Origin of the sequence: Salinicola sp. 4072 (assembly GCF_036663415.1) — a bacterium.
Classification (GTDB): Bacteria; Pseudomonadota; Gammaproteobacteria; order Pseudomonadales; family Halomonadaceae; genus Salinicola; species Salinicola salarius_A.
This window is the reverse complement of record NZ_JAXOVV010000004.1, coordinates 1-55207: the sequence shown is the minus strand read 5'-3', so window position 1 is coordinate 55207 and position 55207 is coordinate 1. Positions and strand designations below refer to the sequence as shown.

The window sequence follows — 55207 nt, the reverse complement described above, 5'->3', positions numbered from 1 at the left end:
CCTAGCCTTTTACCGGAGCCCGACCTTGTCCGCTGATTCTTCTCCGCCGCGCTTTTCTCCCCCGACGTGGATGCGTTGGCTGCTGCTCGTTATCGGCTGTGTCGTGGCCAATCGCGCATTGAACGCGATCCACATGCCGGCTGGCGGCTTCATCGGGCCCATGGCGGTCTCGATCACCTACGGCGTCATGGTCGGTGGCCTGAAGCTGCCCCGCATCGGCTTCAAGTTCAGCCAGGGCGTCATCGGGGTGTTGATCGCCCAGACGCTGACCCTGTCGGTGCTGTTCAAGATTCTCGATGCCTGGCCGGTGATGCTGATCGCCACGGCGATTACCCTGCTGTTGAGCCTGATCGTGGGTATCGGGCTGGTTCGCTACGGCGGGCTTCCGGGCTCGACGGCAGCCTGGGGCACGACGCCCGGCGCCGCTGCCGCCATGGTCGCGATGGCCGAGGAAACCGACGCCGATCCCCGAATCGTGGCGGCAATGCAGTACGTGCGCGTGGTCTGCGTGGTGCTGGTGGGGGCGCTGGTCAGCCATTATCTGGGTGTGACGGATAGCGGCAACGCGGGTCATGCGGCGGCTCTTCCCATCGGTCTGGGCTATCTGGGGGACCTCGTCACGACGCTGGCGGTGGTCGCCATCGGCGTGTGGATCTTCGATCGACGGATGCCCGCCGGCGCGCTGCTGGGGCCGGTGATGGTGGGGAGCGTGCTGCATCTGACCGGGGTGATCACCATCGTGTTGCCGCAGCCGCTGCTCGAACTCGCTTACGGCGTCATCGGTACCTACGTGGGGCTGCGCTTCGACCGCGAGACGGTCCACAACATTGCCCGCGCGTTGAGCAAGATGATCTTCGCCTCGCTGATGCTGATTGCGCTATGCGCGCTTTCCGCCTGGCTGATGACCCTGCTGATGCATACCGAGTTCATCACCGCTTATCTCGGCACCAGCCCCGGTGGCCTCGACTCGATGACGATCATCGCCATCGATACTCATGCCGATGTCGGGCTGGTGGTAGCGTTGCAGACGTTGCGACTATTCACTGTCGTGCTGGTGGGGCCGGGGATGGCGAGACTGGTGGCGCGCTTTGCCAGACCTTCAACGGCGTAGAGCCCGGTGCCGATGCCCGTTTCAAGCTTTCCGAGCCGCTGACGGCTCGGCTAATCGAAGCTCCACTGCCAGCGCTTGTGGGTGCGCTTCGAGGGCTTGGCCGGGGTATGACTGCGTACCCGGCTGACCCAGGCCTGGCGCGCTTCCCAACGGATCAGGTAGACGGTCTCGCCGTCGCGTAGCGGCGGGTTGGCGGGATCGATCAACACGGCCTCGAACCAGCGCGAGAGATGATAGACCTGCAGTTTGCCGCTAACCGGGTGGGTGGCCACCTGAACGGCAACTTCCGCCCCTCGGCCGTTGGTCGGGAGCATCGATGTGGCGAGCCAGGCTGGCAGGCCCAAGCGGGAGGGACGCCGATAAACCAGTGCGAGCGAGGCAAGGCCCAGGCACAGTACTATCTCTTCCGGCGTTTGATTGAACCACTGATCCATGGGATCTCCCCTGCTTCTTGACGCGATAGCCTCTATCGATGGGCAAAATCGTTCTTTCGTGCGGTGCCTGCGTGGGCTCCCTTTCTCTCTATCAGATCGAGCAATGCCTAGCAGAATACGGATCGTCAGTACCGCTCTCCACATTAGAACGGTAAACATTTGCTGTCTTACGTAGCGATCGATAGGGATTGCTATTGCGATTCCGGCCTGGCGAAACGGGGCTTTCCGCCGTTGCTGCTAACCTGCGGTTTCAATCGCGTCACGGGGTTTACAGGACGCCGCACGCGGCGATGGTCGGCGCGGATCCAGAAACGCAAGGCCCCGATCCTGGGATCGGGGCCTTGTGCCTTGACGCGGCGAGTCTCGAGGGAGACTGATAGATCTCGCCGGAAACTATGGCGTCGTCGGGCGTGCTGAATCACGCCCGGTGGGTAGCGACGATTACTTGACCTTGGAGTACTTGTTTACTGGACCTTGAAGTACTTGTCGTAGATCTCGTCGTAGGTGCCGTTGTCCTTCAGGGTGGCGAGGGCATCGTCAAAGCGTTCGGCCAGCTCCTTGTCGCGCGGGCGGAAGGCGATACCGAAGCCTTCGCCGAAATATTTCTCCGGCTCGCTGATCATGTCGCCGACGGTGACGTAGTTGCCGTCTTCGCTATCCAACAGGGTGGACTTGCCGACCGGGAAGTCGAGGAAGGCGATGTCGACGCGTCCGGCATCCATGTCCAGCACCAGATCGTCGGCCGTGGTGTAGCGGCTGATGTCGGCATCGTCGCCGTACGTGTCGGTCACGTAGTTGTCCTGCAACGTGCCGCGCTGGACGCCGATGGTCTTGCCTTTCAGCGACTCGGGGTAGACCGTGTCGATACCGCTGTCGGCGGCGGCGAACCATGCGGAGGGTGGCTTGATGTACGGGTCGGAGAACAGCACGGTCTGGCGGCGCTCGTCGTTGATTGTCATCGACGACATGATGGCGTCGTACTTGCGCGCCAGCAGGCCGGGGATGATGCCGTCCCAAGCTTGAACGACCCATTCGCATTCGGCCTTGATCTGCGCGCACAGGGCGTTGCCGAGTTCGATGTCGAAGCCGGTCAGCTCGCCATCCGGGGTACGGTATTCCATCGGTTCGTAGGGGACGTCGACACCGATGCGCAGCTGTTCGGTATCCTGGGCCTGGGCGACACCCGCGATCAGCGCGGCGCCGAGCAGGCTGGTAGTCAGCAGTTTCTTCATGGATCGCTTCTCTCTTGTGATGCGTGAGTTCTTGTGTGTTGCGATTCGGTCCCGGTCCATTCACCGCCTTTTGAACAGTGAAGGCTTCCTGACACTCGATGGGCGACAACCGCAGCATAACCAATGCTTACACAATTGAATATCGCCGCAATCAACGCCTGATTCACGGCGCCAGCAGATAACCGCTCCGATGGCTGTGATGACCGGCGATATCGGCGACGATCATGCCGGCGGTGGCCATCCGGCGCTGGCTGCGGGCATAGAACATGCCGGCCTGGGAGGCATGAACCGGTTCGACGCGATCGCTGATCGGATCGATGATCTCGGCGATGAGCTGGCCGGCTACCACCTCGATGCCGGGTTCGGCGTGGAACACCAGCAGGCCACCGATCGGCGCATGCAGAAAGTCCATCGCCGCCAGTTCGGTGGCCGGATAGGCCAGTTCGGGCAATGCCGGCGCCTCGCCCGCGACGAGTCCCAGATGCCGCAGCCAGTCGATGATCGCCTGGGCATCGTGACCGGCGAGAGCATGATCGACATCGCACTGACCGCGCAATTCCAGCGTCACCGACTGGCAGCCGTAGTCGAGCGGGAAACGCTCGCCGAACGTCTGTCGCAGCTGTTCCCACACCAGCGTGAAACACTCGTCGAACGACTGGCCGCCGGAATCGGTGGCCAGCATGCTGGCCTTGGCGCCGAAGTATCGCGCCAGCGGCTCGAATACCGGCCAGGCCGCCGGCGTGGTGTAGAGGTGCTCGACGGCATCGAAATCGCAGTGGAGGTCGAGCACGAAGTCGGCACGGCAGGCCAGGCGCTGCAGCGTCAGCTGCATGGATTCCAGCGTGGTGGTCGGTGTGATCGACGCCAGCGCAGCCTCGAAACGATCGCGGATCACGTTGCGGTTGTGGGCGATGTCGTCGGTCAGCACCGCTTCCAGGCCGTCGGCAATGCTGTCGGCCACGTTCACATAGCGACGGTTGAAGTTGGTCAGACTCTCGAAATCGTAGCGCCCCAGCGGCGTATCCATCAGTTGCTGGTCCAGCCCCACCGGGTTGGCGACGGGTACCAGCGTCACGCGGCAGGCCAGCTGTCCCTGGGCCTCGAGCTCGGCGAGGCGCTGCTTGAGCGTCCAGGCGACCAGCATGCCCGGCAGTTCATCGGCATGCAGCGCGCCCTGCACGTACAGATGCCGCTCGGCATCCGCCGGGCCGAAATGAAAGCTGTCGATGTAGCGTTCGGTGCCCGGCACCGGGCTGATCAAAGGGTGCTTCTGGTGTTCCACGACACTTCCTCGACTCGAGAATCATGAGGCCCGGTCGCTGGCACCACGGCCAGCGTACCGGGCAGGGATGGCTGGATTAGTCGGCGCAGTCCTGCTCGCTCGGGCGTACCGACAGATCGTAGTCGAAGTACTTTTCCATCAGCTCGTCGAAGGTGCCATCGGCGTAAACCTCGCAGATCGCCTTGTCGAACTTGGCGGCCAGCGCCTTGTCACGCTGACGGAACGCCATCGCCGCGCCTTCCCCGAAGATCGAGGTGGGTGTCTTGATGCTGTCGCCGAGCTGCTTGTAGGGGCTGTCGTCCTGACGGAAATCGATGGCGTCGTTGGCGATCGGGAAATCCTCGAAGGTCAGATCGAGACGGCCGGACTTGAGGTCGTTGACCACATCCTGGGAGGAGCCGTAGCGGTGGATGTCGAGAACGTCGCCGTACTCCTGGGTGACATAGACATCGCGGATGGTGCCGCGCTGCACACCCACGGAGAGCCCCTCCAGGGATTCCTTGTCATCGATGTCGATATCGCGATCGCTTGCGGTGATCCAGACGCTGGGCGTGTTGTAGTAGGGCAGCGAGAACAGCACCTGACGCTCGCGCTCCGGGGTGATCGCCATCGAGGAGAGGATGGCGTCGTACTTGCGCGCCAGCAGGCCGGGGATGATGCCGTCCCAACCCTGTTCTACCCAACTGCACTCGAGGTTGGCACGAGCGCACAGCTCGTTGCCGAGGTCGATCTCGAAGCCTTCGAGATCGCCGTCCGCGTTACGCACGACGAAGGGTTCGTAGGGCACATCGATACCCAGGCGAATGGCATCCTGACTTTCCTGGGCCATGGCCTGACTGAATGCCTGACCCGATACGAGGGCGCCCGCGATAAGCGCGCCGGTGATCCACTTGTTCATGAGTAGTTCTCTTTGTGTGTGGTGATGATGACAGATGACGCCGAACGATGACCTGGTCTGCGCTCAAGCGCCGCGCGGACGCAGGTGCGCCAGTAACCGCTTTTCCAGCTTTCGAAACACGAACATGATGCCGAAGGTCAGGCAGAGATAGATCAGCGCGACGAAGATGAAGGCATCGAACGGCGCGTAGAAACGGGCGTAGACATAATAGGCCGCGCCGGTCAGGTCCATGATCGTCACCACGCTGGCCACGGCGCTGGCGTGCAGCATGAAGATCACCTCGTTGCCGTAAGCCGGCAGGGCACGGCGAAAGGCGCTGGGCAGAATGATGCGCCGCATCATCAATTTGCGTGACATGCCGTAGGCGCGGGCCGCTTCGATCTCGCCCTTGGCGGTGTTCTTGATCGCACCGTGGAAGATCTCGGTGGTGTAGGCCGCCGTGTTGAGCGTGAACGCGATCAGTGCCGGGAAGAACGCCTGCTTGAACACTACCCAGAAGATGCTGTCCTGAATGCCTTCGAAGAAGACCACGCCGTAGTAGACCAGATAGAGCTGGATCAGCAGCGGCGTACCCCGAAAGACGTAGGTGTAGGCGTAGATCGGAAGCTTGATCCAGCGGCGCTTCGAACCGCGGCCGATGGCCAGCGGCACCGCCAGGATCATGCCGATCACCAGCGACAGGAAGACCAGCTGTACCGTGGTGACGAAGCCGCCCCAGTAGAAGCCCAGCGTATTGGCGGTGAAGATCGTGTTGTCGGACAACAGGTCGGTGAACCAGCCGTTCAATTGTTCCATTCGCTGGACTCCCCAAAGCCGGTGTTGTAGCGCTTGGTCAACTTGGCGAAGCCCCACTCGGACAGCGTGGCGATCAGCAGATAGATCATCGCCACCGGGATCATGAACAGAAACGGCTCATGGGTTGCCTTGGTGGCTTCGGCAGCGACACGGACCATGTCGGTCAGGCCGATGATCGAGACCAGCGCGGTAGTCTTGAGCAGCACCATCCAGTTGTTGCCGATCCCCGGCAGGGCATGACGCATCATCAGCGGAAAGCGAACGCGTCTGAAGGCGAGTAGCGGGCTCATGCCGTAGGCGCGCGCGGCTTCCATCTGGCCTTCTTCCACCGCCTGGAAGGCCCCGCGGAAGGTTTCGCCCATGTAGGCCCCGAAGATTAATCCGATGGTGATGACGCCCGCGACGAAAGCGTTGATGTTGATGAAGATATCGATATCGAAGGCGTAATAGAGCTGGTCGGTGAGCATGTTGATGCCGATCTGACCGCCGTAGAACAGCAGCATCATCAGCACCAGATCCGGCACGCCGCGCACCAGCGTGGTGTAGAGCGTGCCGATACCGTGGATCAGCCGATTGCGCGATAGCTTGGCGCTGGCGGTCAACAATCCCAGGATGACTGCCAGTATCAGCGATAGCACGGCCAGTTCGATGGTGACCATGGCCCCCTCGAGCAGCCGCGGGCCGTAGCCTTGCAGGTCGATCATGATGGAGTCCGCCTCAGTGCTTGGGCGCCAGGAACTGGCGCAGGCGCTCGGAGCGCGGGTTGTCGAGGACATCGGCCGGCGCGCCGGACTCTTCGACCACGCCCTGGTGCAGGTAGATCACCTGGCTGGAAACGTCCCGGGCAAAGGCGATCTCGTGGGTCACCAGGATCATGGTGCGACCTTCGTCAGCGAGGCCGCGCATGACCTGGAGCACATCGCCGACCAGTTCCGGATCGAGCGCCGAGGTCGGTTCGTCGAACAGCATCACTTCCGGATCCATCGCCAGGGCGCGGGCGATGGCACCGCGCTGTTGCTGGCCACCGGACATCTGGGTTGGAAAGTAGTCGGCACGATCGAGCAGGCCGACCCGATCGAGCAGGGCGCGGGCTTCGTCGATCGCCTGTTTTCTGGGCTTGCCGAGTACGTGAACCGGCGCTTCGATGACGTTCTCGAGCAGCGTCATGTGCGACCAGAGATTGAAGTTCTGGAAGACCATCGACAGCTTGGCGCGAATCCGCTCGACCTGTTTCCAGTCGGCCGGCTCGCGGCCGTGTTTGGTCGCGCGAAAGTCGATCGTTTCGTTGTGAACGATCAGCTCGCCTTCGTCGGGCTGTTCCAGCAGGTTCATGCAGCGAAGAAAGGTACTCTTCCCGGAACCGGAAGCACCGATCAGGGTGATGACGTCACCCTTGTGTGCCTGGAGAGAGATCCCCTTGAGCACCTCATGATCGCCGAAGCGCTTCTTGATGCCCTTCGCTTCCAGGGGGATGGGGGTCGCGGCCATGATGTTGTCCACCGAGTGGGTTGGCTGGCGGGAAGCGGTACGGCGTTAGATGGCCCGTCTTGCTGTCGATCGTGCCATCGTCGGATGGCATGGGCGACGCCGACTCCCCAGCGAAAAATCCGGCGATTCTAGCAGTTTCGCCGTTAGGTTCCAGACAACGCCTGATCGGAGCGAGGGCGCGATGCGGCAAAAACCGGGTAAGCGAACGGTAACTCATTGTTCATTTTGGGAAACTCCTGGCAAGCATTGTCATTGTTGGTCGACTTAAAAGCCGTTGCGGATGAAACCGGTTCGCCGATGGCCGCTAGGGCTGGATCGGGGGCGCGCAAGGTCGGACCAGCAACGCCGCGCGCGCATTCAATTCCACCTGGGCGTTGGGAAAGACTACCGAGAGCGGTGCTTCTTGCACGGTAAAGGCCCCGGTCGCGTCGTCCTCGGTCAGCGTCTCGCCGACCGCGAATTCGGTGAAGTTGGCGACGTCTTCGGCAAAGGTGAGCCGGAAGGATTCGCTCGTGCGCATCAGCTCGAAAGCGACCTGGAAGAAGCGCAGGCCATCCAGACTGTCGGCCGAAAACGGACGGCCTTCCGCGAGGGCGGCGAGCCAGGCCCGCATGCCGCCGAGGGCGTCGAGATCGTTTTCACCGAAGGGGCGCACCTTGCCGAGCTCCAGCGTATAGGCTTCGGCCGCGTGATAGTGACGCGAATAGTGGGAAAAGGTCCAGCTGTGCTGATGCTGCAGCAGCACGGCCTGCATGCCGGCCGCGGCCAGTCCCGGCCAACGCGACTCGGGCTGTGTCTCCGTATAGGGGACGACGGCGAAGCGCGGGTAACGACTGTCGCGAATGGCGGTATGCAGATCGAGATGCAGCGGTTGGTCGGGATGTTTCACGAAGAACTCATCGACCGCGCGCATCAGCTCGCGCGCTCGCTGGGGCTCGTCGCCCGTCTGATCGAGATCGCGCTTGAACAGGCGGTTGAGATTGGTGGTGACGAAGCGGGTCCGGGCGCGAATCGAGGGAATGTTGCCGAGAATGACCAGCAGCGGCGCGCCCAGCGTGAGGCGGCCGACCTCGAGCGCCGCAAGCAGTTCGCCGACCAGCTCGATCGGCGCCGTCTCGTTGCCGTGAATGCCGGCGGAAATCACCACGCCACGAGCGTCCGGCGCGACGACATCCGGTGTCAGCTCGAGGATGCCCTCGCCGAGGATCCGATAGCGTCCGCCGGGCAGGCGGCCCTGTTCTGCTGCGTTGCGGTCGGTGTCATCCGAGGCGCCGTCGCTCGGCGTCGATGCCTCATCCAGTGTCGCCGAGAGCCACTTATCCAGCATGGCGCGATAGTCCAGCATGGCGCGCTCGCCACGGCGGAAGCATTAGAAGGGTGTCGGGCAGGGCGGGTATCGAGATCGGCACGGACATGGGCAGGATAGGCTCTCGCCAGCTTCGGCTGTTACGGAGAGATCAGCTTACCCCGTTCGTGGTCTCCGGCAAGCCGCCGCGTCGATACGCTGAAAAAACGCGGCTCGATCATGAAAGCGCATTCTCGACAGTCTCGGCTGGAAAGTCCTCGCTCTCGCCTTCGCGCTGTACACTCTCCTGGCAAGGGATCCGGAAGGCCCGCTCGCCGCGTGGCGTTCCGGATTCGTGTTCTGCTCTGCCAGGCTGCGCCCGGATTCACGCCAGGCGCCGGTCAGGTCTTATACCAGCCCTCGGGTTCCGGTGTAGAGGGTGTAAATCGAACGGCTGGCGGTCATCAACAGCCGATTGCGATGCTCGCCGACGAAGCAGAGATTGGCGCACACCTCCGGCAGCAGAATCCGGCCGATTCGGTCTCCGTTCGGGGCGAAGATCGATACGCCGTCATGCCCTTTGCCGCCGGAGACCGCTGCCCACAGGTTGTCGTCCTGATCCAGGGTGATGCCATCGTAGGTTTCCGTATCCTGGCTCGACACCACGGTTTCGCGGCCGCTGAGCGACTGGCCGTCCTGGGAGAGCGTCCAGCGCGATACCGTTGCCGGCCGGTCAGGGAAGTGGGAGGGCGCGGTGTCGCTGATGTAAAGCCGGCGCTTGTCGCCGGACAGGGCGATGCCGTTGGGTTTGCCCAGCTCGTCGGTCAGCAGCCTGGGCGTGTCCATGGTGTCGTCGATGTAGTAGACCGCCGGCTTGAGCGCCAGCGGACGCTTCTCGCCTTCATAATCGACGTGGGCGCCGTAGCCGGGATCGGTGAAGATCACGCCATCGTTGTCCAGGATCACCAGGTCGTTGGGGGCATTCAGCGGCTTGCCCTGAAAGCGGCTGGCCAGCACCGTAGTGGTGCCATCCCACTCGTAACGCACGACCCGCGCCGGTGAATGCTCGCAGGCGACGAGGCGACCCTGATGGTCGAAGGCGTTGCCGTTGGAGTGGCCGACGCCTTCGCGTAGCACGCTGACCTGGCCGGTCACTTCATCCCAGCGCATCTGCCGGGCGCGGGGAATATCGCTGAACACGGCATAACGCCCCACCGCGTTCCAGGCCGGGCCTTCCAGCCACAGCCCGTCCGACCAGTGGCGTTCGAGCGGCGTGTTGAAGACGTAGTACGGCTTGAAGCGATCGTCCAGCACCTGCCACGCTTCGTCCGGGTAGCGGGCGGGCGGCGCGCCGGCCGTCTTGGCCAGCAGGCTGGGCGAGAACGCGAGGGAAGCGCCAAGCAGCGCCGAGTTGCGCAACAGCTGACGACGATCGAGGGTCATGGCAGGCTCCAGGTCGGAAGGATGACTTCCACTATAGGACGTTAGCCGGATGGGGCGAGAAAGAGACCTTCGACGTCGACCAAAGCATGAGCTTCAAGACGGGTGCGTCTCGAGGCGGCGGCTTCGGAACGGATCAACCGGGCGCTTCGCCGACATCCTCGGTTCGCTGGCAGGCTTCTGGATCCTGGGAGACCTGGATCAGCTCGTCGACCGGGAACTCCAGCTCACGCGCCCGGGATACCAGGGCGGTGTAGGTGGGGGCGTCCAGGGTCGGGTCCCGCGAAAGTATCCACAAGTAGTCTCGGTCCGGGCCGGCGACGAGGGCATGTTGATAACTGTCGTCCAGCGCCAGCACGCTGTAGCCGGCATAGAACGGGCCGAAGAAACTGACCTTGAGATGGCCGACATCGGGGTCGCCGACGAAACTGGCCCGACCCTCGGCGCTTTCCCAGCGCTGTTCGGCCGGATCGTAGCCGCGGTTGATGACCCGAATATCGCCATCGTCACGGCGGCTGTACTCCGCCGTGACGCATTCTAGCCCTTCCTCGAAGCCGTGATCGAGTCGAGCGATCTCGTACCACTGGCCCAGGTAGTGATCGATCCGGAAGTCGCTGACCGGCTGGGTGCCTTCGGGCACGCCCGTGCAACCGGCCAGCAACGTGAACGGCGCCAGCCAGGTCAGGCGCGGGTAATGCGGGAGTCTCGACGGCAACAACATGAAGGTCCTTCCTTTTTCGGCTGTTGCTGAGAGTTTCCCGATGAGAAAAAGTTGCATTTGCTGTCGATGTGACAGCGTCACGGCTTTCAAGTCTTGTCACGCGGTGGCGTCGGTCGAATCAGGATCTCGTTGACATCGACGCGCTCCGGCTGGCTTAGCGCATAGATCACGGCGTTGGCGATATCCTGATCTTCCAGCGCCTGCTCGGGCGGCGAGTCGAAGAACGGGGTGTCCACCATGCCGGGTTCGATCAGGGTGACGCGAATCCCCGAACCGCGCAGTTCCTCTCTGAGATTGTGGCCGATGCCGGTGACCGCCCACTTGGTGGCGCTGTACATCGAGCCGGCGATGGTGGTGCGGCCAGCGGCCGAGCCCGTCAGCAGCACATGGCCCTGGCTCTCGCGCAGGGCCGGCAGCGCTGCCTGGATCGACAGGCCGACGCCGTAGACGTTGGTCAGTATCATCGACTTCCATACCTCCGCATCGGCCCCGCTGAAGCCTCCCGGCGTGCCGCCCATGCCGGCATTGGCGAACAGCCCGTCGAGACGGCCGAAACGGGCAAGGGTCTGTTCGACGGCCCGGTGCTGATCCTCGGCTGAAGTGACGTCGCAGCTCAGCGCCAGGGCGCGCTCCTCCCCGAGAGAAGCCACCAGGGCCTCGAGCTTGTCCGTGCTACGCGCTGCCAGCGCAACGCGATATCCCGCCTCGACCGCCAGCCTGGCGGTCGCCGCGCCGATACCGCTCGAGGCGCCCGTGATCAAAATGACCTTGTCGTGAGACATCGTCGAATCCTTTCGTCCTGATCGAAGATGACCGCCCACCGATGGCCGCGGGCGGTCGCGTGAGGTTGGTTGAGACAGAGTGATTGAGACAGAGTGATTGAGACAGAGTGATTGAGACAGGTTGGCTGAAACAGATTGGTCGAAATAGGGTAGTCGAGCCAGGCCGGTCGAGATAGGCTGATCGAGACCGACCGGTCGCGCCGTCAGCTGGCTTCGCGGCTTTCCATTTCCTGGCGATAGGTCTTGGCCAGGGAGGCCTTTTCCGAATCCCCCAGGGCGCGCCCCGCCAACTGGAAGACTTCCTGCTCTTCCTCGTCGAGATGATGCGTGACCAGGTGCTGCAGCTTCTTGGCGCTGGCCAGCCAGCCGGGAGAGTCGTACTCGGTCGCTTCCAGCGTTTCCAGCAGCTCGTCGATCTCGTGATGCTCGGCCACGCTATGGCGCGCTTTCTCCTGCGTCATGTCGTGTTCCATCATCGGAATGTAGAGCGCGCGCTCTTCCGCAGCAGCGTGATTCTCCAGCTCGGCACGCAGACGTATGTAAAGCTCGTCGCGGCCTTCACTGTCGCCATGGGTCTTGACCAGCAGGTCGAGCAGACGGCGCTGCTTGTCATGGCTTGCACGCAGGTCTTCGAAAAGCGTCATGGTTCTCATCCTTGTGTCACGATCCTGTTAGCGTGGGCGAATGAACGTTGCATTAGCCTGGGTAAAGGTTAGGCGATATAGCGGCGTCTGCTAGGCTTTGTCTGAAAACTGCCTGCGCTCGGCCATACGGCGTTAAAAACCGGCTCAAAGTACTCATTTACACCGCGTAAACTCCGTCTTTTCGCCGATTTTTGCCTTGTCTGACCTTCGCTCGACGACTTTTCAGACAAAACCTAAATCCGTCCGCAGGTAGCCGGCTTGCTTTCAAGTGGCCGAGCGACGAGAGCCTGCGGCTTAAGTCGGATGTCATTGCTTCGTCAACTGTGGTTACTTACGTCGATAATATTATCAATAATTATGGCGACGAGGATGACATGGCTAACGACTCTCATGACGGCAACCGGCACGGCAATCAACCCGACAATCGAAACGAAGGGCCGGACGACGAACGGCAGACGGGACTCAATCAGGGGCTAGTGAACTACGGCGATGCCGGCTTCTCGTTGTTTCTGCGTAAGGCGTTCATCAAGGGCGCGGGCTACAGCGACGATGCGCTCAATCGCACCATCGTCGGTATCGTCAATACCGGCAGCGGTTACAACCCCTGCCACGGCAACGCGCCGCAACTGATCGAGGCGGTCAAGCGCGGGGTGATGCTGGAAGGCGGGTTGCCGATCGAGTTCCCCACCATCTCGATCGCCGAGAGCTTCTCCACCCCGACGAGCATGTACCTGCGCAACCTGATGTCGATGGATACGGAGGAGATGATCCGTGCCCAGCCGATGGACTCGGTGGTGCTCATCGGCGGATGCGACAAGACCGTTCCCGCCCAGCTGATGGGCGCGGCCTCCGCCAATCTGCCCATGCTCGAGCTGGTGACCGGCGCCATGCTGACCAGCGGCCACCGTGGCGTCAGGGTGGGGGCGTGTACCGACTGCCGTCGCTACTGGGGCATGTATCGCGGCCAGGAGATCGACGATCAGGAGATCGAGGAGGTCAACGCCAAGCTGGTGGGCAGCGTCGGTACCTGTTCGGTGATGGGGACGGCCAGCACCATGGCGTGTATCAGCGAGGCGCTGGGTATCGCGTTGCCGGGCAGCGCCTCGCCGCCGGCGGTGACCGCGGACCGCATGCGCGTCGCCGAGGCGACGGGGCGGCAGGCCGTGATCAACGCGCGGGCTGGCGTGACCCCGGACAAGATCCTGACCGAGAAGGCGTTCGAGAATGCCTTGCGGGTGCTGCTGGCGATCGGCGGTTCGACCAACGGCATCATCCACCTGACCGCCATCGCCGGGCGCATGGGCATCGATATCGATCTGGCCGCCTTCGACCGCATGAGCCGCGAGACGCCGGTGCTGGTCGATCTCAAGCCTTCGGGTCAGCACTACATGGAAGACCTGCATCGTGCCGGCGGGCTGCCGACGGTGCTGCGCGAGCTGAAGCCGTTGCTGCACCTGGATGCCATGACCGTGACCGGACGCACCCTGGGGGAAGAGATCGACGCGGTGCCGGTGTTCGAGCAGCAGGTCGTGCATCGCTTCGATACGCCGCTCTATCACGCCGGCGGGATCGCGTTCGTGCGCGGCAACCTGGCCCCCGACGGCGCGATCATCAAGCAGTCGGCCGCGGACGCCCGCCTGATGGAGCACGAAGGGCGTGCCGTCGTGTTCGAGGACGCCGAAGACATGGCGGCACGGATCGACGACCCGGAGCTGGACGTGACGGCAGAGGACGTCCTGGTGCTCAAGCGGATCGGCCCCGTCGGCGCACCGGGGATGCCCGAGGCGGGCTACCTGCCGATCCCGCGCAAGCTGGCGCGGCAAGGGGTGCGCGACATGCTGCGGATCTCCGACGGCCGCATGAGCGGCACGGCGGCGGGCTCCATCGTGCTGCACGTGACGCCGGAAGCCGCCCTCGGCGGGCCGCTGGCGCTGGTCGAGAACGGCGACCGGATTCGCCTGAGCGTGAGCGAGCGCCGGCTGGAGCTGCTGGTCGACGACGAAGAACTCGCCCGGCGCCGGGAAGGCTGGCGACCGGTGGCGCTGACCGCCGAGCGGGGGTATCGCAAGCTGTTTCTCGAGCAGATTACCCAGGCGGATCAGGGTTGCGACTTCACCTTCCTGCGGCCGCCGAACATTCAGCGGCGTGTGCCGAAGTGACACCGGGCCGCTTCGCGGTCGTCAGGTCGATGAAAAATCCTTTTGCCAAGACAACGTATTCCTGCAAGGAGAGCGTACAACTGTTGAGATCCTGACTGATCTATTGCTGGTCATGACGAGGGGGCTTAACGCTCGCCCCCTCGCCGCTCCCCCTCTTTTCGCGCCACAAGACCGTGAAACCCTGGCCGATCAATCGCTGCGCTTAGGGTCGGCATGCAAGGACATCCCTGTCCCGGCATGCCTCTTGCGACATCCCTGTCGCAAGACCCAGCTTGGCGATTATCGTCCAGTACGGTCTTGAGAGGCGCTTGGGGTGGCTCTGGCGACGCACGGGGCTTTTCAGCCTCTAAGGCTGACTACCTGCATCAGCCGCCTTCCCGGAGGCGGTAGAGGTGGAGGTAGCGCTCCTTCGAGGGCTGGAGATGCTGGTAGCAGAGGCGATGTAGTTCGGCGCGGTCTTGCCGTTCGAGCGCGTCGATCATGGCGAGATGCTCGTCGCGGGCCAGCCGGATGGACTGGCGGTCGGTGGTGCCGATGAAGCGGATGGCATGTGCCTTCTGGGCGAATTCGTTGATGGTGTCGGCGAGATACTCGTTGCCGCAGGCGGCGAACAGCGTGCGGTGAAACGCGATGTTTTGATGAAACACCGCGCGCAGGTCGCCGCTCTCCACGGCCGCGCTGTGTCGCGACTGGATGGCGGTCAACGCCTCGATCAGCGAGGGCGGCGCCGGCATCGGTATGCGATCCGCGGCGGCCTCCTCCAACAGTTCGCGCATGACGTAGATCCCTTCCACCTCTTCCGGCGTATAGGATTTGACGAAAGCGCCGCGATTCTTGATGCGCTCCACCAGGCCGGCATTCTCGAGCTGAAACAGCGCCTGGCGCACCACGTGGCGCTTGCCGGCGAAGCGCTGCATCAGGTCTTCCTCGACCAGCCGCTCCTTCGGATGCACGCGATTGAGCACGATGTCTTCTTCTATGGCCGACACGATATCGGTCACGCTGGCCGCTTCGGCGACCGTCGCGGCTTGCTCGTCGACGAGGTATCGGCCCGTGTCGGTGCTGCTCGGTTTGGCGTTGTCCCGTTTTGGCATGAATGTGTTCCCGTCACGATGTATTCCCGTCACCCGGTTGGCCATTGTCTTCAGCAGGGCAGGCAAGGAGCAAGCGCCGCCGCTGGTCAGTCCGCCGGTTGCAGAATCGATTCTGCCACGGCCGTTCGCCGAATGATGGCGATTTCGCGCCCTTTAGGACCATTTTGTACGCCGTTACTGCTTTAGTCTCTATTGGCGGCAATATTATTGACAATCTGATCGATAAATTAATACGTTCTCTTTGGCACGACAAGAGTAGGTAAGACAAGAGTAGGCAAGACAAGGCTAGGTAAGACAACGACAAACAGACTCCGTCAGAGAGGAATCGATCATGCACGCCAAAGCCCTTCGCCACTGGCTGACGGCCACCGCCGTCGCCATCAGCCTGTCTCCCCTGGCGCAAGCCGCCGATTACGTGGGAGGCGATGAAGTCACCGTTCTGCAAGGATTCAAGCCGGGAGGCGGGAGTGATGCCCTGGCTCAGCTGGTCCAGCCGCGCCTGAGCGAAATTCTCGGCGTCGATTTCGTCAACGAATACATGCCCGGCGCCACCGGGGCCGTCGCCTGGACGAGGCTGGCCAAGCAGTCGCCCAACGATGGCAGCACCATCAGCATCACCAACACGCCGATGCTGATGACCAACTACATCATGAACGATGCCATCACCTACAAGACCGACGAGATGACGCCGATCGCCAACGTGGTGACCGATCCGGGCATCGTCGTCGTCAGTGCCGATAGCCCCTACCAGACCATCGAGGGTCTCTTCGAGGCCGCCGAGCAGAGCCCGGGTACGGTGACCATCGGCAATTCCGGCGTCGGCGGCGACGACTTCTTCACCACCATCCTGCTCGAGCAGGCCAAGGGGCTCTCCTTCAAGAAGGTGCCGTTCCAGGGCGACGGCCCGTCCGCGACGGCAGCCATGGGCGGCAAGATCGATGCCAGCTTCAACAACGTGGGCAACGTCTACGGGCAGATCGAGTCCGGCAACCTTCGGGCGCTGGCGGTGTTCGCCGAGAAGCGGCTGTCCAGCCTGCCGGACGTGCCCACCATGAAGGAGAAAGGGGTGGACGTGGTGGCGGGCTCCTCGCGGGGCTACAGCGCGCCGGCGGATATCCCGGAAGAGGCTCGGCAACAGCTGATCGAGGCGTTCGAGACGCTGGCGCAGGAGCCCGACTTCCAGGCCCAGGCGGAAAAGCGAGCCATGAATCTCGATGTCGTCACTGGCGATGACTACCGCGCCATGATCGACCAGATGGAGAGCGATTACCGCGGCATCTGGGAATCGGTCAAGGACGAGGTCGGTCGCTGAGTGGCCGATCGATACCCGACGAGGAGGACGCCATGAACGTCAGTCGTTTGCTGCTGGGAGTGTTTGGCATCGTCGTGGCCGGCGTCTTCTTCTTCGATGCCAGCGATTACCCCCGCGCCGCCGCCCAGATGCCGATGATCTACGCAGTCGCCGTCGGGCTGCTGTCGCTGGCGATGGTGGCCAGCGAACTGCGGCTACAGCGTCGCGCGCCGGCCACTGGCGGCAGCGCCGCCGAGCCAGCCGACCGGGAAGCGGACGAGGCACCACCGGCGCCCAAGCGCTGGGCGGCGGTCGTCACCATCTTCCTGCTGGCGGTGGGGTATGTCGCGTCGATGACGACGCTCGGTTACGTGCTGGCCACGGCGCTATTCATGACCCTGGCGCTGGCGATTCTGCGCACCGTGAAGTGGTCCTTCGCGCTGATCGCCGGTGCGGTGCTGATCGCCATGGTGTGCCTGGTGTTCGTGCAGTTCCTGGGTCTGCCGATCCCGCTGCTGCCGAGCTTTCTTTGAGTCTTCGCCAGCACTGGTAAGCCCTCGCCAGCACTGGCGGCCACGACGCTCGGTTCGAGCGCAGGAGAGTAGACGCGCATGGATTCCTCTTTGGTGATGATCGGGCTGACCAACGTGCTCAGCTTCAACAACATTGCCTGCATCCTCGGCGGTACGCTGCTGGGGCTGTTCGTCGGGGCGATGCCGGGGCTGTCGGCGACGATGGCGCTGGCCCTGCTGTTGCCGCTGACGTTCAGCTTCGACCCGGCGACCGGGCTGAGCATGCTGGCTTCGCTCTACGTTGGGGCGTCCTACGGCGGCTCCATCGCCGCGATTCTGCTGCGTACCCCCGGCACGCCCTCGGCGGCGGCGACCGTGCTCGACGGCTTCCCGCTCTCGCAGCAGGGCAAGGCGGGCCAGGCGCTGGGGATCTCGCTGTTCGCCTCGTTCTTCGGCGGGCTGATGAGCGGCATCGCGCTGCTGACGGCGGCACCGCTGCTCGGCACGCTGGTGCTCGAGTTCGGCCCGGTCGAGCTGTTCGCGATTGCCGTACTGGGCATCACCATCATCGGTTCGCTGGCGCAGGGGTCGGTGATCAGCGGCCTGCTTTCGGGCGGGCTGGGCCTGCTGCTCAGCACGGTGGGGATGGACCTGACGACCGGTACGCCACGCATGACCTTCGATCAGATCAACCTGTTCGCCGGGATCGATTTCACGGTGGCATTGATCGGGCTGTTCTCGGTGCCCCAGGCGCTGACGCTGATCGAGAACTCCCACCGGGGCAACAAGGTAGCGAGCCGTATCACCGACCGCTTGATGCCACGCTGGAGCACCATCAAGCAGCTGATGCCCAACATCCTGCGCTCCAGCGGCATCGGTATCGTCGTGGGGCTGATTCCCGGCACTGGTGGTGATACCGCCAGCTGGTTCGCCTACAACGAGGCCAAGCGCTTCGCCAAGGACAAGAGCCGCTTCGGCAAGGGAGAGATTGCCGGCGTCGCCGCGCCGGAGGCCGCCAATAATGCGGTCGTTGGCGGTGCGCTGATTCCTACCATCGCCCTCGGGATCCCGGGGAGCTCTTCCACCGCGATCCTGCTCGGTGCGCTGATGGTGCAGGGCATCCTGCCCGGCCCCAATCTGCTCACCGATTACGGCGACGTCACCTACACCCTGATCTGGGCGGTGATTCTCGCCAACATCGCGCTGCTGGTGGTGGGGCTGGCGTTCACCAAGATGAGCGTCTCGGTGACCAAGATTCCTGACGGCTTCATTGCCTGCGCGATTCTGACGCTGTGCATCATCGGTGCCTTCGCGATCAACAACAGCCTGTTCGATGTCGGGCTGATGCTGGGCTTCGGGTTGTTCGGCTACTGGATGAGCAAGGCGGGAGTGTCGCCGGCGCCGATGGTGATCGGCCTGATCCTGGGGCCAGTGATGGAGACCAGCTTCCAGCAGTCGATGCTGATCGGCAACGACAGCTTCGGCGTGTTCCTGGAAAGCCCCATCGCCACCGTGCTGCTGATTCTGGCGCTGCTCTCGATCCTGCAGGCGACACCGTTCTTCCGCTGGCTGCGTCTGCCGCTCAAGCGCCGCCTGAAACAGAGTTGATTCATGAGCCTGGATTCAAGACGCGTGGATTCATCACGCCCGGGTTAACCCCTATTCTGGAGAGATGACCGATGACGAGAATTACCGATGTGCAGGCGCGAACGGTCAACGTCGCGCTGGATAATCCGACCAGCTTTTCCAACCGGCAGGTGCTCAAGCGCGACTACGCGCTGGTCAAGGTGACCGGCGACGACGGCATCAGCGGTATCGGCTTCTGCTACGGCGGCAACAACGCCGGCCATCTGGTGACGCAGGCGGTACGCGACCTGCTCAAGCCGGTGCTGATAGGGCAGGACGCGCATCGCGTCGAGGGGCTGTGGCAGGAGATGTACCAGGAAGGGCTGCTGCACGGCCGCACCGGCTCGGTGATGCGGGCGCTGAGCATCCTCGACGTGGCGCTGTGGGACCGCAACGCCCGCGCCGCCAACCTGCCGCTCTACAAGTTTCTCGGCGCCAGCGACGAGCACAGCGTGGCGGCCTACGCCAGCGGCGGCTATTACCTCGACGGCAAGACGCCGGCCAGGCTGGCGGAAGAGATGACCGGCTATGTCGAGAAGGGCTTCAAGGCGGTCAAGATGAAGGTGGGGCGCGAAGATCTGGCTGGTGAAGAAGCGCGGCTGGCGGCGGTTCGCGAGGCGATCGGCCCCGACGTTCTGCTGATGATGGATGCGAACAATGCCTGGCGCGATCTTCCTTCGGCCCTGGCCTTCGCGCGCATGGCCGAGCCCTATTCGCCCTACTGGATCGAGGAGCCGTTCAGCCCGGACGACATCGACAACCATCGCCGCCTGGCCGAGCGCACGCCGATCCCGGTGGCAACCGGCGAGATCGAAGCCGGTCGCTGGCGCTTCAAGGAACTGTTGGACAAGGAGGCGGCGATGATCCTGCAGACCGATGCGGCAGTCTGTGGCGGGGTGACGGAGTTCCGTCGCATCGCGGCCACGGCGGCCAGCTACGGCGTGGAGATCTGCCCGCACTGGTTCCACGATCTACACGTGCATCTGGTCGGTTCAACGCCGAATGCGCCTTTCGTCGAATTTTTCGCCGACGATCAGGTGCTTAACTTCCGTAGGCTGATCGATACGCAGTTGACCTTCAACGACGGACGGCTGAATCTACCCCAGACGCCGGGATTGGGATTCGACTTCGACGAGGAGGCGCTGTCGCGCTACGCCGTCGAGCCCTGGTCCTGAAGCTCGATAGCCGCGGGGTCATGACCGATCCCATCACCATTCTCTATTAAGAGGTCTGTGTTCATGTCGTCGAATGCGCCCTGCGGTACCGTACTCTCTCCGGTCATCACGCCGTTTGGCGATGATCTCTCTCCCGATGCCGCGCGCTTCGTCGAGCACTGCCGCTGGCTGATGGCCAACGATGTCGGGCTGGCCATCTTCGGCACCAACTCCGAGGCCAACTCGCTGTCGGTGCAGGAGCGCCTCGACCTGCTCGATCATCTGGTCGCGGCGGGGCTCGACACGAGCCGTCTGATGCCGGGTACCGGCTGCTGTTCGATACCCGATAGCGTGACCCTGACACGCCATGCCGTGAGCCAGGGCGTGGGTGGCGTGCTGATGCTGCCGCCGTTCTACTACAAGGGCGTCTCGGAGGAGGGGCTGTTCCGGTTCTACAGCGAGGTGATCGAGCGGGTCGGCGACGAGCGGCTGCGGCTCTACCTCTACCATATTCCGCCGGTGGCGCAGGTGCCGATCGGGCTGGGGCTGATCGAGCGGCTGCTGAAGCGCTACCCCGAGGTCGTGGCAGGAATCAAGGACAGCTCCGGCGACTGGGCCAACACCCAGTCCGTGATCGACGCCTTCGGCCAGCAAGGATTTCGCGTCTACGCGGGCAGCGAACGCTTCCTGCTGCCCACACTGCGAGCCGGCGGCGCCGGTTGCATCAGCGCCACGGCCAACGTCAATCCCCGCGCGATCTCGGCGCTGGGCGCCAGTTGGCGCGAGGAAGACGCCGATGCGCGCCAGCAGGCGTTGAACGAGATTCGCGATATCTTCGAGAGCGTGCCGATGATTCCGGCGCTCAAGGCCGCCACCGCGCATTTCAGCGGTGATCCCGCCTGGGACCGCCTGCGGCCGCCGCTGGTCTCGCTCGACGACGGCCAGCGCGACAGGCTGCTGACAACGCTGGCAGGGGTCGACTTCGCGATGCCGGGGCTGAAGGGATGACGGCTTGCCGGCATCGCTCGCCGACTTTTCGTACAAAGCCTGACATCGCCTATGTATAACCGATCTCCCTTTTCCACGCGTAAGGATCATTCGTGACGCGCCAACAACGCCGCCTGTCCCGTATTCGCAACTTCCTGGATCTCGAACGCGCCGGCAAGCGCCATCTTCCCCGGCCGATCTACGGATACGTCGCCAACGCGGCGGAAGAGGGCAAGAGCCTGGCCGCCAACCGCGCGGCCTTCGATGACTACTGCTTCGTGCCGCGGGCGCTAAGGAATGTCTCCCGCGTCTCGCTCGAGACCGAACTGCTGGGCACGCGTTATGCCGCACCGTTCGGCATCGCCCCGATGGGGATCAGCGCGCTGTCGGCCTATCGCGGCGATCTGGCGCTGGCTCGCGCGGCGTCGCGGGCCGAGGTGCCGATGATCATGAGCGGGTCGTCGCTGATCCCGATGGAAGAAGTGGCGAAGATCGACGGCAGCGACTGGTTCCAGGCCTATCTGCCGGGGGATCGGCCCGGTATCGAAGCGCTGATCGAGCGCATCGAGCGAGCGGGATTTCGTAACCTGGTCATCACCGTCGACTACGCCGTGCCGCCCAACCCCGACAACAACCGGCGCAGCGGCTTCTCGTCGCCGATTCGTCCCAGTGCCCGCCTGGCACTGGATGGGTTGCTCAAGCCCCGCTGGCTCTACGGCACCTTCTACAAGACGCTTCGCCACCAAGGCATTCCCCACTTCGAGAACAATCACGCGACCCGAGGCATTCCGGTCATCTCCCGGAACGTCAATCGCGACTTCTCGGGACGCACCCACCTCGACTGGGACTATCTCGCACTGGTACGGGAACGCTGGCCGGGCAATCTGGTCGTCAAGGGCATCCTGCACCCCGAAGATGCGAAACGTGCCAGAGATCACGGCGCCGATGGCATCATCGTCTCCAATCACGGCGGCAGGCAGCTGGATGGCACGATCGCCCCGTTACGGGCACTGCCCGATATCGTCGAGGCTGTCGGCGACTATCCCGTCATGATCGACAGCGGCTTCCGGCGCGGTACCGATGTGCTGAAGGCGCTCGCGCTGGGTGCGCGATTCGTCTTCTTCGGCAGGCCTTTCAACTACGCGGCCGCCTATGCCGGGGAAGCCGGCGTCGAGCATGCGATTCGTCTGATGCGGGAGGAAATTGCGCGGGATATGGCCCTTCTCGGCATCACGGAAATCCAGCAGATGGATAAGAGCCGGCTGCGGGAAGTTCGCTAGGCGGCAATTGAAACTTGCCGCCTTGAATTACCTGTCGTTACAAATAAAATCCAAGCCATTACTGTGCGGTAAACTCTCTCCATTGGCCGGTTTTGACGTTATCTGACCTTTATTCGCCGATTTAACAGGCAAATCCCGAGATTTTCCTGGGTTCCCTATCTTTTTGGCGGGCCTCAGTAAATATCATCGATTAACATGATCGAGGGGTAAATTGTGGCATTATGCTACGTTGAAAAATACATTTATCCGATATGGCGATACGTGGATGAGGCAATACTCGTCTATTACGGGGACGGGTACTATTGGCAGTGGTGCGGGTGCCATGATATTGAAATCGAAAACTATCAGCCTATTAGTAAAGATCAGGGATCGCTCTTGATGCGATTATCGACATTACAGACTTTCCAATCTGCCACGCAGGGCGCTGAATCGAAGTTTTGTCGTTCGGTATTTCCGAGACTGAGTCGATTTCGGGTCGGAGATCATCCTTGAAAACCGCAACGACACCAGCAGAGTCAGGGAGTCATGACGCATGCGGAGGGGGCTGACCGGATGTCTGTTGCTCATGCTCGTTCTCGTCTCTCTCTGCAGCCTCGCAGATGAGCCCGCGACGCTCGTCATCGCCAACCGAACCGTGCACCAGTCCGCTTTGCCGCTAGAGACGCTCAGAGCCATATTCGCGATGCGGCAGAGAACGCTGCCAGACGGACAAGCGGTGCATGTCTATGTCTTGCTCGACGATAATCCGGTCCACGAAGACTTTTCCAAAAAGATACTGGGAGTCTACCCGCACCAGCTCCGTCTGGCCTGGGACCGCGCAGTATTTTCCGGGACCGGGCAGGCCCCCAACGAAGTCGACGATGAAACCGAGATGCTCGAGGCTATCGTCTCCACACCTGGCAGCATCGGCTATATCCAACAATCAAGCCTGAATGATCAGGTTCGGGTGCTCGATATTGAATAGATTGAAGCGTGTCTTGATCGCCGCTCAGGCTGTAGTCACCACGATAGGGGCCGCTGGCGCTCATGCGATGAACGTGGCGGACACCTTTCAGGTTCATGGCTTCATGAGCCAGGCGCTCATCGTGACCGATCACAACGACTTCTTCGGTCCCAGCAGTGACGATGGCGGCAGCCTGGAATATACCGAACTGGGGCTCAACGCCTCTTTTCGTCCTTTTAGCCATGTCCTGGTCGCCGGTCAGGTGTTGAGCCGGAAAGCCGGCAATTACGGAGACGCCTGGCAGCCTGAACTGGATTACGGTGTCGTGGATTATCAGTTGATCGCCGATGAAGAAAGGGCATTCGGAATACAGCTGGGAAGATTCAAGAATCCGTTTGGCTTCTATAACCAGACACGTGATGCCCCGTCGACACGCCCCAGCATCCTGCTTCCCCAATCCATCTACTTCGATAGAAGCCGCTCTTTAGGGCTGGCTTCGGACGGGCTGAGTATTTACGACGAGGAGCGGTTCTCCAACGGTACCCTCTATATCCAGGGCGGTGTCGGCATGCCTCAGGTCAATAGTGACGCCGAAATCTCCCTGTCTCCCGATAATCCTTCGCTGGACGGCAAGCTCTCTTCGATCGGACAAGTGCTCTACGCCCATGATGGCGGTCGGATCAACGTGGCACTGAGCATGGCTCGGGTGAGGGCCGATTATCAGTCCAGGCAGGAGCGGCAGGAGAAAGGCGAGTTCATTTTCCAGCCAATGATTCTGTCTTTCCAGTACAACGCGGAAAACTGGAGCCTGACGACGGAGTACGAATATCAGCGCAAGGAACTGAAGGACTCCCCAGTCTCTTCCTACAATGGAAGAGTGAATGGAGAAAGTGTCTATGTTCAGTACTTGTACCGGCTATCCAGCCGCTGGCAATGGTTGTTGAGATACGATTATGCCGTTAGCGACAGAAACGACCGGGATGGCGAGCGCTTCGAGGCGTCCGGTAAAGGACAGGACTATTCGCGATTTGCCAAGGACGTGACGGCGGGCGTGCACTGGCGAGTGACTCCCAGCTGGAATATTCAAGCGGAAGTTCATCATGTCGATGGTACGGCCTGGCTGCCGAGGCAGGACAATGACGACGACAATACCGAACAGCACTGGAACATGCTGTTGCTGCAGACCTCGTTCAGTTTCTGATGTCACATCATAATTCTCGTCCCTATCGACTCAGCCTGAAATGGCGGGCTTTCGCGCTGACCAGCCTGATACTGCTCGGGCTGGCAGTCCTCATCACGTGGATCAGCTACAAGAGTCTGACGGAGCAGTTTCAGACCCATCAGCAGGCCAACCAGCGAGAGCAGCGCCACCAGATCGAGACATCTCTGCAGAGCGCCGCCAACGAGCTGAAGCAGTTGGCTGCTGTCGCGGCTTCTTCCGAATCGCTCAATGACGCCCTGCTGTCGCTGAACCAGACCGCGATTTCGGAATCTCTCCGGAACCAGTGGCCTACGCTGCAGCTGGATGCGGGGATCGACGAGCTGGTCATCTTCAGCCTGGAAGGCGAACCCGTAGCCGCCTATGGAGAAGACAACGACGGTAACGATAAACGGCCGTCCCGGGCGTGGCTGTCGAAAGTCGTCGAGTCCGAACAGCCGCAGGATCTCCTGCTGTGTGCCAACTCCTGCCTTCAGTTTGCGGCGGTGCCCATTCTCGTCCAGGGGGAAAATGCCGGCGTATTGATGTTGTCCCGATCGCTCGTGGATGTGATGAGCTATTTCCAGAAAAGTTCGGGAGACGACATCGCACTGCTCAGTCGACAAGAAGGCGGGGATATTCTCGGAAATTCCGAGCGCGTCATACCGGCATGGAGCGCCTATTCGCTGGCGCTGACGCATCAGGACATCGTGCTGCCGGTCCTCAAGGAGGTTTCGCGCCGGATGTCGATCGACGCCCTGATCGCCAGCCCGGAAGATATCGAGTACGGCGGGCGCCAGTACGAGACGAGCGTCATTCCCCTCGAGAGCGGAGAAGAGGCCGGCGCCAGCCGGTCAGGCTATTTCGTATCCGTCGAGGACGTCACCGCGCAGTTGAAGGGTATCCAGGAAACTACCGGAATGGTGTTCTTCGTTGCCCTGGCAGGGTGGTTGTGTTCCGAGGCTTTCCTGCTCTTCCTTTTATGGAAACCCACGCTTCGAATACGAACGCTGAGTCAGGCCCTCCCCGGGCTGGCGAGAGGAAAATTCGCGGAACTGAGATCGCAGGTATCGCGTCATTCCGAAGGAAAGCCCAAGGATGAAATCGATGTCCTCGCGGATACTGCCGTCGAGCTCTCCTACCAGCTGGAGCGGCTGAAAGGCGAAGTCACTGCCCGCGGAGAGTTGCTCGAGCAGCAGGTCGTGGAGCTGGAGCGTGAACGGGATCTCGTCAGCGGCTTGATGAATACCGCCCAGGTTCTGGTCGTCGTCCATGGTGGCGACGAGATATTGATGGCGAATCGCTACGCCGCGGACATGCTCGATGCGTCCGAATCCAGACTGGTAGGCGGCTCCTTTGCGAAGACGTTTCAGCCCTTCGCAAGAGAGTTTCATAGTGGGCAGCAGGAGAGTGACCTGGTCACCCTGAAAGGAACGCGTCGAACGATTGCCTGGCACCATACGCCGCTGAATACCTGGGCCGATGGCAAACCCGCAACGATATCCGTAGGGCTGGACATTACCGACCGAAAAAGTGCGGCGCAGAGAATTTCCTGGCTGGCGAATCGAGACCCTCTTACAGCGCTCTACAATCGAAGCTATTTCGAGGGCGTACTGGCGCATGCCGTCGTTCGTGACATGCATGGTGCCATGCTCTACATGGATCTGGATCGCTTCAAGGAAATCAATGAACTGGGCGGTCATCAGGCGGGAGACGATCTATTGGTGCTCGTTTCCGAGATGTTCCAGAGACAACTCAGTCATGCCGGCACGATTGCCCGGTTAGGCGGCGATGAATTTGCCATTTTGATGGAAAATGCCTCCGCCGAGCAGGCCGTCATATTGGCAAATATCATTACCCAGAGTCTGGAAAAAATCAGTCTCGATGTGGATGGACATAAGCACAGGGCCGTTGCGAGTATAGGTATCGCTTTGTATCCGGATCACGGCGCCACGCCCAAGGAATTGATGGCGAGTGCCGATTTCGCCATGTATCGGGCCAAGGAAGATCCGGTGCAGCGCTGGCATCTCCTGTCGGCACAGACGGACAAAGAGGTACTTCAGGAGCGGGTCTACTGGGAAGAGCGCATTCGCCACGCGCTGGAGCACGATGGCTTCGAACTCTGGGGCCAGCCCATCGCGAGCGTCAACGGTCTGAAGGTGAAGCATCACGAGGTCCTGTTGCGCATGCGTCCCTCCGATACGGGCGAGGTCGTTTCGCCGGGATCGTTCATACCGGTTGCAGAGCGAAGTGGCCAGATAGTCGGCATCGATCGCTGGGTCATCTCGGAAAGTCTGAAGATGATGGGAGCCTGGGATGACGCCGATCGCCGGCTGGCCGTCAACGTGTCGGGCCAGTCATTGCACGACGAAGCGCTGACGGGGTTCCTCGAAAATGCGCTGAAGATGAACGGCGTCTCTGCTCATCGACTGGTCATCGAAGTCACGGAAACCGCTGCGGTCACCGACTTCGCCACGGCTCGCTGCATCCTGCAGAACATTCGGGACCTGGGATGTGCAATAGCCCTGGATGACTTTGGCGTCGGTTTCAGTAGTTTCTACTATCTGGACCAGCTGCCTATTGATTACATCAAGATCGACGGTTCCTTTATTCGGGACCTGCCGGAAAATAAACGTAGTCAAATGATCGTCAAGGCCATCGTCGAGATCGCGAAAGGATTCGGCAAACAGACCGTCGCGGAGTTCGTCGATCGGGAACCTGTTTATGACATTCTGAAAGAGTACGGCGTGGATTATATACAGGGATACTGGCTGGGTAAGCCCCGACCTTTTAGCGAAAGCCTTGATGACTGACGACGCTATCTTGACCACGGGACATTGGCTTGAATACGGGACATTGGGATGAGTCTGTACGATCAGTTTCATCAGCAGTTCGAATTCGTATTGGCAACCTCGGAAGCCGATAAACGGTACGTCTATCGCTTGCGCTATCAGGTCTATACGTCCGAGTTCGGTCATGTCATGCCGGGAGAGCCCGAGCGGCAGCTGGAATATGACGAATTCGATCGCTCGGCGCTGCACTGCTTCATCCGCCACCGTGCAACGCAGGAACCCGTCGCCTGCATCCGCGTCATCTATCCCGGCTCCGGTCACGGTCTTCATGAACTGCCGATCGAATCGAACTCGCGCGGCGAATTCTGTCATGCCGAACTGAACCCGGATCTCCTTCCCCGGGACCTGACCTGCGAGGTCTCGCGCGTCGCCATTCTGGGGCGTTACCGAAAGCGGCAGCCGATGCCGGAACCCGTACCCGAGAACGAAGGGCCGATCTACCCGCGCACCGACCATGACTACAAGGTGGCTTCCCTGCTGGGCGTTTCCGTCTATCTGGCCTCGACCGTGATGATCGGCCTGATGGAGCGCCGCCATGCGCTGGCGCTGATGGAGCCGAGGCTGGCCAGGCTGCTGGGTCGCTTCGGGCTGGCATTTCTGCGAGTCGGCAACATTCAGCAGTTCAACGGCGTCCGCGCGGCTTACTACATCGACCAGCACCAGGCGGAAGGGGCGCTGAAGCCGGAGCTGCAGGCATTCTATCGCGACATCGTCGGCTCGCTGTCGGCGCAGTTCGACGAGCCGGTACAGGGCGCCGTCCAGGGCCGTTCTCCCGTGGCCGAGTACGCCGGCTCCTGAACGCGACCCGAGCCACGGGGGCGGGCCTCCAACCCCGGCCGGCATGACGCTTGTGTCACGGCGACGACGATGTAGATCGCCGTCGCCGTTTCGTTTCAGCCGATGGCCTCGGCGATCTTCTCGCCCAGGCTGCGGGTGGTTCCCTTGCCCTTCAGATCCGGTGTCAGCGCGGACTTGTCGTCGCCTGCCAGCACTGCCTCGATGGCGCTGACCATCGCGTCGCCGGCTTCCTTGTAGCCGAGATGTTCGAGCATCATCGCGCCGCACCAGATCTGGCCGATGGGGTTGGCGATACCCTTGCCGGCGATGTCCGGGGCACTGCCGTGGACGGGCTCGAACAGGCTCGGGAACTTGCCTTCCGGGTTGATGTTGGCCGACGGCGCGACACCGATGGTGCCGGTACAGGCCGGGCCGAGATCGGAAAGAATGTCGCCGAACAGGTTGCTGGCGACGACCACATCGAACCAGTCCGGATGCAGCACGAAGTTGGCGGTCAGGATGTCGATATGGAACTGGTCGACGCTGACGTCCGGATAGCTTTTCGCCATCGCTTTCACGCGCTCGTCCCAATACGGCATGGTGATCGAGATGCCGTTGGATTTGGTCGCCGAGGTCAGCTTCTTGCGCGGCCGGCCCTGGGCCAGCTCGAAGGCGTATTTCAGCACCCGGTCGACCCCGGTGCGGGTCATCACCGTCTCCTGCATCACCGTCTCGCGGTCGGTGCCTTCGAAGATCTTGCCGCCGATGCTCGAATACTCGCCCTCGGTGTTCTCGCGTACCACATAGAAGTCGATATCGCCGGGCTCGCGGTCGGCCAGCGGGCTCTTGATCCCCGGCATCAGGCGGCACGGCCGCAGGTTGATGTACTGGTCGAAGTGACGCCGGAACTGCAAAAGCGAGCCCCACAGCGAGACATGATCCGGCACCTTCTCCGGCCAGCCCACCGCGCCGTAGAAGATCGCATCGAAGCGCGAAAGTGTCTCGAACCAGTCGTCCGGTAGCATCTTGCCGTGTTCCAGATAGTAGTCGCAGCTACCGAACTCGAAATGCTCGAACTCGAGATCGATATCGAAACGTTTGGCGGCAGCCTCCAGCGCGCGCAGACCTTCCGGTACCACCTCGGTACCGATGCCGTCGCCGGGGATGACGGCGATCCTGTGAGTCTTGTTCTGGGCCATGGGTGACTTACCTCATGAAGTCGATGATTTGTTGGAAGACCGCATCCGGCGCTTCCTCGGGAAGGTAGTGGCCGCAGGGCAGGGTGCCACCCTCGACACTGTCCTGGGAGACTGCTTGCCATTCGGCGAGAGCGTCGAAGCAGCGTTCGATGGTGCCGAATTCACCCCACCACACAGCCAGTGGCACCCGAAGATGCCGGCCGGCATCGCGGTCGGCGCGATCATGCTCCAGGTCGATGGTGCGTGAAGCGCGGTAATCCTCGCAGAGCCCGTGCGCCGCACCGGGTAACGTCAGGCAGCGCTGGTACTCGGCAATGGCTTGTGGGTCGAAAGGCCCCAGTCCGGCGTGACGGCTACCCATGATGCGGGTGACGTAATCCCCCGGTGCGGCTTCGATCCATGACTCTGGCAGCGGCTTGGGCTGAATCAGGAAGAACCAGTGCCAGTAGGCGGTCGCGAAAGCGAGATCGGTGCCTTCGTACATCGCCAGGGTCGGCGCGATATCCAGCACCATCAATTTTTCGACCCGTTCTGCATGGTCCAGTGCCAACCGGTGCGCGACACGTCCGCCGCGATCGTGGCCACAGAGGAAAAAGCGCTCGAACCCCAACGCCTGCATGACCGCGACCTGATCCTGCGCCATCCGCCGTTTGCTGTAGTTGAGATGCTGCTCGTCGCCCTCGGGCTTGCTGGAATCGCCGTATCCGCGCAGATCGGTCGCGATCACGGTGTAGCGTTCGGCGAGACGCTGCGCGATGCGATGCCAGATGACATGCGTCTGAGGATGCCCGTGAAGTAGCAGCAACGGTGGGCCTTCACCACCGACTACGCCATGAATGGCGATGCCGTCCTCTACATCGATATCGAATTCGCGAAATCCATCGAACATTGGCTTGGCCTCGGTGAATGGGCTTCTGGCTAGCTTTAGCGTCAGTGTAGCCACTGACTGGCGCGGGATAATCCGGGTAAAATCGAATCGACTATTGCCTTGAAGTGGAGAATCCGATGGCTTCGATCGACGATCTCGCTTTCTTCCAGCGCATCGCCCAGGCCGGCAGCCTGACGGGCGCCGCCCGGGAACTCGGGCTTTCCCTGTCGGCGGTGAGCAAGCGGCTGCAGCAGCTGGAGGCGCGGCTGGGCGTATCGCTGGCGGCGAGGACGACGCGGCGTCTGGCGCTGACGGCGGAAGGGGAGCGCTACCTGCGGCGTGGGGCGATGATCCTCGACGATCTGGGCGATCTGGAAAACTCGCTGGGAGACCAGGACGCCATGCTCTCGGGTCGGCTGCGAATCAACGCCACGTTCGGCTTCGGACGCCGACACGTGGCGCCGCTGATCTCGCGCTTCGCCGAGCGCCACCCGCGGCTGGAACTGCTGCTGGAGCTGACCAGCTTTCCGGTGGGGCTCGACGAGCAGGGCTTCGATATCAACATCCGCGTTGGCGACCCGCCGGATTCCCGCTGGATCGCCCGGCGGCTGCTCGCCAATCGCCGGATACTCTGCGCCGCGCCCGGTTATCTGGCACAGGCGCCCCGGCTCGAACGGCTGGAAGACATGGCCCGCCACCGCTGTTTGATCGTGCGGGAAAACGATACCGACTATTCGCTGTGGCGGTTCGAGGCCACCGATGGCACGCGACTCCAGCGCGCCATTCGAGTCCAGGGCCGGCTTGCCAGCAATGATGCCGAAGCCATGACGCGAATGGCGCTGGACGGCCACGGCGTGCTGCTGCGCTCCTGGTGGGATGTCCACGAGCATCTGGCGAGCGGCGAGCTGGTGGCTCTGCTGCCCCAGTGGCGAGGAATCCGTGCGGACTTCCATCTGCTCTACAGCGAACGGGCCCGCGAAAGTGCGCGGATCCGGCAATTCGTTGACTTCATGACCGCGGAGATGGCCGGCCGCGTGCCTGCGCTGCCCTGAAGGCGGCTACCGGAAGGGCTGGTCGACAGGGAAGAGGCAAGCGACAGCAACGAGTAGCCAGGGCGAGCAAATCGCGGACAAAAAAATGGTTCATCGCGCTTTACCGGGAAACGCGGCTTTGATCTTCAGAAAGAAGTAAGCGTTATCCCGGTAACCGTAGGCCATTCGCTTGATGACCTTGATCCGGTTGTTCATGCCTTCTAGTACGCTGGTATTGAGTCGATACGTGGCACTGGCAATGATGCCCTCCGCATAGGGCTTCAGAATGCGGGCAAATCGCACCAGGGGAGCCAGCCCGCTTGCCTGTGCCAGGTTGAACCAACGCGTCCAGCGCCAGCGGGCGGCTCGCTCGTTGCGGGCATACCAGAGCTCCTTGAGCTGGGCTTTCAGTAGATAAGCCACCATCAGTGGCTGGTTGAGTTCCAGCAGCGCCTTCAACTCGTTTGCCTGTTCCTCGCCCAGGTTCTCGGGGTTGCGCAGCAGCAACCAACGAGAGCGCTTCACCGCGCGCCGAGCCGGTTTGTCTTCTCGCAGCCGGTTGGCTTGATCCACGCGTACGCGATCGATGACTTCGCGTCCAAACTTGGCAATGACATGAAACAAGTCATAAACCACGCGTGCTCTGGGGCAATTGGCCTGTACCTCCAGATCCATCGCCGTGTTCATGTCCATGGCGACGGCTTCGATCTGCTGGCAACCCTTCGGTCCCAACCACTCGAAGAAAGGGCGTACTGCCGCACGGCTGCGACCTTCTCCGATCCATAGCACCTGCTGCGTATCGGCGCAGATCGCCACCGTGGCGTAGCGATGGCCCTTGAATAGCGCGAACTCGTCCATGATCAGGCGACGCACCCGACTCAGGTCGACAGGCCGCACCTCGCGTTGCAGACGTCGATAGTCGATCGCCTTGACGGTATGCCAGTGCAGTCCCAACAGTTCAGCCACGTGTTTGACCGGCATCAGACGAACCAACGCTTCACCCAGTTCACCATGGCGCACGTCAGCGACTGGCGACCGATCAACCAATCGATACGTTCGCGACGCGGGCCGCACTGGCGACAACGCACCCGGCGGACGGGTACGTCCAACCAGACTCGATATTGGAACAGATCGCGCTCACGAACGCGGCGGCGATGCGTGTCGTGGATGAGCGTAGACGCCTGTCCGCAGCGGTGACAGCGAGGAGACCGGGCGGGGTCTGGTTTAAGGGTAACAAGCAGGCTGTGGGTATCGAGCAGTTCATATCGATCCAGCTCGAAGCCTTCCCAGAAGAGGGCAAGCAAACTAGCATCCATGGTGACGGCAGCGGTTGGGTGTGGGCTATGTTTTGGCGAACACAACCTTAACCTTTCTGGCTGCCGTCTCCTCCCTCTTTCACGCTAGTCTGCGATGAACCAAAAAAATGCCCACCAGGGGATGGTGGGCAAGTAAGGGATCATTCAAGGGAACACCTACTCAGAGTGCCGGGTGTTCCGTTAGTTCCGAGAGACGGCAAAAAAATCGGCATGAATTTGTAACGGTTTTTTGCTAGCGCCGTCTCGCGTCTCGATGCCGGCGCCTGGATTCTGAAGGAGCCAGTCTTCTCGACTTCAGAAGGAGAAAGACTTCTCGACTTCGGGCCATGCGGGATCGCCGCCCTGGGTCTTCACGCCTTCCAACATCTTTTCCACGCGCTCGGGATGCTGCTCGATCCACGCCTTGGCGACCTCTTCCATCGGCTTCTCTTCCTGTCCGTACTGCTTGATCATCCAGCTCTGCTCCTCGGCAGAGAACGAGAGCTGATTGAAGAAGGTCACCAGATTCGGATGAGCATCGGCATAGTCGCTCGCCATCAACGTGCGCACGTCGCTGGCGCCGTTGCCTTCGCCGAACAGGTTCTTGGAATCGCTGAGATAGCGCATGGGGAGTTCGAGGTTCATCCAGTGCGGCGTCCAGCCAACCCAGACGATGGGCTCTTCGTTGGTGATGTGGCTCTTGGCGGCGCTCAGCATGCCGACCGTACTGGTATCGACCAGCGTCCAGTCGCTCAGCCCCCAGGCGTCTTCATCGATCGCCTTGTTGAGGATTTCGCTGGCGGCGGAACCGGCGCCGAAGCCGTAGATCTCGCCCCGGAACTCGTCGCGATGGGCATCGAGATCGGCGAAGGAGGTGATGCCGCTATCGTAGACGTAGTCCGGCACGGCCAGCGTCATCTGCGCGCCGGTCACGTTGGTCGCCAGGCGGGTAATGCTGCCGTCGGCTTCCAGCGGCTCCAGCATCGGGTTCTGCGCCGGCAGCCAGGCACCCAGGAAGACATCCACATCGCCGGTATCGAGCCCCTGATAGATCACCTGCAGGCCGATGTCCTGCGTCTTGCCCTCATAACCCAGCGGCGCCAGCAGTTGCCGGGCGATCTCGGTCTTCACCGTGATGCCGGGCCAGGACGGCACGCCGAAGTTGACCTGCTGGTCCGCTGCCATCGCGGCGCTCGTGCCCATCAGGGCGAAACCGGTTCCTGCGATCAAGCCGGTGGTCAGCGTCAGGGCGGAAATCGTCATCGGTCTTTTCATTTGTTGTCTCCTGTCGTTCCCTCAATTGGCGTATCCCGTTCCACAAAGGCGGATAGCCTGGCGGAAATGCACCGGGATACACGCAGAAAAGCCGCCCGGTCATGAAGTTCACGACTTCGGGCGGCTCGTATCAACGTCGTGCCGCGCGTCGGTTCACCGCGACAGCACTCGTAGATGTGATTGCAACATGTCCAGATCGAGATAGGTACCCTGGAGATGGCGCTTGCCGGTGTTAGGGTCGAAGGCGTTGCGGCCGTGCAGCACGCGGCGGTTGTCGAAGGCGACCATCTGGCCGGGCGCCAGCGTCAGCTCCACGCGTCCCTCCGGGCGGCGCAGAATCTGCCAGAAGGCGCGGTAGGCGTCGTACCAGGCCTCGATCCGATCCAGTGGCAGGCTCAGCGTGTCGCGAATCCAGTTGTTGAAGCGGATCTCTCGGGGACGGCCTTCGGCATCGAGATCGATGACCGGCTCGCGCACGGCGATATCGTGGCCGTCGTCCTGGAAACGGAAGTCGATGGGCGTCTCGGACAGCACCCGGAAAGCATCCGGGTTCTCGGCGCGCAGGGTCTCGGCGGCCGCGAAGCCATCGGCAAAGCTGGATTCGCCGCCCTCTGCATCGTTCTCGAGGCAGTAGAGCAACTGGATGTCCGGCGGTTGCCGCCAGTTGGGCAGGTCGGTGTGCAGCTCGAGCCCGATCGCCGTGTAGGCCGCGTTGTTGGGGTTGGGGACCGAGCGCACGTCGAACCGGCCACCGAAGTTGGTCGAACGCATCGGGCCGATGCTCTCGGCGATGCGCGAGACCTCTTCCCGCTCGCACGGGCCCTGGTCGAGCATGACCAGGCCGTCGCGCAGCAGGGCGCTGACCCAGCGGCTGCGGCCCTCGCTGCCGCCGACGAAATCGGCATGTTCGACGTGCTCGGGGGCGAAGCCTTCACGCCACGGCGTCGGGGTGGGCAGCAGCGTCGCCAGCTCCTCGCCGGGGCAGCGCTGATAGAGCCAGCCGGCATCGAAGCGCGATACGTGGCCGTCCTGCCAGATCAGCGTCAGGGAGCGTGCATCGAACTCGAAGGACGCCAGCGCCTCGTCTGCCTCGAAGCGCTCCCACAGCGGGTCGTCGAGCAGCTTGTAGAGGCGTTCGCGCGTCATCGGGTGGCGGCACTGGTCACAGGCGCAGTGATCGCGCAGCCACATCAGCGGAAACTGGCCGGACCGACCATCCGACCAGGTCAGCGTCACTCGACGCGCCTGCTCGACGGCGCTCTCGAGCTCGGCGGCCGGCGCGCCGGCGCCCGGGCGGTAGCGGCGCAGTTCGGCCATGTCGATGGGTTGATCACCGCGATGGGCATGGGTCTCGTTAAAGGCGTTTCCGGATGACAAAAGGCACTTCCTCGATGGCTGACAGCGCCACCTTGTTAACAACATGTGTAGATGAGTGTCACAAGGATGCGGATTGCGCCGAGACATGACAAACGATTAATCTGACCGCAAAGGCCAAGCTGAGCTAATGACCGGCTTTGGCTATTAGACTAACGAGCCATCCAGCCCATGAACCATCCAGCCCATGAGCCATTAAACCCACGAACCGTTTGACCAAAGAGCCATTAGGTCAAAGAGCATTCCTGAAGAGGGCGCCGACGAAAATCATGTCCGAACTCCCCCCGGTATTGTGGCTGCAGGCGTTCGAAGCGGCGGCGAGAACGCTGAGCTTCACCGAGGCCGGCCGAGAACTCGGCGTCACCCAGTCGGCGATCAGCCAGCGCATCCGGCTGCTTGAAGATCGCGTCGGCCAGTCGCTGTTCGTGCGCTATCCGCGCAGCCTGGCGCTGACGCCGGCGGGGCAGGCCTGGTTGCCCAGCGTTCAGGGTGCGTTCACCCGTCTGGCCGAGGGCACGTCGGAAGTCTTCGGCCCCAGCCCCGGCGCGCCAGTGACGCTGCGGGCGACACCGGCGATGCAGCAGACCTGGCTGGCGCCGAGATTGATGCGATTCCAGCAGATGCACCCAGAGATCACCCTGCGGCTGGTCAGCGCGATCTGGGCGGACGACTTCGGGGCGGAAGGGGCCGATCTGGAGATTCGCTACGGAGACGGCGAGTGGAACGACGTTACCGCGGAATGCCTGGGGGAAGAGCGGCTGTTGCCGGTCTGCTCCGCCGCGCTGGCGGCGGAACTGCATACGCCGGAAGATCTGGCGGGCAGGACGCTGCTGCATGCCGCGGGGTTCGCTGCCGGCTGGCCGCGCTGGCTGGCCGAGGCGGGCGTCGCCGGGCTCGAGCATCGCTGCCAGGCGATGATCTGCGACACCCACGTGACGACGCTGGCGCTGGCCTCCTACGGCGGCGGCGTCGCGCTTTCCCATCGCCGCCTGCTCGAAGCCAGCCGCGATCTGGTCGCGCCGTTCGAGCTCGACATGGCGACGGACGAAGCGTTCTGGCTGGTCCGGCCCAGCCGCCGCCAGTTGCGCCCGGCAGCCGCCGCGCTGTGGGAGTGGCTCTCTCGGACCCGCGAATCCGCACCCTGAACGCATCACGTATCCCGCGGCGAGCGCTACACTATGTCCATGGAATATGTCCATGGAACGTCATGCCCGGCTGACGCCGGGCGCAGGCAGCATTCCCGTAGGTGAGATACCCACCCGGAGGTGGATCATGCGCATCTCTATCATGCCCGTCAGCCGTCGCCGCACACTGGCCGTCACTTGTCTCGCGCTGGCGATTGCCGGCACGGCGCTGGGCAGCGCGCCCGCCGTTGCCGATGGCGTCACGGTGGTCGATCCCCAGACCGGCCACCGCGTGAGACTGCCGGACAACGACCGCGATGGCCGTGCCGACTACGTGCCCAGGCACATGGACATCAATGTCAGCCCCAACCTGATCTACCCACGGGAAACCCGCGAGCGGCTGCCCAGCGGCGGGGGTTCGATCTGCCGGGGCAACGATGGCGGTTCGACCATTTCCACCGCCCGCCGTACCTGCGATCCGAATGCGCCCGCCGGCGACGGCGGCCCCCAGGCGGCGCCGAACGCGGCACCGAACCCGGGCGCTTCCTCGACGCCGACCCGGCCGAACAATTCTTCATCCACCCGGCTCGACTGAGCCGGGCGGTCAGGCGGTGAAGTACTCGTCGAAAGCGGCGACGACGCGATCGATGTCGTCCATCGACACATCGCGATGGGTGACGAAGCGCGGGGCGTAGAGCGCACCGACGAGGATGTCGCGCTCTTCCAGCCACTCATGCAGCCGAGCCGGGTCGAATGCCGGGCGCGTGAACTCGACGAACACCATGTTGGTGGCCTGCGAGGTCACCGTAATGCCGTCGATACCGGCAAGACCTTCGGCCAGGCGCTCGGCCTTGGCGTGATCTTCCGTCAATTGCGGCAGGTGATGCTCCAGGGCGTATTCGCAGGCGGCCGCCAGCATACCGACCTGGCGCATGCCGCCACCGACCACCTTGCGCCAGCGCCGTGCCGTCTCGATGAACGCCGCCGGCCCCACCAGCACCGAACCGGCCGGCGCGCCCAATCCTTTCGAGCAGCAGATCGAGATCGTATCGAAGGGGCTGCAGAGCGCCTCCAGGCTGGCCCCGGTAGCCGCCGCAGCGTTGCCGATCCGCGCGCCATCCAGATGAGTCGCCAGGCCGTGACGTCGTGCCAGCGCAGTAGCCGCCTCGACATAATCGGCATTCAGCACCTGTCCGTGGAAGGTGTTTTCCAGCGTCAGCAGGCGCGTGCGGGCAAAGTGCGGATCGATCGGTTTCACTGCCGACTCGATCTTCGCCAGCGGCAGCGTGCCGTCCGCTTCATTCTCGATCGGCTGCGGCTGGATCCCGCCCAGCACCGCCGCGCCGCCGCCTTCCATGCGATAGGTGTGCGCCTGCTGGCCGACGATGTACTCGTCGCCGCGCTGGCAGTGGCTCAACAGCGCCACCAGGTTGCTCTGCGTGCCGGAAGGGAAGAACAGCGCCGCCGCCTTGCCGGTGCGCTCGGCGATATAGGTTTCCAGATGCGCCACGCTGGGATCGTCGCCCCACACGTCGTCGCCCACTGGCGCATCGAACATCACCTGACGCATCGTTTTGCTCGGGCGGGTGACGGTATCGCTGCGGAGATCGATCATGGAATGTGGCCTTTGGGTGATGTTGGAGTTGGAAGGAGATTGTAGCGGCAATGATGGCGCGTCGCGGAATGGAGAGAGTGTACCGTCACGATCGATTTGTCTCGTCGGCAGCGCTGACGCATGATGCGAATCACCTTCGATGAGGCATGAACGACAGGAGTACCGCATGAAACAGTACGCCGTAGTGGCCTATGACTACACGGATGATGAAGCGCTCGAGCGCCGGCTGGCCCATCGCGACACGCATCTGGCAGGCGTTCGTGAGCTCGCCAGGCAGGGGAAGTTTCTCAGTGGCGGCGCGATCCTGAACGATGACGGCAAGATGATCGGCTCCAACGTTCACTTCCGCTTTGCCGACCGGCGGGAACTGGACGCCTGGCTCGAGACCGAGCCCTACATGACCGGGCGGGTGTGGGAGCGAATCGACATTCGCGAAGTGAAGCTCTTCGATCCGAACGCCTGAGAATCATGACCGACGCCCAATCCCTCCCCGCCCAGGTTCGTCATCTTCTCGAGACAGCGCCTCGCGAGACTCTGCCGCTGACCTACCAGCAACTCGCCGAGGCGTTGGGATTGCGACCGCCGCGCACCATCCAGCGCGTCGCCCAGGCACTGGAGAGCACGATGCGCGAGGATGCTCAGCAAGACCGGCCCTTCATCGCCGCAATGGTCGTCAGCCGCCGTGGGGAAGGGCTGCCGGCGCAAGGCTTCTTCGATCTCGCGGTGGAACTCGGGCGATTTCCCGCTGATTCGGCGCAATATGCCAAGGCCTGGCGGCAGGAGTTCGAGCGTGTGTTGGCGGCGATGAAGTAGAGAACTGCGGCAAACACTCCTGCCCCAGCCGAGGCGCGGGTCAGTCGTCCTTGGCGCCGATCGCCGGCAATTCCATCAATAGCGGCCCACCGGCCAGCGCCTGCTGCAGGCGAGTGGCGAGGAGTTCCAGGATGGCATCGTTCTCGCCCACCAGCCGAGTCGTCACGACGTTCAGGCCAGGGGCGCGAGACATCGCCTGGGCGCAGATCTCGGCAATATCGCCACCTTCACCGGCGTGACGGCCCGGGGAAAGAAACAGCATGGACAAAATCACGTCGCCTTCGGCCAGGGCCGGCGAAGCCAGCAGCGTCTCCAGTAGTGGCTCGTTGAAGCGGTAGGCATCGCCCTCGCGGCGCTCCATGGAAGCGAAGGTGACGCACTCGACCTCATCGGCCAGCAGCGCGCTCAGTTGCCCGGCGAGATAGTTGCGCACCGCCGTGACCTCCGGAATCGGGCTGCCGTGATCGACCAGCACGACCTTTGGCCGCGACAGGTTGGCCATGCGCTCGCGCACGTTCTCCGCCAGCAGCCTGGCCAGACGCAGATCCGGCGCCAGCAGCGTGTCGACCAGCGGCGGGGCGACCTTCACCGAGAGCTGCGGGTAGCTGGCCTGCACCTCGGCCAACCGCTCCGGCAGGTAGCGGGTCAACGCCTGGCTGGGCCCGAAGAAGAAGGGCAGGATCAGCAGCTCGGTCACGCCCTCGGCCGCATATCGTTCGGCCAGCGGCCCCACCGAGACGGCCTTCTGCCCGCCGAGCTGCTCGGGCGGAATCTTGAAGGAGTGCAGCAGGGAAGCAGCCTCGACCGCCTCGCCCGTGTCCTGACTCAAGGCATCGGCAAGACGACGCAGATTGAGCGTCGCCTGGGGGCGCAGGGAACCGTTGTCGACGAGCAGTATCTTTCGCATGGGGCCTCAAAGCTGGCGCAGGTAGATGGCGAGTCAAGCCTTTCACGGCAAGACGAGTCGATACGAAGCCAGCATAAGCGACTTTTCCTGATAGGGAAAAATAGCTAAGAAATGGGCTGATGGCGCTCTGATTTTCCCTATCGGGAAAGTGGGCATCCTTTGGAACGGGGGATCAGGCGAGGTGAATATAATGCCACTGAGCACGCGCGGCTGCGTCATAATTGCGAAACCGCAATGCCGTTGCCGTGACTGGCCTTGTTAGGGCTTTTCAGACGGCATAGCATAACTTTATCGCTACTCGTGGAGGCGTCATGACTACCGAAACGCTGGATCACCTACGCTCCCAGATTTCGACTCTCTCCGAGTCGGAACGTGCGGCGTTGGCTCGCGAACTCATCATGAGCCTGGATGGCCCCCGTGACGACTCCGTTGAGCAGGCCTGGAGCGAGGAAATCGTTCGCCGTGCATCCAAGGCCAAAAGCGGCAAGGGCACAATGTTGAGTCGCGAAGAATTCCGAACCAAGATGCGGACGAGACTGGGCCAGTAAGTGCGAACGGTAAGAATACTTGAAGAAGCCTCGCATGAAGCGATAGAGGCAGCAGTCTGGTACGAATATGAGCAACCTGGACTCGGAGCAGAGTTTTTCATTGCCGTTGAAGCTGCTATCGACGTCATTGAAGAAAACTTCATTCCTTTATCCCCTCTCTCGGGAGAAGCTGGCGAAACCGGTGCAAAGCGGCTGATCCTGGAGCGCTTCCCGTTTGACGTTGTTGCGATTGAGTTGCCGGAAGAAACCGTCGTTATCGCCTTTGCCCATCATTCCCGAAAACCTGGCTATTGGCTGGGACGCAGTAGGTCCTAACTGACATGAGACCGCACATGGCGAATCAATCGGTCCAGCGGCTTCATGGATGGGCGTCGCGTGTGATGGCGGCACGATGTGAGCCTTACGCGCACCATCCAGCGCACCGCCCAAGCACTGGAGAACCTGATGCGCGAGGATGCCCAACAGCACCGGCCCTTCATCGCTGCGCTGGTCGTCAGCCGGCACGGGGAAGGGCTACCGACGCCAGGCTCTTCTATCTCGCGGTAGAGCTGGGGTGGTTTCCCGCCGCCCCGGCGCAGTATGTCGAGGCCTGGCAGTTTTCACGATTAATCTTCAATGAAAAAATCAGTATCCACTTTCTTGACTTCGTATGTCTCGGCAGAACTCACACCTACACCATGATCAATCATAAGTTGTACAAGGTCAGTGCCATCTAGAAGAACCACCTTCGGATCAATCTGGCCGACATAATCCAGCGCCTCTTCCGAGAAACGGCTGGTGGTAATAAACACGCCTTTCTTAGCTCGCTGTCCATGAAGAGCACCAACAAATTTTTGAATCTCCGGTCGGCCAACTACCGCTTCCCAGCGTTTAGCTTGAAGATATATTGTCTCCAGCCCGAGACGGTCTTCTTTGATAATGCCATCAATTCCTTCATCTGCCGTTTTTCGCGTAGCTTTCCCTGCTTCTTTTACGGAACCGCCATACCCCATCGAAACAATGAGGTGGATGACGAGCTTCTCAAAAAACTCTGGCGTATTAGCTTTAATTAAATGAAGAAGCTCATTCGCTACTTCGTCCCGAAGTTGTTGATATGCTTGCTCAAGCGTTTCTTCAGGCGTGGTAGAAGAAGTATCGTGGTCGCCCACGTGAGTCACTTTTTGAGTGCGATTCTTGCTGCTCGCCTGCCGAAACTCTTGAAACTCTTCGAACTGTTCCAAATACTTGATACTGATCCGATCAGGGGCTTCAATAAGGATCTGCTTGCCACGATTAGAGATATTAAATTTACCCCGTTTGGGAGATTCCAAAATCCCCGCTTGGGTCAGATAAACCTTTGCCCAAGCCACACGATTTGCGAACGTATATTGCCGGCCGCTCGGCAGTCTTTTTTCAAGATCCTCTTGGGAGAGCCTCATGACTTCTGCCAGCCCTTCTCGGGCTTCCTGCATCGAATGTTCTTCGCCGTCAGCGGAGAATTTTAGTAATGGCAGCATTAATGATTGAAAGTCAGGTACGGCCAAGTGGTACTCCCGTTTTCAACTATAACATTTGTTAGGTGGCGGGCTCGTTATACTCTTTTTAACGAGTATGCGTATTCAACATTTTTATGCAGCATCCTTATTTGTATGACTTTTCCAATTTTTAGTTGAGTCCATCCTATAACACCAAACATCGCGTCGGCTGCAAACTCTATTATATTGAACGACCTATCATTCCTGCCAATGTAAAACAATATTTGTCCCGAGTAACGTTGTGAGACCATTTCTCTAGTCAGGATTGGCTTAGGTGTTTTGGCCATTGGGGCCGATATGCGGCTACAGGGCAACGAGGGTCGATTCTATGAGCCATCATCCTCATCTTTCCGCCGCTGAAATCTCACCAACGGCTCCTGACGAAAGTAGCGGTTCAGCAGGTCGAGCAGGTCGGGGTAGACGGCGGCGAGTTGATCCGGGGCGCTGAAGAAGAGTTCGCAGCAGACGGCGAAGCATTCGCCGGGGTGGGTGGCGGCGTAGTCGTCGATGGGGGTGGGCTCGTCGTGGGCGATGTGGGCCTGCAGGTCGTCCCAGACGGCGGTGAAGACGCGGTGCCATTCTTTCGATGTGACATCGCTCGCGGCGGCGAGCGGCGGGAAGCCGTCGACATCCTGCGAGTTGCCCAGGTCGAGCTTGTGGGCGAATTCGTGAATGATGACGTTATAGCCGGTGTAGTCGCCGCTCTCGGCGACATCGGGAATCGCCAGCACCACCGGGCCGCGCCAGGAGGTTTCCCCGGCGCGCTCGTCCACGTATTCGTGCATCACGCCAAAGTCGTCCATCTCCTCGACGTGTCGATGAAAGGCGTCGGGCAGCAGGATGATCTCGGTGACGTTGTCGAAGGCGGCGCTGGCGTCGCGATCCGACCAGCCGAGGGTGAGCAACTGGGCCTGGGCGGCGATGGCGAGCAGGGCGGCATCGTCGAGCTCGACGCCGTCACCGGCGACCCAGCGCTTGCCGTGCAGCAGTTGCCAGGCGCGCGGGCCGAGACGTTCGGCATCAACGTCGTCGAGATCGGCCAGCAGCGGCAGGCCGTGGCGGATCGGCCGCCACGCCTCGGGGTCGAACGGGGGGCGCGAGCGTTGCCGGGCGTTGTGCCGGTTGCCTTTCCGATCCTGCCGCCAGGCTTTCCACCAGTCCTGCCACCTGCTCTTCCCCCCGCCTTTCAACAAGCTCATGTCCCGCTCAGCTCTCTTCCTGACGCGCCCCGGATTTCCACGACCAGTCGCGCAGGCGCAGGTCGAACAGGTCCAGACGGCGGTCCTTGAGGTTGGTCACCGCGCCTTCGGAACGCACCAGCTTGAGCTTGGTCAGGTCGAGATCCGAGAACATCACCATTTCGGTGTTGGGCGTGGTCTCCGACAGCACGGCATCGTGGGGGAAGGCAAAGTCCGACGGCGAGAATACCGAGGACTGGGCGTACTGGATATCCAGGTTCTCGATCGAAGGTACGTTGCCGACGCTGCCGCAGACGACCACGTAGCATTCGTTCTCGATGGCGCGGGCCTGGGCGCAGTGGCGCACGCGCAGGTAGCTGTTCTTGGTGTCGGTCCAGAACGGCACGATCAGGATGTCCATGTCCTGCTCGGCGAGCAGGCGCGGCAGTTCCGGGAATTCGACGTCGTAGCAGATCAGGATGCCGACGCGGCCGGCATCGGTCTCGAACACCTGCAGTTCGTCGCCGCCTTCGACCACCCAGTCGCGCCGCTCCTGCGGGGTGATGTGCAGCTTGGCCTGGCGGTCGATCTCGCCGTCGCGGTGGCAGAGGTAGGAGACGTTGTAGAGCTTGCCATCTTCGCCCAGCTCGACCATCGAACCGGCGACGATGTTGATGTTGTAGGAGACCGCCATGCGCGAGATTTCGGTCTTGAAGCGCTCGGTGAACCCGGCCAGGAACTGGATTGCGGCGACCTGGTCGGTCTGGTCGGTCAGCCCCATCAGCGGGGTGTTGAACAGCTCCGGGAAGACGGCGAAATCGCTCTGGTAGTCGGAGATGGCGTCGACATAGAACTCCACCTGCTGGAGTACGGTTTCCACCGAGTCGAACTCGCGCATCTGCCACTGCACGGCGCCCACGCGAACCTGGGTCCGGCGGGTCTCGATGATCCGGCTGGCCGGCTCGTAGAGAATGTTGTTCCACTCGAGCAGGGTGGCGTAGCCCATCGATTTCTCGTCTTCGGGCAGATACTTGGTCAGCAGGCGCTTGACCAGGAAGTCGTTGGCCAGCTGGAACGAGAGGATCGGATCGTAGAACTCCTTGCGCGCCACCCGATCGATGTACTCCGCGGGCGACATCTCGTCGGCGTGCTGGTGGTAGTTCGGGATCCGCCCGCCGGCGAGAATCGCCCGCAGGTTCATCGAGCGGCACAGGTCCTTGCGCGCTTCGTAGAGACGCCGGCCGAGACGGTAGCCGCGATAGGCCGGGTCGATCAGCACGTCGAGCCCGTAGAGCGCGTCGCCGTTGGCATCGTTGAGGATGATCTCGCGATGGCCGATCAGCTCGTCGTACTTGTGCGGGTTGGAGAAGTGGTCGTAGTCGACCAGCACCGTCAACGCCACGCCGACGATCTTGCCATCGTCCTCGACGATGATCTGGCCGTCGGCGAACTCGCCGATCAGCTTGTCGATCGTCAGCTTCGACCAGGCGCCACCGATGTCGTCATAGACGGCATCCATCAGCCGTTTGAGCTGCGGGTAGTCCTCGGGGGTGAGGTTGCGCAGGTTGAGGTGCAGTTCTTCCAAAGACATTGAGCGCCGGACTCCATGAGAAAAATAGGAGGGAGATAGGGACAAAGTCTAACACGGGGCGACCTTCGCACTCTGGATGACGAGGAATCGGGCCGCGGGACAGGTGCTAATCGGCCCTTCAGGAAAGCGGGCAATCAGCCGGCAATGCTCAATGCTCCTAACTTTCTATGCGACGACGAGGTTGTCAGCGTGGCCGTCGGAGATGCTGAATGAAACGATTACTGCCGGTCTGTCTGGCGTTGGCCATGGCGGCGATAGGCTGGGCGGCCGAGGCCGGCCATTGACCGAAGACGAACGGCAGAGGTTCAGCGGCTTCGGGCAGGCAGTGCAGTTCTCCGACATGGCGATGTATGCGGCCAAGCGGGCAAGGCGCAATACCTGGCGCTTCTACGAGCCTTCAAACCGGATCTAGCGGCGCGCTTCAGCCGGGACGAGACATCTTGAAGTTCTGGTCCGGGCTGATTTCGAAGTAGTCGGCCGGGCCGCCGCCACGCAGAATCGGCCGGGCGGCGGCGGTCTGGTAGATGCCGTCCTCGAGCAGCGCCGAGTCGATATGCACGCCGACGACTTCGCCCAACACCAGCCAGTTGTCGATCTCCTCGCCCGCGGCCGATTGCAGCCGAAGGGTTTGCGTCAGCCGGCACTCGAACACGACCTGCGCTTCCTTGACGTGGGGAACGCCGACGACGCGGGATTCTTGCGGCGTCAGGCCCGCCAGTTCGAACTCGTCGACCTCGGCCGCTACCGACGCCGAACTCTGGTTCATCGCCTCGGCGAGTGCATGCGTCGACAGCTGCCAGCAGAACTCGCCGGTCGCCTCGATGTTGCGCACGCTGTCCTTATAGCCTGAGCTTGAGAAGCCAATGATGGGCGGCGTGTCGGCAAAAGCGTTGAAGAAACTGTAGGGCGCCAGATTCAGTCGGCCTTCGCGATCCCGCGAGGAGATCCAGCCGATCGGCCGCGGCCCGACGATCGCCTTGAAAGGGTTATGCGGTAGCTCGTGACCGCGACTCGGTTCATAGAAATGCGCGTTGCTCGGCATGCCGGTTGATCCTGGAGGGAGTGTCGGAAGCGAAAGAATGTCCTGCGGACTGGCGAAGGGTATATCGACTGAAAAGAGAAGAGAAGCGGGCCTCCGGCTCGGCGGACGGGCCGCCGGGCCGGGGCAATCGGTGATAGCGCTACTTGCGCACGACGCGATAGATGATCAGCAGCACGATCGCACCGAGGACGGCGATCAGGAAACTGCCGATATTGAAGCCGGATACGTCACCAAACCCTAGCGCGGTCCCGATCCAGCCGCCGACGACGGCCCCGAGAACCCCGATGATGATGGTGACGATGAAGCCACCCGGATCCTTGCCTGGCATGACCATCTTGGCGATGGCGCCAGCGATCAGGCCGAAGATGATCCACGCAATAATTCCCATGGCGTCTGTCCCTGTTTGGTTCATGCTGAACTTTCACAACAAGTGCATGCCTTCCTGCATGCCCTTTGGACACTAGTCGCAGATCGGGAATACGACAAGCGCGGATCGGGGCTATCATCGTGCCTTGCGCCTTGTTTCCGGGCGTCATGATTCGTGACGCGGCCCGGACAACGCATCCCGATGTATTGGTCGAATGTTCAAGGAGGGGTCATGTCTGCTGGCGGAGCCGAACAGGCGATCGTTGGGCGCGTGTTGGCACCGAATCGGCTGTCGATCGGATTGACGCTGCCGCTGATGCCAGGCGGTCAGGAAGTGGTCGATGTTACCGAGCAGCGGCGTCTGGCGACACTCGCCGACAGGGGCGGGTTTCGCGCTCTGTGGATTCGGGACGTGCCGCTCAACAGCCGCGACTATCCCGATCCGGTAGGCCATCTGGATCCTTGGAGCTGGCTGGGCGCTCTGGCAGCGGAAACGCGGCAGATCGCGCTGATCAGCGGCGCCATCGTGCTCACCCTGCGCCACCCGCTGCATATCGCCAAGGCGGCGGCATCGGTCGCCACGCTCTCGGAAGGTCGTTTCATCCTCGGGCTGGGGTCCGGCGACCGGCCGCCTGAATTTGCCGCTTTTGGTGAGGATGTCGCCGAACGGCGGCGCCTGTTCGCGGATCACTGGCAGGTGGTGGCAAAGGCGTTGGGTACGCCGCAGGAGGTCGTGCCGGATCGGCATGATACGGATTCGCCGGATTTCCAGCTTCGGCCGCTAGCCCCGGAGCCCGTGCCGCTGCTGGCGGTCGGTTCGGGAGGGCAGAGCGTCAACTGGATTGCCCGCCACGCGATCGGCTGGATGACCTATCACCGCGAGCAGGCGCAGCAGCGCGATCGTTATCGCATGTGGCGGGCCGCCGTCGAACAGAGCGTACCCGGCGAGTTCCGCGGCTTCGGCGAGGCGATGCGCCTTGATCTTGCCGCCGATCCGGGGGCCCCGGCGACGCCCATCGACCTGGGCTATCGTGCCGGCCGTGATGCCCTCATCGACGTGCTCGAGGCGCTCAGAGAGATGGGCGTTCATCACGTTTCCCTGAATCTGCGTCTCGAGGAGCGGCCAGCCGATGCCATCATCGAAGAGCTGGCCGCCCACGTCCTGCCGCATTTTCATCGGCCCTGATTCATCAACCCTGACCGTTCAAGACTCGCGCCGAAACGTTTCAGCCGTTCCGACACGAGCTCGACTCGTTCCTCACTCGGAGTGGCTGGCCAGGAACGTCAGCGTACGGCCGTGCGCCAGCGCGGAAGCATGCTGGTTGTAGCTCGCCCGTGCCCAGCAGTTGAAGCCGTGTTCCGCTCCACCGTAGAGATGCACTTCGACATCCTTGTTGCCGGCAAAGGCCTGGCGGGTCTGTTCGACCTGCTCGAGCGGGATGTGGTCATCCTCGGCGCCGAAGTGGAACTGAACGGGCACCTTGAGCTCGTTGGCGCGCGGCAGGTATTCGGTCACGCCGCCGGCGTAGTAGCAGATCGCGGCGTCGACACCGGCATCCAGGGCGCAGAGGTAGGAAAAGACGCCGCCCATGCAGTAGCCCACGGAAGCGATGGGGCCGTCGCAGACGGGGCTTGCCCGCAGCGCCTTGGTCGCGGCACGCAGGTCGCTGACCGCCGTCGGATAATCGAGCGCCTTCTTGTGGGCGACCGCCGCTTTCCAGTCGTCGCCGTCATAGCCGAGTTCGACGCCCGGCTCATCGCGCCAGAACATGTCGGGCACGATGACGCTATAGCCATCCATCGCATACTGTTCGGCGACGCCACGCATGTGGCCGTTGACGCCGAAAATCTCCTGGATCAGCAGGATGCCGGGCCCTTTGCCCTTGTGCGGCAGCGCCTGGTAGGCCTTGAACGTCTTGCCGTCCTCGGCGGTGATCTCGATCCATTCGGTCCTGATGTTCGTCTGGGAATCGCTCTGAGACATGGTCTCTCCTTGTGGGCGGTTGACTGAACTTGAGTAAAGCGCTTTGAGACAAACGCCTTGAGGTAAACGGTGAAGCCCGAGACGGGAAGTTTAGCAGGCAATGGAAAAGACGAGAGTGCCGCGCTTCCCGAATCGTCAGGTGGCAGTAAAACCCGCGGCGAATGCCGGTTGTCGGCGCGCCGAGGCGGCTTTCAGCGATCGGGCGATCGGCCGCGCCCCTTGGTTTCCCCCAGAATCCTCGCGCTATCCCGGGCGGGAGGCAGCCCGAATACCCGAGCGTAATCGCGGCTGAACTGTGTCGCGCTTTCATAGCCGACCTCGAAGGCGGCGCTGGTGACGCTTCTGCCGCTGGCTACCATGAGTGTGCGCGCCTGGAGCAGTCGAACCCGTTTCTGGTACTGCAACGGGCTCAGCGTGGTCACCGCCTTGAAGTGGCGGTGAAACGCGGACACGCTCATCGCCGCCTTCCGGGCGAGTGTTTCCACTCTGATCGGCCTGGCGAAGTCCTGCCGGATCCACTGAATCGCGAGACTGACCCGGGCCATGGCGGTATCCGGCGCCGCGATTTCTCGCAGCATCCAGCCATGGGGCCCTTGCAGCACGCGGTAGAGAATCTCCCGTTCGTACACCGGGGCGAGGGCCGCGATCTCTTCCGGGCTGTCCATCAATCGCAGCATGCGTAGCCACGCGTCCATCAACTTCGGCGTGACCGCAGCCACCGAAAATCCTGCGTTGTTGTCGTTCTCGCTTTCGTAACGCCCGGCAGGCGTAGGCAGGTCGGTCAGCAGCGTCGAGAGCACGGCGGGGTCGAGCGTCAGGCTCAACGCGAGGTAGGGCTCCCCCGAAGCCGCCGGATGCACCGTGCCCACCGCCGGCAGCTCGATGGACATGACGAAATAGGTCGCCGGGTCATAGCGCAGCGTGCGGTCACCGACGGTCATCGTCTTGCTGCCCTGCAGGATCAGATTGACCATCGGCTCGTAGACGGCGGCCAGCATGTGTTCCGGAATTTCGCCCTGGACCATGGCCACACGCGGAATGCCCGTCTCCGTACGGCGATTCTCGGCCTTGGCAGCCAGGGAGCGAAGCTCGAGCAGTTGATCGTTCATGGCAGGCGGCTGGTCGTTCATGGCGAGCGGTTGGGGCGGTTATGAAGAGATATGCTGATCCCGGGGGCGCGCCCGCGCAAGCAAAAAGCAGAAACGGGCAGGTTTCGGGCAGGAACGGCTGAGCCCGCGATGAGGGTAATGGTTAGGGTGAATATCTATCCCATCGACACCGGAGCAGCCCATGGGCGTTATCGTCATCACCGGAGGCAGCCGTGGCATTGGTGCCAGCGCTGCCGAGCACTGTGCCCAGAAAGGCATGGGCGTCATCCTCACCTACAACAGCAACGCCGACGCCGCGCAGTCGGTCGTTCAGCGTATCGAGTCCGCCGGCGGCAAGGCCGTCGCACTGAAACTGGATGTCGCTGACATCAGCGGTTTCGAGGCATTTCGCGAAACGCTGAAGCTGACGTTACAGACGAACTGGGGCGTCAACACCTTGAGCGGTCTAGTCAACAACGCCGGCTACGGCTTGTTCAACCCGCTCGAGTCTGTCACCGAGTCCCAGTTCGATGGTCTGCTGAACGTTCACCTCAAAGGCCCGTTTTTCCTCACCCAGGCTTTGCTCCCGTTGATGGAGGAAGGCGCCAGCATCGTCAATCTGACCAGTGCTACCACCCGCGTGGCGACGGCCGGCGTGGCGCCTTACGCCGCTCTCAAGGGCGGGCTGGAAGTGCTCACCCGTTACATGGCCAAGGAGTTCGGCGACCGCCGCATACGGGCCAATGCCGTCTCGCCGGGAGCGATTCGCACCGAGCTGGGCGGTGGCCTGAACGACGAGTTCGAGGCTTTGCTGGCCTCCCAGACGGCGCTCGGTCGCGTCGGCGAGCCGCAGGACGTCGCTCGCATCATCGCCATGTTGCTGTCCGATGAAAGCGACTGGATCAACGGACAGACCATCGAAGTCGCTGGCGGCTACTGCATCTAACTCTGCTTCTGTATTGGCATCTGCGTCCAGGAGGACACCGCATGCTTGATCATCTCTTTTTATCCGTCAGCGACATCGCACGCTCGATTCGCTTCTATGAGGCCGCACTCGCCCCGTTGGGGATCACGGCCCGGCTCGATTACGACGGCAAAGACGGCCCGCCGGGCCACCCGGATCTCAAGGGTTTCGGTGCCAATGGCCGGATGTTCTTCTGGCTACGCGAGGGCGTGGTGGAAGGAAAAGCCGTTCACGTCGGTTTCGTGGCGAGCAGCAAGGCGGAGGTCGAAGCGGCCTACGCCGCGGCCATGGCGAGCGGCGCTGTCGACAACGGCGCGCCTGGAGCGCGGCTGCATTACGACCCCGACTACTACGCCGCCAACGTTCTGGACCCCGACGGCTACAGTCTCGAATTCGTCTATAAGAACTGGCAGCACGCCCGATGAAAACACTCCTGATCTACGGCGCGACCGGCTATACCGGCCGCATGGTGGCAGCGCATGCCAAAACGTTGGGGCTCGATTTCGAGATCGCTGGGCGCAATCGGCAAACGCTGGCCTCTCTCGCCGAGGCGTTGGCGGTTCCCTTTCGGGTATTTGAGGCCGATGCCGATGCAGCGCAGTCCCTGGCCGGTATCGATGTGCTGCTGAACTTCGCAGGCCCTTTCGCGCAAACGGCGGAGCCACTGATGCGGGCGTGCCTCGAGGCCGGCGTCGATTACCTGGACATCACCGCCGAGATCAATGTCTACCGGCTGGCGGAACGACTGGGCGCCGAAGCGGCCGAGGCCGGCGTCATGCTGCTCCCCGGCGTCGGCTGGGATGTGGTGCCGACCGATTGCCTGGCGGTGCACGTCGCGCAGCGTGTGCAGGAGCCGCGGTCGCTGAGGGTGGCGCTTCAGGTTCCCGGTTCCATGTCGCGGGGCTCCGCCATGAGCGTCAGCGAGATCATCGGCGCGGGCCTGATGGCGAGGGTCGACGGCCATCTCGTTCCGACCCCCGATGCGCAGCCACGCCACTTCGATTTCGGTGAGGGGCCGGTGCCGTGCTCGCCGCTGTCGTTCGGCGATCTGGTCACCGGTTGGTATTCCACCGGAATCCCCGATATCGCCATGTTCGTGCATGTCAGTGGAGAGGCGTTCCCCGAAGGCGATTTATCGCTGCTGCCTGATGGCCCGACCGAAGAACAACGCGATGCTCATCGAGCCCGCGCGGTGGCCGAGGTAACGGCGGCTGACGGCACGGTCGTCCGATCGATGATCGAAACCGTCAACGGCTACTCCTACACGCCGTTGGCGGCCGTCGAGGCCGCGAGTCGAGTTCTCGAGGGTGAACATCGGCCGGGTTTCGAAACCCCGGCGCGAATATTCGGTAAGGGGTTCGCCGAGACCATCGCCGGCACGACGATCACGGATTGCTAGAGACCGAAGCCGCTGTGGACTCCTCGGACTCCACTTCCAGTTCATGCGCGAGAAATCGGCCAGCGGCCCTTGCGACTTCGGTGAGGCGTTGGGGTGACATGCCGTTGCAAGACGAGGCCGAGAGTCCGCGCAAAGTAACCACCACGTAGTCGGCCAGCGTCTGCGCGTCTTGCGGGCGAACCTGATCGAGGTAAGCCCGAATCGCCTGGAGTCCACTGTTGGCGAGGTTCTCGGCCATCTGACGGGCGACCCGGTCATCCGCTCGCAAGCCCTCCGTAATCATGCAGCCGCGCAGCATGCTGTCTTGTCCATACTGTTCGGCGGCAGCGAGCAGCAGGGCGGGAAGCGCCTCGGCGGGAGGGCGGTCTGGGGCCAGAAGATCTCCTATCGGTAGGGCATTTTCCCGCGCATAGCGCAGCATTGCCCGTTCGAACAGCGCTGCCTTGCTGCCGTAAGCGGCGTAAAAACTGGGCGGCTTGATGTCCATGGCTTGGGTCAGATCAGCAAGGCTGACCGCGTCATAGCCCCGCTCGTGAAACAGCGCCTGGGCAATGGCGACTCCTGCTTCGCGATCGAAAGCCGGGCGGCGTTGTCGGGTCTTCGTATTCATGATGGCCTCGCTGGGTGAGGGAGGGAGTGTAGCGGCCGCTATACCCGGAGACAAAGGCGCTGCCATATTTATATAGTAATCGATAAATATAGTGCGTGACGTGCACGTTGTATGTAGTGTTCACTACATAGGCTTTCCCATAACGCTTTCCTTGCTCAGGTAAATCTCATGTCATTCGAAGATAAGGTCGTGCTGGTCACCGGTGGGTCATCTGGTTTGGGGCTCGCGATTGCGCGGGAGTTCGTTGAACAGGGCGCTCGCGTGGTCATTACCGGGCGCCGACAGGAGCAACTGGACCAGGCCCTGGCCGGCCTGGGTGACAAGGCGGTCGCCATGACGGCCGATGTGTCGAACGCCACCGATCTGGCAGGGCTCTTCAGCCGTATCGAGTCGCTTCATGGCCGTATCGATGTCCTGGTTGCCAACGCCGGGATGGGGGAGATCGCGCCACTGGGTGAGATCACCGAAGCAAGCTTCGATCGGATTTTCAGTACCAACGTGAAAGGGGTGACGTTTACCGTTCAGGGGGCGTTGCCTCTCATGGCCCAAGGCTCCAGCATCGTCATCATCGGCTCCACTGCCTCGATGAATCCCGGTCCCGGCCTGAGTGTCTACGGCGCCACCAAGGCCGCTCTGCGTGCCATGGTCAGAAGCTGGATTCTGGACATCAAGGGTTCCGGCATTCGGATCAATCTACTCAGCCCTGGCCCTGTCGATACGCAATCTCTGCGAAGCATGCTGGCCGATGACGCGGAGCAGATCATTCAAGCGTTCAGTGAAAAAAGCACGCTGGGACGGATAGGCGAGGCGCAGGAGATCGGCAAGGCCGTGGCGTTCCTGGCAAGTGATGCCTCGAGTTACATCAACGGCGTCGAGCTGTTCGCCGATGGTGGCGCGTCCCAGGTGTGATCAGCCTTCGAGCCGTTCATCCATACCACTTGAGCTGAAGCGTGCAACCATGACCATTCTCGACCACATCGAATTTGCCGTGCGCGACGCTGAGGTGTCGCGACGGTTTTACGAACTGGCCCTCGCGCCGCTGGATATCGTCCGGGTCATCACGGTCGGGCCCGAGCGCACCCGCACCGGGGGCACACGCCACGGTTTCGGCAGGGACGGCTATCCCAGTCTCTGGATCCATGACAACGAACCCCCGGGCGCCGGCACGCACATTGCCTTCGCGACACGGAACCGTGCCATCGTCGATGCCTTTCACCAGGCTGCGCTGGGGGCTGGTGGTACCGACAACGGACCGCCTGGCGTCCGAACGCACTACCACGAGCACTACTATGCGGCGTACGTGCTGGACCCCGACGGCATTAATGTGGAAGTGGTGTGCCAGGACTCTATCAATCGCCCATGACGGTAGGAGAGCTTTCCGTGCCCAGGCAGGCCGTGCAACCGCCGCGATGAAATAGACATATCCTTCATTGGCGCGTGCAGCGTTGATGATCGTATCCGATCATCTGGCAGGTAGTCAGATGTCGGCCACGGACTTTACGTTGCCTTGCCCTTTTGATGCTGATGCTTCGGTCGCGGTCCGAAACGTCTAAGCTGGAGAGCTTACAAGCCAATCCTGCTCAGACATTGGGAGCTGCATGGACGCCTACAACATGACCTGGATCGCCGCCCAACTGGTCGGGCTCGTCGCTCTCGGCTTCATCATGATCGCTTTCGCCAGCCGCCAGGACGACCGGCTGCTGGTCTATCTGATCTTCGCCAATATCGCGTTCGCCGCCCACTTCGCGCTCTTCGGGCAGTGGACGGCGGCCGGGATCTCGCTGCTGGTCATCGCCCGCATCCTGCTGGCGCGGCGCTTCAAGGAGCGCTGGAGCGTCATGCTGTGCGTGCTGGCGGTCAACGTCGTCGTTGCGCTGGCGACGGCGGGCCAGGCTGCCGATCTGTGGCCACTGGCGGCGGGCGTATTCGGCACCATCGGCATGTTCATGCTCCATGGCATCCCCATGCGGATTCTGCTGGCCGCCGCCGCCGTTGCCTGGTTGATCAACAACCTGTTGATCGGCTCGGTCGGCGGCATCATTGCCGAGCTCATCGCGCTGGGCACCAACCTGCTCACCATGTGGCGCATCCAGCGGGCGAAGCGGCGGCTTCAGGCTGGCTGACGGCGATCGGCAAGCACGCGCCGGTCACGAATGCAGTCGATCTCGTGGGGTTCGTCGATCCACGGCTCGGCGATGCCCTGTTCGATCCATTCCGCGACTGCCGGATGCGCGAGCAGGCGTTCGGCGTAGGCCATGGCGGCCGTGCCGAGTTCGATGCCGTAGCCGCGAAGGCGTACCGCGACCGGAGCGAACATGGCATCCACAGCGGTGAAAGCGTCGCCCGCGAGCCAGGGGCCGCCGAAAGTCTCCAGCCCTTCCTGCCACAGGGCATCGAGCCGAATCAGCTCCTTCTCTAGCGACTCGCTCGGGGTGTCCAGGTCGATGACCAGCGAGCAGTTCATCGAACACTCGTCGCGCAGCGCGGCAAACCCGGAATGCATTTCGGCGCTGGCGCAGCGTGCCCAGCTGCGGGCGGCCCGATCGGCAGGCCAGACAGCCGGATGGTCCTCGGCGACGTATTCCAGAATCGCCAGCGAATCCCACACCACCTGATCGCCATCATGCAGGCAGGGAACCTTGGCGGTGGGCGAAAAGTGCGTGAACGCCTGTTGCTGGCCGGCGCCCTCGAACGGCGTCAGTACCTCTTCGAACGGAATTTCCAGCGCACGCAGCAGCACCCAGGGCCGCATCGACCAGGAAGAGTAGTTCTTGTTGGCGATGAAAAGTCGATAGGTCATGGCAGCCTCCGCTGTCGGGGGAAAGCCCGAGTATGCGATTTCGGACTTGGTACGCAAAGCCCTGAGTACTCGATCGAATAAGGACATTGCCGATCGGACTTTTTGATTCGTTGGCCCTGCCCTAACACTCTACGGGTAACCGGCTAAGCTTTAGGGAAAACATTGCATAAATGTCTGCGCAGGCGAATCGCTGCGTTGCGCGGTGCGTGGAATCCTCACCTATAACGCATAGGCTCCGGTTCCTTTGCTCCGTGCGCCTTGCGCTTCATCCTGCTCGCCGATTTATTCAGCGTTTTCCGAACCGATTGCTCTTCAGAGCGTGCTTTTTCTTTTGTAACTATTCAGGTCACGCTGCCTGATCCAGGCCGTCCCGACGCATGAATTCGGGCACTTCACCGGCAAACAACTGTTCCAGTGCGGTGTGCGCTGCCAGGCCCTGCTTGACCGCCGTCGAGAGGAAGCTGCGCATCCGGCAGAAGATCTCGGCACCTTCCCAGGAGCGGAAACAGCCTGAAATCTTCTGCTGGACCTTGGTCATCCGCAGGTCACGCTCCCCTTGGTTATTGGTGAAGGGCGCGGCGGGGTCGTCGAGGAAACGCAGCACGTCGTCCTCGTACGCCTGGAGACGTTCGAGCAG

At 62.1% G+C, this 55207-nt stretch carries 57 protein-coding genes and 1 pseudogene; 28 read left to right on the top strand and 30 right to left on the bottom strand.

Annotation, left to right across the window (positions count from 1 at the left end; translation table 11 throughout):
- Positions 1-25 precede the first annotated feature (25 nt).
- A complete protein-coding gene (locus R3F72_RS04865; protein WP_332779039.1) occupies positions 26-1111 on the top strand; it encodes an AbrB family transcriptional regulator in 1086 nt (361 codons plus the stop codon).
- A 50-nt stretch (positions 1112-1161) separates the two neighbouring features.
- Here the strand turns inward: R3F72_RS04865 and R3F72_RS04860 are convergent, their stop codons facing one another.
- From R3F72_RS04860 to R3F72_RS04805, 12 genes are all read right to left on the bottom strand, one after another.
- Positions 1162-1545, bottom strand: a complete 384-nt coding sequence (locus R3F72_RS04860; protein ID WP_332779038.1) for a hypothetical protein — start codon at positions 1543-1545, stop codon at positions 1162-1164.
- Positions 1546-2009: 464 nt separating this feature from the next.
- Positions 2010-2777, bottom strand: coding sequence for an ABC transporter substrate-binding protein (locus tag R3F72_RS04855; RefSeq protein WP_332779037.1), 768 nt, complete (start codon positions 2775-2777; stop codon positions 2010-2012).
- Between the two features lie 163 nt (positions 2778-2940).
- Positions 2941-4059, bottom strand: coding sequence for a succinylglutamate desuccinylase/aspartoacylase family protein (locus R3F72_RS04850; RefSeq protein WP_303856503.1), 1119 nt, complete (start codon positions 4057-4059; stop codon positions 2941-2943).
- Between the two features lie 76 nt (positions 4060-4135).
- Positions 4136-4957 (bottom strand): transporter substrate-binding domain-containing protein, encoded by an 822-nt coding sequence (locus R3F72_RS04845; protein ID WP_332779036.1) that lies wholly within the window; start codon positions 4955-4957, stop codon positions 4136-4138.
- A gap of 63 nt (positions 4958-5020) precedes the next feature.
- Positions 5021-5752 carry an ABC transporter permease gene (locus R3F72_RS04840; protein ID WP_087719049.1) on the bottom strand — a complete coding sequence of 244 codons (732 nt, stop codon included), beginning with the start codon at positions 5750-5752 and terminating at the stop codon, positions 5021-5023.
- On the bottom strand, positions 5740-6456 hold the full coding sequence (locus R3F72_RS04835; protein WP_087719048.1) for an ABC transporter permease: 717 nt from the start codon (positions 6454-6456) through the stop codon (positions 5740-5742). The genes R3F72_RS04840 and R3F72_RS04835 overlap by 13 nt, the downstream gene beginning before the upstream one ends.
- A 13-nt stretch (positions 6457-6469) precedes the next feature.
- Positions 6470-7240, bottom strand: a complete 771-nt coding sequence (locus tag R3F72_RS04830) for an ABC transporter ATP-binding protein (protein ID WP_332779035.1) — start codon at positions 7238-7240, stop codon at positions 6470-6472.
- Positions 7241-7544: 304 nt separating this feature from the next.
- The gene (locus R3F72_RS04825) at positions 7545-8585 is read right to left on the bottom strand and encodes a succinylglutamate desuccinylase (protein WP_256961210.1); all 1041 of its coding nucleotides are present in this window, start codon (positions 8583-8585) and stop codon (positions 7545-7547) included.
- A 348-nt stretch (positions 8586-8933) separates the two neighbouring features.
- A complete protein-coding gene (locus R3F72_RS04820; protein WP_087719046.1) occupies positions 8934-9968 on the bottom strand; it encodes an SMP-30/gluconolactonase/LRE family protein in 1035 nt (344 codons plus the stop codon).
- Between the two features lie 133 nt (positions 9969-10101).
- On the bottom strand, positions 10102-10686 hold the full coding sequence (locus R3F72_RS04815) for a lipocalin family protein (protein WP_332779034.1): 585 nt from the start codon (positions 10684-10686) through the stop codon (positions 10102-10104).
- Positions 10687-10772: 86 nt separating this feature from the next.
- Entirely contained in the window at positions 10773-11468 is a 696-nt protein-coding gene (locus R3F72_RS04810; protein ID WP_332779033.1) for an SDR family oxidoreductase, read from the bottom strand.
- Positions 11469-11671: 203 nt separating this feature from the next.
- Positions 11672-12112, bottom strand: a complete 441-nt coding sequence (locus R3F72_RS04805) for a hemerythrin domain-containing protein (RefSeq protein WP_332779032.1) — start codon at positions 12110-12112, stop codon at positions 11672-11674.
- A 374-nt stretch (positions 12113-12486) separates the two neighbouring features.
- Between R3F72_RS04805 and R3F72_RS04800 the strand changes: the two genes are divergently transcribed.
- On the top strand, positions 12487-14271 hold the full coding sequence (locus R3F72_RS04800; protein ID WP_332779031.1) for an IlvD/Edd family dehydratase: 1785 nt from the start codon (positions 12487-12489) through the stop codon (positions 14269-14271).
- A gap of 365 nt (positions 14272-14636) precedes the next feature.
- Here the strand turns inward: R3F72_RS04800 and R3F72_RS04795 are convergent, their stop codons facing one another.
- Positions 14637-15365 carry a GntR family transcriptional regulator gene (locus R3F72_RS04795; protein ID WP_087719041.1) on the bottom strand — a complete coding sequence of 243 codons (729 nt, stop codon included), beginning with the start codon at positions 15363-15365 and terminating at the stop codon, positions 14637-14639.
- Between the two features lie 331 nt (positions 15366-15696).
- On the opposite strand from R3F72_RS04795, the gene R3F72_RS04790 reads away from it, so the two are divergent.
- The 10 genes from R3F72_RS04790 (at position 15697) to R3F72_RS04745 (ending at position 28006) form a co-directional block, all read left to right on the top strand.
- Positions 15697-16677: a tripartite tricarboxylate transporter substrate binding protein gene (locus R3F72_RS04790; RefSeq protein WP_332779030.1), complete on the top strand. Its 981-nt coding sequence runs from the start codon at positions 15697-15699 to the stop codon at positions 16675-16677.
- A 32-nt stretch (positions 16678-16709) separates the two neighbouring features.
- Positions 16710-17189, top strand: coding sequence for a tripartite tricarboxylate transporter TctB family protein (locus R3F72_RS04785; RefSeq protein WP_087719039.1), 480 nt, complete (start codon positions 16710-16712; stop codon positions 17187-17189).
- 78 nt (positions 17190-17267) lie between these two features.
- Positions 17268-18776 carry a tripartite tricarboxylate transporter permease gene (locus tag R3F72_RS04780; RefSeq protein WP_087719038.1) on the top strand — a complete coding sequence of 503 codons (1509 nt, stop codon included), beginning with the start codon at positions 17268-17270 and terminating at the stop codon, positions 18774-18776.
- 71 nt (positions 18777-18847) lie between these two features.
- Entirely contained in the window at positions 18848-19969 is a 1122-nt protein-coding gene (locus R3F72_RS04775; protein ID WP_087719037.1) for a mandelate racemase/muconate lactonizing enzyme family protein, read from the top strand.
- 63 nt (positions 19970-20032) lie between these two features.
- The gene (locus tag R3F72_RS04770; protein WP_332779029.1) at positions 20033-20956 is read left to right on the top strand and encodes a dihydrodipicolinate synthase family protein; all 924 of its coding nucleotides are present in this window, start codon (positions 20033-20035) and stop codon (positions 20954-20956) included.
- Positions 20957-21048: 92 nt separating this feature from the next.
- Positions 21049-22215, top strand: coding sequence for an alpha-hydroxy acid oxidase (locus R3F72_RS04765; protein WP_332779028.1), 1167 nt, complete (start codon positions 21049-21051; stop codon positions 22213-22215).
- A gap of 565 nt (positions 22216-22780) precedes the next feature.
- Complete coding sequence (locus R3F72_RS04760; RefSeq protein WP_303855034.1) at positions 22781-23179, top strand: hypothetical protein; 399 nt, start codon at positions 22781-22783, stop codon at positions 23177-23179.
- Between the two features lie 13 nt (positions 23180-23192).
- A complete protein-coding gene (locus tag R3F72_RS04755) occupies positions 23193-24359 on the top strand; it encodes an outer membrane beta-barrel protein (protein ID WP_303855036.1) in 1167 nt (388 codons plus the stop codon).
- Positions 24359-27169 carry a bifunctional diguanylate cyclase/phosphodiesterase gene (locus R3F72_RS04750; protein WP_332779027.1) on the top strand — a complete coding sequence of 937 codons (2811 nt, stop codon included), beginning with the start codon at positions 24359-24361 and terminating at the stop codon, positions 27167-27169. The genes R3F72_RS04755 and R3F72_RS04750 overlap by 1 nt, the downstream gene beginning before the upstream one ends.
- Positions 27170-27217: 48 nt before the next feature.
- Positions 27218-28006, top strand: coding sequence for a PEP-CTERM/exosortase system-associated acyltransferase (locus R3F72_RS04745; protein ID WP_332779026.1), 789 nt, complete (start codon positions 27218-27220; stop codon positions 28004-28006).
- Between the two features lie 95 nt (positions 28007-28101).
- Here the strand turns inward: R3F72_RS04745 and R3F72_RS04740 are convergent, their stop codons facing one another.
- Both R3F72_RS04740 and R3F72_RS04735 read right to left on the bottom strand, forming a co-directional pair.
- Positions 28102-29184: a tartrate dehydrogenase gene (locus R3F72_RS04740; RefSeq protein ID WP_332779025.1), complete on the bottom strand. Its 1083-nt coding sequence runs from the start codon at positions 29182-29184 to the stop codon at positions 28102-28104.
- A gap of 7 nt (positions 29185-29191) precedes the next feature.
- Complete coding sequence (locus R3F72_RS04735; protein WP_332779024.1) at positions 29192-30073, bottom strand: alpha/beta fold hydrolase; 882 nt, start codon at positions 30071-30073, stop codon at positions 29192-29194.
- 116 nt (positions 30074-30189) lie between these two features.
- On the opposite strand from R3F72_RS04735, the gene R3F72_RS04730 reads away from it, so the two are divergent.
- Positions 30190-31104: a LysR family transcriptional regulator gene (locus R3F72_RS04730; protein WP_332779023.1), complete on the top strand. Its 915-nt coding sequence runs from the start codon at positions 30190-30192 to the stop codon at positions 31102-31104.
- Positions 31105-31194: 90 nt separating this feature from the next.
- Here R3F72_RS04730 and R3F72_RS04725 read toward each other — a convergent pair.
- From R3F72_RS04725 to R3F72_RS04715, 3 genes and pseudogenes are all read right to left on the bottom strand, one after another.
- Positions 31195-32399, bottom strand: a pseudogene (locus R3F72_RS04725) (ISL3 family transposase).
- A 294-nt stretch (positions 32400-32693) separates the two neighbouring features.
- A complete protein-coding gene (locus tag R3F72_RS04720; protein WP_442978328.1) occupies positions 32694-33653 on the bottom strand; it encodes an ABC transporter substrate-binding protein in 960 nt (319 codons plus the stop codon).
- Between the two features lie 153 nt (positions 33654-33806).
- A complete protein-coding gene (locus R3F72_RS04715; protein ID WP_256961352.1) occupies positions 33807-35030 on the bottom strand; it encodes a TauD/TfdA family dioxygenase in 1224 nt (407 codons plus the stop codon).
- Positions 35031-35296: 266 nt separating this feature from the next.
- Here R3F72_RS04715 and R3F72_RS04710 point away from each other — a divergent pair, with 266 nt between their 5' ends.
- Both R3F72_RS04710 and R3F72_RS04705 read left to right on the top strand, forming a co-directional pair.
- Positions 35297-36172, top strand: coding sequence for a LysR substrate-binding domain-containing protein (locus R3F72_RS04710; RefSeq protein WP_087720599.1), 876 nt, complete (start codon positions 35297-35299; stop codon positions 36170-36172).
- 127 nt (positions 36173-36299) lie between these two features.
- Complete coding sequence (locus tag R3F72_RS04705; protein WP_071232002.1) at positions 36300-36746, top strand: hypothetical protein; 447 nt, start codon at positions 36300-36302, stop codon at positions 36744-36746.
- Between the two features lie 9 nt (positions 36747-36755).
- Here the strand turns inward: R3F72_RS04705 and ltaE are convergent, their stop codons facing one another.
- Positions 36756-37766 (bottom strand): low-specificity L-threonine aldolase, encoded by a 1011-nt coding sequence (gene ltaE / locus R3F72_RS04700; RefSeq protein ID WP_332779022.1) that lies wholly within the window; start codon positions 37764-37766, stop codon positions 36756-36758.
- A 166-nt stretch (positions 37767-37932) separates the two neighbouring features.
- On the opposite strand from ltaE, the gene R3F72_RS04695 reads away from it, so the two are divergent.
- On the top strand, positions 37933-38229 hold the full coding sequence (locus R3F72_RS04695) for a YciI family protein (protein ID WP_332779021.1): 297 nt from the start codon (positions 37933-37935) through the stop codon (positions 38227-38229).
- Between the two features lie 5 nt (positions 38230-38234).
- The gene (locus R3F72_RS04690; protein ID WP_332779020.1) at positions 38235-38579 is read left to right on the top strand and encodes a hypothetical protein; all 345 of its coding nucleotides are present in this window, start codon (positions 38235-38237) and stop codon (positions 38577-38579) included.
- A gap of 40 nt (positions 38580-38619) precedes the next feature.
- Here the strand turns inward: R3F72_RS04690 and R3F72_RS04685 are convergent, their stop codons facing one another.
- Positions 38620-39486 carry a sirohydrochlorin chelatase gene (locus tag R3F72_RS04685; RefSeq protein ID WP_332779019.1) on the bottom strand — a complete coding sequence of 289 codons (867 nt, stop codon included), beginning with the start codon at positions 39484-39486 and terminating at the stop codon, positions 38620-38622.
- Between the two features lie 311 nt (positions 39487-39797).
- Here R3F72_RS04685 and R3F72_RS04680 point away from each other — a divergent pair, with 311 nt between their 5' ends.
- The 3 genes from R3F72_RS04680 to R3F72_RS04670 all read left to right on the top strand — a co-directional run bounded on the left by R3F72_RS04680 (position 39798) and on the right by R3F72_RS04670 (position 40580).
- The gene (locus R3F72_RS04680) at positions 39798-40034 is read left to right on the top strand and encodes an addiction module protein (protein ID WP_110632190.1); all 237 of its coding nucleotides are present in this window, start codon (positions 39798-39800) and stop codon (positions 40032-40034) included.
- A complete protein-coding gene (locus R3F72_RS04675; RefSeq protein ID WP_110632188.1) occupies positions 40035-40349 on the top strand; it encodes a hypothetical protein in 315 nt (104 codons plus the stop codon).
- 78 nt (positions 40350-40427) lie between these two features.
- Entirely contained in the window at positions 40428-40580 is a 153-nt protein-coding gene (locus R3F72_RS04670) for a hypothetical protein (protein ID WP_208625320.1), read from the top strand.
- Between the two features lie 59 nt (positions 40581-40639).
- Here the strand turns inward: R3F72_RS04670 and R3F72_RS04665 are convergent, their stop codons facing one another.
- The 3 genes from R3F72_RS04665 to R3F72_RS04655 form a co-directional block, all read right to left on the bottom strand.
- Positions 40640-41557, bottom strand: a complete 918-nt coding sequence (locus R3F72_RS04665) for a restriction endonuclease (protein ID WP_110632185.1) — start codon at positions 41555-41557, stop codon at positions 40640-40642.
- Between the two features lie 317 nt (positions 41558-41874).
- Complete coding sequence (locus R3F72_RS04660; protein WP_110632182.1) at positions 41875-42747, bottom strand: zinc-dependent peptidase; 873 nt, start codon at positions 42745-42747, stop codon at positions 41875-41877.
- 7 nt (positions 42748-42754) lie between these two features.
- Positions 42755-44317 (bottom strand): bifunctional GNAT family N-acetyltransferase/carbon-nitrogen hydrolase family protein, encoded by a 1563-nt coding sequence (locus R3F72_RS04655; protein WP_087720587.1) that lies wholly within the window; start codon positions 44315-44317, stop codon positions 42755-42757.
- A gap of 202 nt (positions 44318-44519) precedes the next feature.
- Here R3F72_RS04655 and R3F72_RS04650 point away from each other — a divergent pair, with 202 nt between their 5' ends.
- Positions 44520-44729: a hypothetical protein gene (locus R3F72_RS04650; protein ID WP_143543310.1), complete on the top strand. Its 210-nt coding sequence runs from the start codon at positions 44520-44522 to the stop codon at positions 44727-44729.
- A gap of 9 nt (positions 44730-44738) precedes the next feature.
- Here the strand turns inward: R3F72_RS04650 and R3F72_RS04645 are convergent, their stop codons facing one another.
- Together R3F72_RS04645 and R3F72_RS04640 are read right to left on the bottom strand one after the other, a co-directional pair.
- The gene (locus tag R3F72_RS04645) at positions 44739-45359 is read right to left on the bottom strand and encodes a flavin reductase family protein (RefSeq protein WP_303856033.1); all 621 of its coding nucleotides are present in this window, start codon (positions 45357-45359) and stop codon (positions 44739-44741) included.
- Positions 45360-45498: 139 nt separating this feature from the next.
- A complete protein-coding gene (locus R3F72_RS04640) occupies positions 45499-45747 on the bottom strand; it encodes a GlsB/YeaQ/YmgE family stress response membrane protein (protein WP_087720584.1) in 249 nt (82 codons plus the stop codon).
- Between the two features lie 210 nt (positions 45748-45957).
- Between R3F72_RS04640 and R3F72_RS04635 the strand changes: the two genes are divergently transcribed.
- Entirely contained in the window at positions 45958-46911 is a 954-nt protein-coding gene (locus R3F72_RS04635; RefSeq protein ID WP_332779018.1) for a TIGR03571 family LLM class oxidoreductase, read from the top strand.
- Positions 46912-46983: 72 nt separating this feature from the next.
- On the opposite strand, the gene R3F72_RS04630 is transcribed toward R3F72_RS04635, so the two are convergent.
- Together R3F72_RS04630 and R3F72_RS04625 are read right to left on the bottom strand one after the other, a co-directional pair.
- On the bottom strand, positions 46984-47709 hold the full coding sequence (locus R3F72_RS04630; RefSeq protein WP_087720582.1) for a dienelactone hydrolase family protein: 726 nt from the start codon (positions 47707-47709) through the stop codon (positions 46984-46986).
- A 191-nt stretch (positions 47710-47900) separates the two neighbouring features.
- The gene (locus R3F72_RS04625) at positions 47901-48818 is read right to left on the bottom strand and encodes an AraC family transcriptional regulator (RefSeq protein WP_332779017.1); all 918 of its coding nucleotides are present in this window, start codon (positions 48816-48818) and stop codon (positions 47901-47903) included.
- Positions 48819-48999: 181 nt separating this feature from the next.
- Here R3F72_RS04625 and R3F72_RS04620 point away from each other — a divergent pair, with 181 nt between their 5' ends.
- Genes R3F72_RS04620 through R3F72_RS04610 form a run of 3 tightly spaced genes read left to right on the top strand, consistent with a single transcriptional unit; the run spans position 49000 to position 51160 of the window.
- Positions 49000-49743, top strand: coding sequence for an SDR family NAD(P)-dependent oxidoreductase (locus R3F72_RS04620; protein WP_332779016.1), 744 nt, complete (start codon positions 49000-49002; stop codon positions 49741-49743).
- A 41-nt stretch (positions 49744-49784) separates the two neighbouring features.
- On the top strand, positions 49785-50186 hold the full coding sequence (locus R3F72_RS04615) for a VOC family protein (protein WP_332779015.1): 402 nt from the start codon (positions 49785-49787) through the stop codon (positions 50184-50186).
- Positions 50183-51160 carry a saccharopine dehydrogenase family protein gene (locus R3F72_RS04610; RefSeq protein ID WP_332779014.1) on the top strand — a complete coding sequence of 326 codons (978 nt, stop codon included), beginning with the start codon at positions 50183-50185 and terminating at the stop codon, positions 51158-51160. Before R3F72_RS04615 ends, R3F72_RS04610 begins: the two co-directional genes overlap by 4 nt.
- Here R3F72_RS04610 and R3F72_RS04605 read toward each other — a convergent pair.
- A complete protein-coding gene (locus R3F72_RS04605) occupies positions 51147-51770 on the bottom strand; it encodes a TetR/AcrR family transcriptional regulator (protein ID WP_332779013.1) in 624 nt (207 codons plus the stop codon). The two genes, R3F72_RS04610 and R3F72_RS04605, sit on opposite strands and share 14 nt — an antisense overlap.
- Before the next feature lie 168 nt (positions 51771-51938).
- Between R3F72_RS04605 and R3F72_RS04600 the strand changes: the two genes are divergently transcribed.
- The 3 genes from R3F72_RS04600 (at position 51939) to R3F72_RS04590 (ending at position 53893) form a co-directional block, all read left to right on the top strand.
- Entirely contained in the window at positions 51939-52679 is a 741-nt protein-coding gene (locus tag R3F72_RS04600; RefSeq protein WP_332779012.1) for an SDR family NAD(P)-dependent oxidoreductase, read from the top strand.
- Between the two features lie 49 nt (positions 52680-52728).
- Positions 52729-53133, top strand: a complete 405-nt coding sequence (locus R3F72_RS04595; protein ID WP_087720577.1) for a VOC family protein — start codon at positions 52729-52731, stop codon at positions 53131-53133.
- A gap of 235 nt (positions 53134-53368) precedes the next feature.
- Positions 53369-53893, top strand: coding sequence for a YgjV family protein (locus R3F72_RS04590; protein WP_087720576.1), 525 nt, complete (start codon positions 53369-53371; stop codon positions 53891-53893).
- Here R3F72_RS04590 and R3F72_RS04585 read toward each other — a convergent pair.
- Entirely contained in the window at positions 53881-54570 is a 690-nt protein-coding gene (locus tag R3F72_RS04585; protein WP_087720575.1) for a glutathione S-transferase family protein, read from the bottom strand. The two genes, R3F72_RS04590 and R3F72_RS04585, sit on opposite strands and share 13 nt — an antisense overlap.
- 346 nt (positions 54571-54916) lie before the next feature.
- Positions 54917-55207 (bottom strand): IS66 family transposase (locus R3F72_RS04580; RefSeq protein WP_332778557.1); only part of this gene is annotated, 291 nt, incomplete at its 5' end.

What these genes read in the sequence shown, in the direction of transcription:
- R3F72_RS04860 (WP_332779038.1), bottom strand. Translation starts at nt 1,545, where the DNA reads ATGGATCAGTGGTTCAATCAAACGCCGGAAGAGATAGTACTGTGCCTG.
- R3F72_RS04855 (WP_332779037.1), bottom strand. Translation starts at nt 2,777, where the DNA reads ATGAAGAAACTGCTGACTACCAGCCTGCTCGGCGCCGCGCTGATCGCG.
- R3F72_RS04845 (WP_332779036.1), bottom strand. Translation starts at nt 4,957, where the DNA reads ATGAACAAGTGGATCACCGGCGCGCTTATCGCGGGCGCCCTCGTATCG.
- R3F72_RS04840 (WP_087719049.1), bottom strand. Translation starts at nt 5,752, where the DNA reads ATGGAACAATTGAACGGCTGGTTCACCGACCTGTTGTCCGACAACACG.
- R3F72_RS04835 (WP_087719048.1), bottom strand. Translation starts at nt 6,456, where the DNA reads ATGATCGACCTGCAAGGCTACGGCCCGCGGCTGCTCGAGGGGGCCATG.
- R3F72_RS04830 (WP_332779035.1), bottom strand. Translation starts at nt 7,240, where the DNA reads ATGGCCGCGACCCCCATCCCCCTGGAAGCGAAGGGCATCAAGAAGCGC.
- R3F72_RS04825 (WP_256961210.1), bottom strand. Translation starts at nt 8,585, where the DNA reads ATGCTGGACTATCGCGCCATGCTGGATAAGTGGCTCTCGGCGACACTG.
- R3F72_RS04820 (WP_087719046.1), bottom strand. Translation starts at nt 9,968, where the DNA reads ATGACCCTCGATCGTCGTCAGCTGTTGCGCAACTCGGCGCTGCTTGGC.
- R3F72_RS04815 (WP_332779034.1), bottom strand. Translation starts at nt 10,686, where the DNA reads ATGTTGTTGCCGTCGAGACTCCCGCATTACCCGCGCCTGACCTGGCTG.
- R3F72_RS04810 (WP_332779033.1), bottom strand. Translation starts at nt 11,468, where the DNA reads ATGTCTCACGACAAGGTCATTTTGATCACGGGCGCCTCGAGCGGTATC.
- R3F72_RS04805 (WP_332779032.1), bottom strand. Translation starts at nt 12,112, where the DNA reads ATGACGCTTTTCGAAGACCTGCGTGCAAGCCATGACAAGCAGCGCCGT.
- R3F72_RS04800 (WP_332779031.1), top strand. Translation starts at nt 12,487, where the DNA reads ATGGCTAACGACTCTCATGACGGCAACCGGCACGGCAATCAACCCGAC.
- R3F72_RS04795 (WP_087719041.1), bottom strand. Translation starts at nt 15,365, where the DNA reads ATGCCAAAACGGGACAACGCCAAACCGAGCAGCACCGACACGGGCCGA.
- R3F72_RS04790 (WP_332779030.1), top strand. Translation starts at nt 15,697, where the DNA reads ATGCACGCCAAAGCCCTTCGCCACTGGCTGACGGCCACCGCCGTCGCC.
- R3F72_RS04785 (WP_087719039.1), top strand. Translation starts at nt 16,710, where the DNA reads ATGAACGTCAGTCGTTTGCTGCTGGGAGTGTTTGGCATCGTCGTGGCC.
- R3F72_RS04780 (WP_087719038.1), top strand. Translation starts at nt 17,268, where the DNA reads ATGGATTCCTCTTTGGTGATGATCGGGCTGACCAACGTGCTCAGCTTC.
- R3F72_RS04775 (WP_087719037.1), top strand. Translation starts at nt 18,848, where the DNA reads ATGACGAGAATTACCGATGTGCAGGCGCGAACGGTCAACGTCGCGCTG.
- R3F72_RS04770 (WP_332779029.1), top strand. Translation starts at nt 20,033, where the DNA reads ATGTCGTCGAATGCGCCCTGCGGTACCGTACTCTCTCCGGTCATCACG.
- R3F72_RS04760 (WP_303855034.1), top strand. Translation starts at nt 22,781, where the DNA reads ATGCTCGTTCTCGTCTCTCTCTGCAGCCTCGCAGATGAGCCCGCGACG.
- R3F72_RS04750 (WP_332779027.1), top strand. Translation starts at nt 24,359, where the DNA reads ATGTCACATCATAATTCTCGTCCCTATCGACTCAGCCTGAAATGGCGG.
- R3F72_RS04745 (WP_332779026.1), top strand. Translation starts at nt 27,218, where the DNA reads ATGAGTCTGTACGATCAGTTTCATCAGCAGTTCGAATTCGTATTGGCA.
- R3F72_RS04740 (WP_332779025.1), bottom strand. Translation starts at nt 29,184, where the DNA reads ATGGCCCAGAACAAGACTCACAGGATCGCCGTCATCCCCGGCGACGGC.
- R3F72_RS04735 (WP_332779024.1), bottom strand. Translation starts at nt 30,073, where the DNA reads ATGTTCGATGGATTTCGCGAATTCGATATCGATGTAGAGGACGGCATC.
- R3F72_RS04730 (WP_332779023.1), top strand. Translation starts at nt 30,190, where the DNA reads ATGGCTTCGATCGACGATCTCGCTTTCTTCCAGCGCATCGCCCAGGCC.
- R3F72_RS04720 (WP_442978328.1), bottom strand. Translation starts at nt 33,653, where the DNA reads ATGAAAAGACCGATGACGATTTCCGCCCTGACGCTGACCACCGGCTTG.
- R3F72_RS04710 (WP_087720599.1), top strand. Translation starts at nt 35,297, where the DNA reads ATGTCCGAACTCCCCCCGGTATTGTGGCTGCAGGCGTTCGAAGCGGCG.
- R3F72_RS04705 (WP_071232002.1), top strand. Translation starts at nt 36,300, where the DNA reads ATGCGCATCTCTATCATGCCCGTCAGCCGTCGCCGCACACTGGCCGTC.
- ltaE (WP_332779022.1), bottom strand. Translation starts at nt 37,766, where the DNA reads ATGATCGATCTCCGCAGCGATACCGTCACCCGCCCGAGCAAAACGATG.
- R3F72_RS04695 (WP_332779021.1), top strand. Translation starts at nt 37,933, where the DNA reads ATGAAACAGTACGCCGTAGTGGCCTATGACTACACGGATGATGAAGCG.
- R3F72_RS04690 (WP_332779020.1), top strand. Translation starts at nt 38,235, where the DNA reads ATGACCGACGCCCAATCCCTCCCCGCCCAGGTTCGTCATCTTCTCGAG.
- R3F72_RS04685 (WP_332779019.1), bottom strand. Translation starts at nt 39,486, where the DNA reads ATGCGAAAGATACTGCTCGTCGACAACGGTTCCCTGCGCCCCCAGGCG.
- R3F72_RS04680 (WP_110632190.1), top strand. Translation starts at nt 39,798, where the DNA reads ATGACTACCGAAACGCTGGATCACCTACGCTCCCAGATTTCGACTCTC.
- R3F72_RS04660 (WP_110632182.1), bottom strand. Translation starts at nt 42,747, where the DNA reads ATGAGCTTGTTGAAAGGCGGGGGGAAGAGCAGGTGGCAGGACTGGTGG.
- R3F72_RS04655 (WP_087720587.1), bottom strand. Translation starts at nt 44,317, where the DNA reads ATGTCTTTGGAAGAACTGCACCTCAACCTGCGCAACCTCACCCCCGAG.
- R3F72_RS04650 (WP_143543310.1), top strand. Translation starts at nt 44,520, where the DNA reads ATGCTGAATGAAACGATTACTGCCGGTCTGTCTGGCGTTGGCCATGGC.
- R3F72_RS04645 (WP_303856033.1), bottom strand. Translation starts at nt 45,359, where the DNA reads ATGCCGAGCAACGCGCATTTCTATGAACCGAGTCGCGGTCACGAGCTA.
- R3F72_RS04640 (WP_087720584.1), bottom strand. Translation starts at nt 45,747, where the DNA reads ATGGGAATTATTGCGTGGATCATCTTCGGCCTGATCGCTGGCGCCATC.
- R3F72_RS04635 (WP_332779018.1), top strand. Translation starts at nt 45,958, where the DNA reads ATGTCTGCTGGCGGAGCCGAACAGGCGATCGTTGGGCGCGTGTTGGCA.
- R3F72_RS04630 (WP_087720582.1), bottom strand. Translation starts at nt 47,709, where the DNA reads ATGTCTCAGAGCGATTCCCAGACGAACATCAGGACCGAATGGATCGAG.
- R3F72_RS04625 (WP_332779017.1), bottom strand. Translation starts at nt 48,818, where the DNA reads ATGAACGATCAACTGCTCGAGCTTCGCTCCCTGGCTGCCAAGGCCGAG.
- R3F72_RS04620 (WP_332779016.1), top strand. Translation starts at nt 49,000, where the DNA reads ATGGGCGTTATCGTCATCACCGGAGGCAGCCGTGGCATTGGTGCCAGC.
- R3F72_RS04615 (WP_332779015.1), top strand. Translation starts at nt 49,785, where the DNA reads ATGCTTGATCATCTCTTTTTATCCGTCAGCGACATCGCACGCTCGATT.
- R3F72_RS04610 (WP_332779014.1), top strand. Translation starts at nt 50,183, where the DNA reads ATGAAAACACTCCTGATCTACGGCGCGACCGGCTATACCGGCCGCATG.
- R3F72_RS04605 (WP_332779013.1), bottom strand. Translation starts at nt 51,770, where the DNA reads ATGAATACGAAGACCCGACAACGCCGCCCGGCTTTCGATCGCGAAGCA.
- R3F72_RS04600 (WP_332779012.1), top strand. Translation starts at nt 51,939, where the DNA reads ATGTCATTCGAAGATAAGGTCGTGCTGGTCACCGGTGGGTCATCTGGT.
- R3F72_RS04595 (WP_087720577.1), top strand. Translation starts at nt 52,729, where the DNA reads ATGACCATTCTCGACCACATCGAATTTGCCGTGCGCGACGCTGAGGTG.
- R3F72_RS04590 (WP_087720576.1), top strand. Translation starts at nt 53,369, where the DNA reads ATGGACGCCTACAACATGACCTGGATCGCCGCCCAACTGGTCGGGCTC.
- R3F72_RS04585 (WP_087720575.1), bottom strand. Translation starts at nt 54,570, where the DNA reads ATGACCTATCGACTTTTCATCGCCAACAAGAACTACTCTTCCTGGTCG.